We start from the raw sequence: 57,671 nt of genomic DNA on the forward strand, positions 1-57,671 counted from the left end.
TTCCGGCCAGCGCCGCCTGGTGCGAGTCCGACGGCACCTTCACCAACAGCGAGCGGCGGGTGCAGCTGGTCCGCAAGGCCCTGGACCCTCCGGAGGGCGCCAGGGACGACATCGAGATCATGTGCGCGCTCGCGACCCGTCTGGGGTACGACTGGGAACGCCCCTCGGCGGAGGAGATCTGGGACGAGGTGCGCTCGCTGTCCCCCATGCACCGGGGCATGAGCTACGCGCGCCTGGCCGAGCACGACGGCATCCAGTGGCCCTGCTACTCCGAGGACACCCTGGAGCCCAGCTACCTGCACTCCCGGCTGTGGTCGAAGGACCCGCTCGAAAGGGGTGAGCCCGCACCGTTCGGGATCGTCGGGCACTCGCCACCGGTGGACCTGCTGGACGAGGACTTCCCGTTCCGGCTCACCACCGGCCGCCGCCTGGACGACTACAACACCGGCGTGCAGACCTCCGGCTTCTCCTCGCCGATGCGCCGTGGAGAACTGCTGGACCTGTCCCCGGAGGACGCGGCCAAGCTGGGGGTGGAGGACGGTGAGACGGTCCGGGTGACCTCGCGGCGCGGTTCGGTGCTGGTACCGGCGTCGGTCACCGAGTCCATGCGGCCCGGACTGGTGTTCATGACCTTCCACTTCCCGCACCAGGTGGACACGCAGCTGCTCACCATCGATGCCACCGACCCGATCGCCGGGACCGCCGAGTACAAGGCGGCGGCGGTACGCATCGAACGGGTGGGCCCGCGCCCCCGGAACCAGGGACGGGAGGCCCCCGAACGGGTCTCGGGCTGAGTCACCCGGCCCGAGCACGTGGAGGCGGGCCGAGCACGGCGCGGGCCGTCCCACCAGCCCCGGTGGGACGGTCCGCCCGGTGTGCCCGGAGGGCGACCCCCGTCCCCCAACTCACTTGGGGAACGAGGGTTGTCAATCCGCAACACCCATCTTACTGTCTCTTGTATACAGAATCCTGTGATCTGTCTTACACATGATTGAGGTGATCCGGGCGTGGACCTGCGACTTCTGGACGAGGTGGCCACCGACGCCGAACGCGACGCCGTCGACACACTCCTGGGAGCACCCGAATCCGGCTGGGAGGGCGGGACCCGCCAGGACTCCGACCTGCGCTACGCACGGGGCGGACACGCCGCACGCGACCGGCGCGACCTGCTGCTGCCCGCGCTGCACGCCGTCAACGACCGCGTGGGCTGGATCAGCCGCGGCGCGCTCAACCACATCTGCCGCAGGCTCACCGTCCCCCCGGCCGAGGCCTACGCCGTGGCCTCCTTCTATGCCATGTTCGCGCTGCACGAGCGCCCCCGCCGGGTCGTGCACCTGTGCACCGACATCGCCTGCGCGGCCTCCGGTTCCGGCGGGCTCCGCGACCGCCTGAACGCCCGTCTGGGCCCGCCCGGCGGTCACCCCGACGGCCCCGAGGCCCCCGGAACCACCTGGCACGAGAGCCCCTGCCTGGGCCTGTGCGAGCGCGCCCCCGCCGCGCTCGCCCTTGAGGCCGGGAGCCCCGCACGGTACGCGGTCGCGGCCCCCGCGACCCCCGACTCCCTCGACGACCTCGCCGACGCCCCGCCCCCGGAGACGGAATCGGCGGCCAGCGCCGAGGACGGCCCGGCGCACGATGGCGCGCACGCCCCGGACGACACCACCGGCACCGACGGCACCGACGGCACCGCCGACGGCTCAGCGAACGCCGCCCCGCCGACCCCGGCCGGCGCCGTCAACGTCGACAACGGGCGCTCCCCCGACAGCCACCGTCCCGGCACCACCACCTACGCGTCCGACCCCCTCCTCGGCGGCGCCCCCGAACCCGACCCGGCGGCCGCCGTCCCCGACGCCGGCTCCCCCGGCCACGTCCTGCTGAGCAGGATCGGCCGCGTCGACCCCCTCAGCCTCGACGACTACCGCGCGGCGGGCGGATACTCCGCGCTCCGCGAGGCCCTGCGCCTCGGCCCCGCCGGGGTGATCCGCGAGGTCACCGACTCCGGTCTGGTGGGCCGGGGCGGCGCCGCCTTCCCCACCGGGCGCAAGTGGAACGCCACCGCTCAGCAGCCGGACACCCCGCACTACCTGGTGTGCAACGCCGACGAGAGCGAGCCCGGCACCTTCAAGGACCGGGTCCTCATGGAGGGCGACCCCTTCTCCGTGGTCGAGGCCATGACCGTGGCCGGGTACGCGATCGGCGCCCGCACCGGCTACCTCTACATCCGGGGGGAGTACCCGCGCGCGCTGCGCCACCTGGAGAACGCGCTGTCCCTGGCCCGGGAGCGCGGCCTGCTCGGCCCCGACGTCCTCGGATCCGGCTTCTCGTTCGACATCGAGATCCGGCGCGGTGCTGGCGCCTACATCTGCGGCGAGGAGACCGCCATCTTCGGGTCCATCGAGGGCCAGCGCGGCGAGCCCCGCACCAAACCGCCCTTCCCCGTGGAGAAGGGGCTGTTCGGCAAACCGACCGCAGTGAACAACGTGGAGACCCTGGTCAACGTGCTCCCCGTGCTCCTCATGGGCGGGCCCGCCTACGCCGCCGTGGGCACGAAGGGCTCCACCGGACCCAAACTGTTCTGCGTGTCCGGCGGGGTGCGCCGCCCCGGACTGTACGAACTGCCCTTCGGCGCCACCCTGGGCGACCTCGTCGAGGCCGCGGGCGGGATGCCCGAGGGGCGTTCCATCCGGGCCGTGCTCCTGGGCGGGGCGGCCGGAACCTTCGTCCGCGGCGACGAGCTGGACATCCCGCTGACCTTCGAGGGAGCGCGGGCGGCCGGGACCTCGCTGGGGTCCGGCGTGGTACTGGTCCTGGACGACACCGCCGACCTCGGTGCGACCCTCGCCCGGGTGGCGGCCTTCTTCCGGGACGAGTCCTGCGGTCAGTGCGTGCCCTGCCGGGTGGGGACGGTACGCCAGGAGGAGTCGCTGCTGCGGCTGCGCTCCGGTGCCTCACCCGCCCGGGAACTGCCCCTTCTGCGGGAGGTCGGACGGGCCATGCGGGACGCGTCCATCTGCGGCCTGGGCCAGACCGCCTGGAACGCGGTGGAGTCCGCGATCGACCGGCTCGGCCTCTATTCCGGGACCGGCCCCGACGGCTCCGGCGCCGCCGACCCCGACCATCCGCGCGACCCCGACCCCGCGCACACTCCAGCCCCGGGCGACCGGGCTGCGACCGAGGAGGCCCGATGACCGTCCCCGTACTCCTGCCCACCCCCCGACGCCTGATCGACGCGACCATCGACGGCGAGACCGTCCGGGTGCCGGAGGGCACCACCGTCCTGGAGGCCTGCTCCTCGGCCGGGACCGAGGTCCCCACCCTCTGCCACGGCGACACACTCACCCCCCGCAACGCCTGCCGTGTGTGCGTCGTCGAGGTGGAGGGCGCCCGCACCCTGGCCCCGGCCTGCTCACGCAAGCTGGAGGAGGGCATGAGCGTGGCCACCGACTCCGAAAGGGTGCGGCACAGCCGTAAACTGGTCCTCGAACTGCTGGGCTCCTCGGTGGACCTGTCCACCACCCCGAAGGTCTCCGAGTGGATGGAGCGCTACGAGGCGGAGCCGGAGCGGTTCGGGCCCCGCGCCGAACCGGCCGCGCTCGGGGTCCGTGACGCCCGGCGCGCGGGCGAGCACGAGCCCGGCGACGGCGGGGCGGCCGCCACGGTCGAGCAGCCCGCCAAGGTGGACAACGACCTCTACGTGCGCGACTACTCGAAGTGCATCATGTGCTACAAGTGCGTGGACGCCTGCGGCGACCAGTGGCAGAACACGTTCGCGATCGGGGTGGCCGGGCGGGGGTTCGACGCCCGCATCTCCACCGAACACGACGTGGAGCTCCCCGATTCGGCCTGCGTGTACTGCGGGAACTGCATCGAGGTCTGCCCGACCGGGGCGCTGTCGTTCGCCACCGAGTTCGACATGCGCGCGGCGGGCACCTGGGACGAGGAGAGCCAGACCGAGACGACGACGATCTGCACCTACTGCGGTGTGGGGTGCAACGTCACCCTGCACGTCCAGGAGAACGAGATCGTCAAGGTGACCTCGCCGCACGACAACCCGGTGACGCACGGCAACCTGTGTATCAAGGGCAGGTTCGGCTTCCAACACGTGCAGCGGCGCGGCGACGGCTGAGGCACCGGACGGTGGCCTGGGCCTCTCGGGGCGGTCTGTCCTCCATACGCCGATTTGACGTTTCGTCCCCTCGACACCGAATGTCGGGAAGAGTAGACCAGTAAACGCACTCGTGCACCGGAAGGCGGTGGTGGGGAATGGGACGGGTGACCGCCCGTGAGAAGGTCCTCCGGATCAGAGAGGGAGTCGAGAGCGAACGCATCGACACTCTCGTGGTGGAGGAGCCGCTGGAGATCAGGCTGGACGGCGCCCCGTTGAGCATCACCATGCGGACCCCGGGGAGCGACTTCGACCTCGCCGCCGGGTTCCTGGTGAGCGAGGGGGTGGTCTCCGAGGGGCCCGAGGTCACCGCCATCCGGTACTGCGCGGGGGCCACCGAGGACGGGTCCAACACGTACAACGTGCTGGACGTGTCCCTGGCTCCCGGGGTGGCACTCCCCGACACCTCGCTGGAGCGCAACTTCTACACGTCGTCCTCGTGCGGGCTGTGCGGCAAGGCCAGCCTGGACGCCGTGCGCACCAAGGCGCGGTGGCCGGTGTCCGACGACGGCCTGCGGATCGACGTGCCCACCCTCACCGTCCTCCCGGACCGGCTGCGTGAGGCCCAGCGGGTGTTCGACCGCACCGGCGGCCTGCACGCCGCCGGGCTGTTCACCGCCGACGGTGAGCTGCTGGCCGTGCGCGAGGATGTGGGGCGGCACAACGCGGTGGACAAGCTGATCGGCTGGGCCCTGCGCTCCGACCGCCTCCCGCTGAGCGGGACCGTGCTCATGGTGTCGGGCCGCGCCTCCTTCGAGCTGGTCCAGAAGGCGTGGATGGCGGGCATCCCCATGATGGCCGCCGTCTCGGCGCCCTCGTCCCTTGCTGTCGACCTGGCCACGGAGGCGGGCATGACGCTCGTCGGCTTCCTGCGCGGCAGCTCCATGAACGTCTACACCGGAAGGCATCGCGTTCTCCTGGAGAGGGCGCTCACCGCGTCCTCGGCGGCCCCAGGGGCTGCGCGCCCTCCGGAACGGTAGACGCGGACCTGGTTGGCGCGTTCCAGCCCCCCGCACCAACCAGGTCCGATACCGGCACACCCGGGGCGGCGGCATCCGTGCCGTCGCCCCGTCGCGGTGTCCCGGTCGATCCGACCGCTCGGCCTCAGCCCAGGAGCTCCCGGGTGAGGCGGGCGGTCTCGCTCGGGGTCCGGCCGACCCGAACCCCGGCCGCCTCCAGGGCCGCCTTCTTGGCGGCGGCCGTTCCGGAGGAACCGGAGACGATCGCCCCCGCGTGGCCCATGGTCCTGCCCTCCGGGGCGGTGAAGCCCGCCACGTAGCCGACCACGGGCTTGCTGACGTGGTCCCGGACGTAGGCGGCCGCGCGCTCCTCGGCGTCACCGCCGATCTCACCGATCATCACGATCACGTCGGTGTCCGGGTCCTCCTCGAAGGCGGCCAGGGCGTCGATGTGCGTGGTGCCGATGACCGGGTCGCCGCCGATCCCCACCGCCGTGGAGAAGCCGAGGTCCCGCAGCTCGTACATGAGCTGGTAGGTGAGCGTGCCGGACTTGGAGACGAGGCCGATCCGGCCGGGCCGGGTGATGTCGGCCGGGATGATCCCGGCGTTGGACTGGCCCGGGCTGATGAGGCCGGGGCAGTTGGGGCCGATGATCCTGGTGCGGTTTCCGCGCGCGGTGGCCAGGTGCCAGAAGGCCGTGGTGTCGTGGACCGGGACGCCCTCGGTGATGACGACGGCCAGGCCGATCTCGGCCTCGATCGCCTCCTCCACCGCGTCCTTGGTGAACCGGGGCGGGACGAACACCACGGTGACGTCGGCGCCGGTCGCCTTCACGCCCTCGGCCACGGAGCCGAGGACGGGCACCTCGGTGCCGTCGAAGTCGACGCTCTGACCGGCCTTGCGCGGGTTCACGCCGCCGACGACGTTGGTACCGGACGCGAGCATGCGCCGGGTGTGCTTGGTGCCCTCGGCGCCGGTCATGCCCTGGACGAGCACCCGGCTGTCCCTGTTGAGAAAGATGGCCATGGGTTTCTCCTGTCGAAGGGGGTGGGCCGGTCAGCGTGCGGCGAGTACGGCGGCGAGTTCGGCGGCGCCGTCCATCGTGTCCACCTGGCGCACGGCCGGGTGGGCGCGGGCGGTGAGGATCTGGCGGCCCTGCTCGGCGTTGTTGCCGTCCAGGCGCACCACCAGCGGCTTGCTGACGTCCTCGCCCTGGCTCTCCAGGAGTTCGAGGGCCTGCACGACGCCGTTGGCGACAGCGTCGCAGGCCGTGATCCCGCCGAAGACGTTGACGAACACGCTCCGCACGGCCGGGTCGCCCAGGATCACGTCGAGGCCGTTGGCCATCACCTCGGCGGAGGCGCCGCCGCCGATGTCGAGGAAGTTGGCGGGGCGGACGCCGCCGTGGTCCGCTCCGGCTTGGGCGACCACGTCCAGGGTGGACATCACCAGTCCCGCTCCGTTGCCGATGACGCCGACCTCGCCGTCGAGCCGCACGTAGTTGAGGCCCCGCTCACGCGCGCGGAGTTCGCGTTCGTCGGTCCCGGCGCCGTGGGTGAAGGGGGTCCGCTCCGGGTGGCGGTGGGCCGCGTTGTCGTCCAGCGTGACCTTGCCGTCGAGGGCGACGATCCGCCCGTCCGCGGTGCGGACCAGGGGGTTGACCTCGACGAGGGTGGCGTCCTCGCCCACCATCACGTCCCACAGGGCGGCGATGACCGTCGCGGCCCTGTCGCGGACCGCCTCGGGCAGTCCGGCGGCCGCGCAGATGCCCAGCGCCTCCTCCCGGCCCACCCCCTCGGGGCCGACCGGGGTGCGCACGACCGCGTCGGGTTCGGCGGCGGCGACCTCCTCGATCTCCATGCCGCCCCGTGCCGAGCAGATGGAGAGGAACCCGCGGTTGGCGCGGTCGAGCAGGAAGGAGAAGTAGTACTCCTCGGCGATGTCGCTCGCCTCCTCAACGAGGACACGGTGGACCGTGTGGCCCTTGATATCCATGCCGAGGATCTCCTCGGCCCGCGCTCGGGCCTCGTCGGCTCCCTCGGCCACCCTCACGCCGCCGGCCTTGCCTCGGCCGCCCGTCTTGACCTGGGCCTTGACCACGACCCTCCGGCCGAGGCGACCGGCCACCGACGCCACCCGTCCGGGGGTGTCGGCGATCTCGCCCTCAACCAGCGCGACCCCGTACTCACCGAAGATCTGTTTGGCCTCGTACTCGTGGAGATCCAACGCTCCTCCTCCGTCCGCTCGTCGCCCCCTCTCCAGTGATACTCCACATTGTATGCAGTATTCAATAGGCATTGTTGCCGAGATGACCCTTCACAAGCGTCGCCCCACTTTGCATACTGCATACAAGGAGGTCGCCATGTTCCCCCGCCATCTGCCCGAACCACCGCCCCGGCCCGCTCCACCGGCGCCGGAGCCCCCACCCGCCACCGCGTCGACGCCCACGCACGTCCACGACTGGCGGGGCAGGCGCTACACCGTCGGCCCCTCAGCCAGCAGGCTCACCGGAACACCCCGGTCCGTGCTGCTGGCCCGCGCGCTGATCGCCGTCGGGGCTGTGGGCGTGCTCCAGTTCGGCTACGGCGCGGCGGTCCCCCTGCTGACGGCGACGCACGGGTGGTCCCCCGCACAGGCCCTGACGCCGTTCCTGGTCTGGGCCCTGGTCCAGGGATCCCTCGCCCCCGTGCCGCGCCTGCTCCGGACGCGCGGTCTCCTCGACCCCGGCACGGCGATCTGCGTGGGGGCGGCGTTGTGCGCCGCGGCCGTGTACACGGTCGGACACTTCGGGGACCCGCTGGCCGCCGTGGTGGGGTACGGGCTGTTCGGCGGCGTGGGAGCGGGGCTGGTCTACCACTCCTGCGTGGACCTGGTGGGCGGCTGGTTCCCGGACCGGCGCACCGTGCGCCTGGGCGCCGTGGGCGGGGCCTTCGCCCTGGGCGCGGTACCCCTGCTGCCCGCGCTCGTCCTGGGGCCGCCCGGCGACCCCGGCGCCGCGGCCACCGTGCTCGCGGCGGCGGTCCTCATACTGGGCGTGGCGGGCGGCGCGGGCCAGCGCGGGGCCCCGGCGTTCTGGTGGCCCCCGGGGAGCGACCCCCGAGCGGCCGCGCTGCGGCGGGGCGCGGGGCCGCCCGCCNGCGGGCCAGGCGTGGGCGAGCGGGCACTCGCTCCACGCACTGCACGCGATCGTCGCGCTGTCCGGAACGGTCGGGCTGTTCACCCTCGTGGCACTCCCGCCCGTACTGTCGGGCGCGGGCCGCACCCCTTCGGAGATCGCGGTGGCCGTGACCGCGTTCGCCCTGGCCAGCGGGGTCGGACGGCTCGCCGCGAGCGGGGCGGCGGAGCGGGCCGGGCGGCGTCGGACCCTCGCCGCGCTGCTGGCGGCGACCACGCTCGGGCAGTCGGTCCTGGCCGCCACCGCCCCGGAGGGTCCGTTGCCGCTCCTGATCGCCGGCGTCCTGGTGGTGGGCGCGGGCACCGGTTCCTGCTATCCGCTGACCCGTGCGATCACCGAGGGGCACTTCGGTACGGGCCAACACAGTGGTACGGGCCAGCACCGTGGTGCAGGCCAGCACAGTGGTGCGCACCGTGGTGCAGGCCAACACAGTCGTACGGGCCAGCACCGTGGTACCGGCCAACACAGTGGTACGCACAGTGGTGCGGGGCAACGCGGCGGCGCGGGCCGGTTCCGCGCCCCCCGCGCGGACGACCCCGCCCGTTCGGCCGACCTCGCGGGGCTGGTCCACGGCTCCAAGGCGGTCGGCGGGCTGCTCGGCGTGGGCGGCGCGATCGCCCTGCTCGGTCTGGTCCCGGCCACCGCCCAACCCGTCGCTCTGGCCGCCTCCGGCCTGCTCACGGCCGTGGCCGCCGTCCTGACCGCGCGCCTGCGCCGCCCCCTGCCGATCCGGACGCTCCCCCACACTGCCGGGACAACGGAGTCCCACGGGGTCTGGACAGCGCGGCGCCGGAGTGTTCCAATGTGATGCACACGGTATACAGTATCCGATCTTCACTGAACCGTACGCTCCGCACCTCAGCACGAAAGGGGTCGTCGCACCGATGGCCGAAGGCAAGGTACCCACCGAAACGAACAGCGACAGCAGCACGATCTCCGGCGGCCACCTGGTCGCCAAGGCCCTCAAGGCCGAGGGGGTCGACGTCGTCTTCACGCTCTGCGGCGGCCACATCATCGACATCTACGACGGCTGCGCCGACGAGGGCATCGACGTGATCGACGTCCGGCACGAGCAGGTCGCCGCCCACGCCGCCGACGGCTACGCGCGCATCACCGGCAAGCCCGGCTGCGCGGTGGTGACGGCGGGCCCCGGCACCACGGACGCGGTCACCGGCATCGCCAACGCCTACCGCGCCGAGAGCCCCATGCTGGTCATCGGCGGCCAAGGCGCCCTCAGCCAGCACAAGATGGGCTCCCTCCAGGACCTGCCGCACGTGGACATGATCAACCCGATCTCCAAGTTCGCGGCCACCGTCCCGCACACCGAGCGCGTCGCCGACCTGGTCTCCATGGCCTTCCGCGAGGCCAACAACGGCGCCCCCGGCCCGTCCTTCCTGGAGATCCCGCGCGACGTGCTGGACGCCAAGGTCCCCGTGGAGCGGGCGCGCGTCCCCGCCGCCGGGCACTACCGGGCCTCCACCCGCCAGGCGGGCGACCCTGCCGCCATCGAGCGCCTCGCCGAGCTGATCGTGCGCTCGGAGCGGCCCAGCATCCTGCTCGGCAACCAGGTGTGGACCACCCGGGCCACCGACTCCGCCGTCGAACTGGTCCGCGCCCTCAACATCCCCGCGTACATGAACGGCGCGGGACGCGGCACCCTCCCGCCCGGGGACCCGCACCACTTCCAGCTCTCCCGGCGCTACGCCTTCAGCAACTCCGACCTCATCATCATCGTCGGCACGCCGTTCGACTTCCGGATGGGCTACGGCAAGCGCCTCTCCCCCGACGCGACCGTGGTGCAGATCGACCTGAACTACGCCACCGTCGGCAAGAACCGCGACATCGACCTCGGCATCGTGGGCGACGCCGACGTCATCCTGTCCTCGGCGCTCCAGGCCGTCTCCGGCTACGGCGACACCGGGGCGCAGGGCCGCAAGGGCTGGCTGGAGGAGCTGCGCACCCAGGAGCAGGCCGCGCTCGACAAGCGCGCGCACCTCCTGACCTCGGACTCCACCCCGATCCACCCCTACCGCCTGGTCAACGAGATCAACCAGTTCCTCACCGAGGACTCCGTGTACGTCGGCGACGGCGGCGACATCGTCACCTTCTCCGGCCAGGTGGTCCAGCCGAAGTCGCCCGGCCACTGGCTGGACCCGGGGCCGCTCGGCACGCTGGGCGTCGGGATCCCGTTCGTGATGGCGGCCAAGTACGCCCGCCCGGACAAGGAGGTGGTCGCGCTCTTCGGCGACGGCGCCTTCAGCCTCACCGGATGGGACTTCGAGACCCTGGTCCGCTTCGACCTGCCCTTCGTCGGGATCGTCGGCAACAACTCCTCGATGAACCAGATCCGCTACGGCCAGATCGCCAAGTACGGCGCGGACCGGGGCGAGCTCGGCAACACCCTGGGCGACGTGCGCTACTCCGAGTTCGCGAAGATGCTCGGCGGACACGGCGAGGAGGTCCACGACCCGGCCGAGATCGGCCCGGCCCTGTTGCGGGCCCGCGAGTCCGGCAAGCCCTCACTGATCAACGTCTGGATCGACCCCGAGGTGTACGCCCCGGGGACCATGAACCAGACGATGTACAAGTAGCCCGGAAGGAGAGTCATGGGCAAGGCACTCGACGGGGTCCGCGTCCTGGACATGACCCATGTCCAGTCGGGACCGTCCGCGACGCAGATCCTCGCGTGGATGGGCGCCGACGTCGTCAAGCTGGAGGCGCCCTCGGGCGACATCACCCGGCGCCAGCTCCGGGACCGGCCCGGCGTGGACAGCCTGTACTTCACGATGCTCAACTCCAACAAGCGGAGCATCACCCTCAACACCAAGAGCGCCGAGGGCAAGCGGATCTTCCTGGACCTGGTGCGCCGCAGCGACGTGCTGGTGGAGAACTTCGCGCCCGGAGCCCTGGACCGGATGGGGTTCACCTGGGAGGTGCTCGCGGAGGCCAACCCGAGGCTGGTCTACGCCTCGATCAAGGGCTTCGGGCCGGGCGCGTACGCGGACTTCAAGGCCTACGAGGTGATCGCCCAGGCCATGGGCGGCTCCATGAGCACCACCGGGTTCGAGGACGGCCCGCCGCTGGCCACGGGCGCCCAGATCGGCGACTCGGGCACAGGAATGCATACAGTGGCCGGTATCCTCGCCGCGCTGTACCAGCGGGTGCACACCGGCCGGGGCCAGCGCGTACAGGTCGCGATGCAGGACGCGGTGCTCAACCTGTGCCGGGTCAAACTGCGCGACCAGCAGCGGCTCGCGCACGGCCCGCTCTCGGAGTACCCCAACGACGACTTCACCGACGAGGTCCCGCGCTCCGGCAACGCCTCCGGCGGCGGACAGCCCGGCTGGGCCGTGCGCACCGCGCCCGGTGGCCCCAACGACTACGTGTACGTGATCATCCAGCCCGCGGGCTGGGCGCCCATCGCGCGGCTGATCGGCCGTCCCGAACTGGCCGAGGACCCCGAGTGGGCCACACCCGAGGCCCGGCTCGACAAGCTCGACAAGGCCTTCGCCCTGATCGAGGAGTGGTCCCGGGAACTGCCCAAGTGGGACGTGCTCTCCGCTCTCAACGCGCACAACATCCCCTGCGGGCCGATCATGTCCACCCGGGAGATCATCGAGGACCCCACCCTGCGGGAGAACGGCGTGGTCACCGAGGTCGACCACCCCGAACGCGGCAGTTACCACACCGTGGCCTCACCCATCCGCCTCTCCGACTCCTCGGTGGACGTCAGCCGGTCCCCCCTGCTCGGTGAGCACAACCCCGACATCTACCGCGACGAGCTGGGCCTGACCTCCGAGGAACTGGCGGAGCTCTCATCGAACGGAGTGATCTGAGCGCATGGCCGTCTACACACCCGAGCGTTCCGACCGCGACCCCTCCCCGGTCCGCGAGGTCCTCGACCGGGCCCGGGCCGAGGGCCGGACCGCGCTCACCGCCCCCGAGGGCCGCCTCCTCGCCGAGGCCTACGGCATCCCCGTCCCCGGCGAGGCACTGGCCCGCAGCGCCGAGGAGGCCGCCGCCCTGGCCACCGAGATCGGCCTGCCCGTGGCCGCCAAGATCGTCTCCCCCGACATCCTGCACAAGACCGACGCGGGCGGCGTGGAGATCGGACTGAACACCGCCGAGGAGGTGGCCGCCGCCTACGAGCGCGTCACCGCCAACGCCCGCGCACACGACCCCGACGCCCGCGTCGACGGTGTGCAGGTCCAGCAGATGGTCCAGGGCGGTTTGGAGGTCCTGGTCGGCGCCACCACCGATCCCACGTTCGGCAAGGTCGTGGTGTTCGGGCTGGGGGGCGTCCTGGTGGAGGTCCTCAAGGACGTCTCCTTCCGCCTCGCCCCGGTCACGCGGGAGGAGGCGCTGGCCCAGGTCGCCGACATCCGGGCGGCCGAGGTCCTGGACGGGGTCCGGGGCGCCGAGGCGGTGGACCGGGGCGCCCTGGCCGACCTCCTCGTGCGCCTGTCCGAGCTGGTCACGGACTTCCCGGAGATCGCCGAGGCGGACCTCAACCCCGTGTTCGCCTCGGCCTCCGGGGCCATCGCCGCCGACCTGCGGTTCGTCCTGGACTTCGAGCCCGCCGAGGGGCCCCGGACCTTCGAGCGGGAGGAGATCCTGGCGTCCATGGAGCGCATCTTCAAGCCGCGCTCCATCGCCGTGATCGGCGCCTCCAACGAGGCGGGCAAGATCGGCAACTCGGTGATCCGCAACATCGTGGACGGCGGGTTCCGGGGCGGGATCCACCCGGTCAACCCGAAGTCGGACGAGGTCAACGGCCTCACCTCGTACAAGTCGATCACGGACGTGCCCGGTGAGGTGGACGTGGCGGTCTTCGCGATCCCGGCGAAGTTCGTGGCCGGGGCGCTGGAGGAGGCCGGACGCAAGGGGGTGGCGGGCGCCATCCTCATCCCGTCCGGGTTCGCCGAGACCGGAGAGCACGAGCTCCAGGACGAGGTCCTCGCCGTCGCCCGCAGGCACGGGGTCCGCATCCTCGGCCCCAACATCTACGGCTACTACTACACGCCGGAAAAGCTGTCCGCGACCTTCTGCACCCCCTACGACGTGGCCGGAGGCACCGCCCTGACCTCGCAGTCCGGGGGGATCGGCATGGCGATCCTGGGGTACAGCCGCAGCACGCGCACGGGCGTGTCCGCCATCGTGGGGGTGGGCAACAAGGCCGACATCGACGAGGACGACCTGCTCACCTTCTTCGGGCAGGACGAGAACACCAACGCCGTCGCCATGCACCTGGAGGACCTCAAGGACGGCCGCGCGTTCGTGGCCGCCGCCCGCGAGGTGGTCCCCAAGAAGCCCGTGGTGGTGCTCAAGGCCGGCCGGACCTCCGCCGGGGCCCGCGCCGCCGGGTCGCACACCGGCGCGCTCGCCGGGGACGACAAGGTCTACGACGACATCCTCCGCCAGGCGGGCGTGGTCCGGGCCCCCGGCCTGACCGAACTCCTGGAGTACGGCCGCGCCCTGCCGGTCATGCCCGCGCCCAGCGGCGAGAACATCGTGATCATCACCGGCGCGGGCGGTTCCGGCGTGCTGCTGTCGGACGCGGTGGTGGACAACGGGATGTCGCTGTACGAGATCCCCCCGGACCTGGACGAGGCCTTCCGCGCCTTCATCCCGCCGTTCGGGGCGGCTGGCAACCCGGTGGACATCACCGGCGGCGAACCGCCCTCCACCTATGAGAAGACCATCCGCCTCGGGTTGGAGGACCCCCGCGTCCACGCCCTCGTCCTCGGCTACTGGCACACCATCGTCACTCCGCCGCTGGTCTTCGCCGACGTCGTGATCGACGTGGTGAGCAAGGCCCGCGCCGCCGGGATCGACAAGCCGGTGGTGGCCTCCCTCTCGGGTGACACCGAGGTCGAGGCGGCCAGCCAGAAGCTGTTCGAGCACGGGATCGTCGCCTACCCCTACACGACCGAGATGCCGGTGAAGGTTCTGGGCGCGAAGTATCGCTGGGCCCGCGCGGCCGGACTACTCTGACCGAGTGCCCGGCCGGGCCGTCACGACCCAGAACCGACAACAGCCACGCGCCACACACTGAGCACACGAGCCACACCAGCCCGGCAGTCCTGGAGCCGCCGCCGCAAGGCCGCCGGGCCACTGGCCACCGCAAGGGACAGCCACGTCCAGACACGGTGACCCCCAGCCACGTGTCCACCACAAGCAGGGAGGTGCCGCACCACCCGGGGGCGACATGCGAACCACCGAATCGCATTCGCGCACATACGGAGTACCGCCTTGGATTCCTCACGCCCCGACCCCGACTCCTCAGAACCCCCGGCGCCGTCCGGGACCCGACGACCCCACGTCCCGGCCCAGCGCCAGCCCCACCCCTCAGAGACCGGCCCCGCCACCGAACCGGTCACCGCCTCCGACGGCGCGTCCTCCGACACCCCGGACGACGTGGCCGCACCCCCGCAGGAGGAGCGGTTCTGGAAGGCGGGCAAGCTGGAACCGATGCCCATCCGGAGCCTGCCGAAGGCTCCCCCCTCCATCCACATCCTCGGCCCCACGGTGTTCCTCGTCGCGCTCGGCGTGGGCATGGGCGAGTCCTACATGTGGCCGCGCCTGGTCCTCGTCTTCGGCCCCGAGATCCGCTGGCTGTTCCTGATCGGCGTCTCCCTCCAGGCCGTGGTCATGCTGGAGATGTCGCGCTACGCGATGGCCACCGGGGAGAGCATCTTCTACGGCGCGGCACGCGTGTTCAAGCCGCTGATGTGGTTCTTCTTCCTCACAGCGATCCTCGTGTACATCTGGCCGGGGCACCTCTCGGCGGGCGCCTCCGCGTTCGAGCGGGTGACCGGTGTTCCCTGGCAGGTCACGGCGGTGGCCGGGATGATCCTGGTCGGCGTGGTGTTCACCCTCGCCAAGGTCATCTACGACCTGCTGGAGAACGTGCTCTCCATCTGCATCGGCCTGCTGGTGGTCGGCACGTCCGTGGTCGCCGCGATGGTCGGCAACCTGTCCGACCTCACCTCCACCATCAGCGGGATGTTCGCGTTCGGGTACTTCCCCGAGGAGGCCATGTCCGCGGCCTGGTTCCCGATCGTCGTCGGCGCCATCGCCTTCGCCGGGCCCTCCGGGATGCAGCAGATGTGGTACACCCTGCACCTGCGTGACAAGGGCGCGGGCATGGGCGCGCACATCCCCCAGATCCGGGGCCTGCGGCACGCGGGCGAGCAGGAGGCCATACCCTCGCGCGGCTTCATGTTCGACACCTCGGACCCGAGGGAGATGGAGAAGTGGAGGGGGTGGCGCCGCTGGGTGACCTTCGACGCCCTGGTGCTCTTCTGGGGCATCACCATGCTGGTGACGATCTCCTTCACCGTGCTGGCCCAGTCCGCGGCCCGGTTCGACCCGCAGGTGGCGCAGCTGATCCGGGACGGCGACCGGGAGGCGTCGCTGGACGCGATGGCCGGTGCCTTCTCGGCGGCCGGGAGCCCCGTGCTCGGCACGGTCTTCTTCCTCTTCATCGCGCTCATCGGCATCAACGCGACCCTGGGTCTGTTCGACTCCTTCTCTCGCGGCCAGGCCGACATGACGTACAACTTCGTGCCGGGTGCCAAACGGCTCGGGATGTCGAAGCTGTACGGGATGTTCCTGTGGGGGCTGATCGCCTTCGGCACCGTCATCCTGCTGTTCGGCCCGGCGGACGGGCCGGCGGCCATCCTGGACGTGCTGGCCTTCCTGTCGGCTTTCGCGATGGGGGCGTACTGCGTGGTGCTGCTGCTGGTGAACAACATCGCGCTGCCCAAACCGATCCGTCCCGGGATCGTCTCCAACGCGATCATCGCCCTGGCCGCCGTGTTCTACCTCGGCGCGCTCTTCTACTCGCTGTTCGCCTTCGGGGTGGTGGTCGACTGATGCCCGTCTCGTCCGCCCTCCGTACCGGGGGCACCCCGCCCAACCACCTGGAGGTCGCGCTTCCGGGGGCGGCCATCGGCCTGGTCGCCGGCCTGTTCGCCATGGGTGTGGGGATGGTGGCGGGGCTGCCGCTGGCCATGACCGGCACCGCCGGGCTGGCGCTGGGCCTCCTCCTCGCCGTGCTCGGCGCCGTGTACAGCGTGCTGCTGGCACGCGGGGTCTTCCCCATCGGGGCGGTGGCCCCGCTGGCCCTGTACTGGCTGGTCGGGTTCCCCGCGGCCCAACTGTTCGACGCCCACATGGTGGCGTGGGTGATCGGTGACGGCCCCGCCCTGCGCGAACCGCTGATGTCGTTCCTCGCGTTGCAGGCCATGCTGAGCTTCGGCTTCACCATCGGCTTCCTGTGGCTGCACGAGCGGACCATGCCGCACTGGCTGATCCGCGTGCGCGGCCACAACCCGGTGGCGGAGGCGCTGTTCCAGCGCTACCTGGTGCACGCGGCCCACCTCAACCGCCGACGCGAGGGGCGCAGGGCGCGTCGGTCACCGGGCGGCCGCGGGCGCCCGGACTGATCCACCCCCGTCCACGGAACGGGAACCGAGCTGACGGCCCCGGCGGGCCCCCACCCGCCGGGGCCGTCGGCTGTGCGGGAAGTGCCCTCCGGGACCCGTGTCACCCAGGCGGAGAGGCCCTCCGGCCGCCCGTCGACCGTTCGTCGCACCAGCGGACCGTTCGTCGCACGGTGGGCGACCGCTCGACGCTCCTCGTCCGCGTTCGGCGCGCGCCCCGGCACGCCCCCTGCTCAGGCCACGTGTCCCTCCTTACAGTGCGGGGTAACGCACGTCACACGACCTGGTCATTCGAGGCGAACCCGCGCGACAGCGGGAACGCGGCCAGACGCGGCACCTTCCCCGCCATCCCCCCGGAGGTTACGAACAGCATGGCAAGCCAACCATCGGCCAAGGACCCGACGCCCGGGCCGAACCCGGACGAGGCTCACGGAGCGGAGCCGATCCCGTCAGAGACCATCGTCGCGATGCACAGCGACCCCCGGTTCCTCCACCTCAGGCGCACCCTGTACGTCTTCGTCTTCCCGATGACCGTGCTGTTCCTGATCTGGTACGCCGTCTACGTCGCGATGTCCGGGTTCGCGCGCGACATCATGGCGATCGAGGTCGCCGCCGGTTTCAACGTCGCGCTGCTCCTGGGGCTGCTCCAGTTCGTCTCGACCTTCGGGATCGCGATCCTCTACTCCTGGTACGCCCGCAAGAAGTTCGACCCGCTCTCCTACGAACTGCGTGACGAGCTCATGGGTGTCAACGACAAGAAGGAGGAGGACGGCAAGTGATCCTCTCGACCGGACTCCTCCTCGCACAGGAGGGCGCCGTCACCGGCGCCAGCCGGACCATCACCATGGTCCTGTTCCTGCTCACCATCGCGGGCACCCTCGCCATCACCGCCTGGGCCAACAAGCGCACACACACGGCCACCGACTTCCACTCCGGCGGCCGCGGCTTCACCGCCACCCAGAACGGCTTCGCCATCGCGGGCGACTACATGTCGGCCGCGTCCTTCCTCGGCATCGCGGGCATGATCGCGCTGTCCGGCTACGACGGCTTCCTCTACTCCATCGGGTTCCTCGTCGCCTGGCTGATCGCGCTCCTGCTGGTCGCCGAGATGCTGCGCAACTCCGGCCGCTTCACCATGGGCGACGTGCTGTCCTACCGGATGCAGCAGCGCCCCGTCCGCACGGCGGCGGCCGTGTCCACCCTGACCGTGTCGATCTTCTACCTGATCGCGCAGATGGTCGGCGCGGGCGCACTCATCGCCCTGCTGCTCGGCATCCAGGGCGACCAGACCTATCTCGGCATGTCCGGTGACGTCGCCAAGATCATGGGCATCGTGGTGGTCGGCCTGCTCATGGTCATCTACGTGACCTTCGGCGGCATGAAGGGCACCACCTGGGTCCAGATCGTCCAGGCCGCGTTCCTCATGATCAGCGTCGCCTTCCTGGTGGTGCTGACCCTGTCCATCTACGGGTTCAGCCTGCCCGAGCTGATGACCCAGGCGGCCAACTCGAGCCAGGTCGGAGACGAGACCTTCCTCCAGCCCGGCCTGCTGTACGGCCAGGAGGTCGACAGCGCCGTCCAGACCATGTGGAACAAGCTGGACCTGATCAGCCTCGGTATGGCCCTGGTGCTGGGTACCGCCGGTCTGCCGCACGTCCTGATCCGCTTCTACACGGTTCCGGACTCCACCACGGCCCGTAAGTCCGTCAACTGGGGCATCGGCCTCATCGGCGTCTTCTACCTGATGACCCTGGTGCTGGGCTTCGGCGCCGCCGCGCTGGTCGGCTACGAGACCATCCAGGACCAGAACCCGGCGGGCAACACCGCGGCCCCGATGCTCGCGGAGGCGGTCGGCGCCAACATCGGCGGTCCGATCTTCGCGTCGATCATGCTGGCGGTCATCGCCTCGGTGGCCTTCGCGACCATCCTCACCACGGTCGCCGGTCTGACCATCGCCTCGTCCTCGTCCCTGGCCCACGACTTCTACAACTCCGTGATCCGCAAGGGCAAGGCGACCGGAGCCGAGGAGGTGAAGGTCGCCCGGGTCGTCACCTGGTTCGTCGGCCTCGTGGCCATCGTCCTCGCGGTGTTCGCGCAGAACCTCAACGTGGCCTTCCTGGTCTCGCTGGCGTTCGCGATCGCGGCCTCCGCGAACCTGCCGACCCTCCTGCTCAGCCTGTTCTGGAAGCGCTTCAACACCGCCGGTGCCCTCGCGGGTATCTACGGTGGTCTGATCAGCGCGGTCGGCCTGGTGTTCTTCTCGCCGGTGGTCTCGGGTTCGGAGACCGCGCTCATCCCGGGCGCCGACTTCGCGTGGTTCCCGATGCCCAACCCGGCGCTGGTCTCTGTGCCGCTGGGTCTGCTCTGCGCCGTGGTCGGCACCCTGATGTCCAAGGAGCGCGACTACGAGAAGTTCGCGATGCTCCAGGTCCGTGCCCTGACCGGCGCGGGTGCGGAGAAGGCCAGCAGCCACTAGGTCGTGCTCTTTTGGATCATTCCGCGCTCGCGTCCACCAGGCTGCCTCTCGCTGTGCCGATGAAGCTCGGACAGCCAACCCCGGGCGGGCCCCCGCTGTGCGAGGCTGCGGAGCTTGCGTAGCAGCGCACAGTAGGGGCAGCTTCGCTCATCGTCTTGCGAGAGATTGCCTGGACGGCCGCTCGTATCGATGGCGGCTCCGCCGCCACCGGCGAAAGCATCCAAAAGAACACTCCCTAGCCGAACGGTCCCCCGCTGACGGGCCCGTCGCCTCCCCGGGCGACGGGCCCGTCCCCGTTCACCGTCCGCACCGACGGTGCGCGCCCCGACACGAAGAGGAAAGGCGACGTCAGCACGTGAGCGCCGACACATTTTGCGGGGATAAGATCGGTCCGTGTCCTATCGGTGGCTGTCGTGGCTTTCCCCCTCCCGGCGCCCCACGTCCTCGGAACGCCGGGCGAGCGTCGAGTTGATGCGCCAGGTCCACGCCCTGGGGGTCGACCTCCGGGACGGCCTGCACGGGCGCGGCGCGCACTCCGCCGCCCGCCGCCTGCGCCAGGTCCTGGCGGTGGACGGGGTGCTGCTAGCCGACCTCGACGGAACGGTCGCCTCCCATGGGAGGTGCCCGGACCCCGCCGAGGTCGAAGCCCTGCTGTCCCAGGTCTTCGAGTACGGGGGCGGTGCCCGCACCCGTCTGCCCGACGGCTCCTCGGTGTGCGCGGTGCCCCTGACCGTCGCCGACGAGCTCTCCGGCGCGCTGGTGGCCTCGGGCCACCCTGTGGAGGCGGACGTGGAGGCGGCGGCCGCGCTGGTCTCGGACTGCCTGGACCACGCCGCCCTGCGCAGGGCCCGCGCCCGGATCGCCGCCGCCGACCTGCGGACCCTGCGCGCGCAGATCTCCCCGCACTTCGTCCACAACGCGCTCGCCGTGATCGCCGCGCTGGTGCGCACGGACCCGGACCGGGCCCGCCACCTGCTCTCGGACTTCGCCGACTACCTCCGGTACGGGTTCTCGGAGAAGGGCGACTACGCCACGGTGTCCGACGAACTGGAAGCCACCCAGACCTACCTCGAACTCCAGCGGGCCCGGTTCCACGACCGTCTCGACATCACCGTGCGGATGGCTCCCGAGGTGCTCCCCGTGGCCATCCCCTTCCTGGTCGTACAGCCGATCGTGGAGAACGCGATCCGGCACGGGCTGGAACGCAAGGAGGGCACCGGGCACATCAGCGTGTCCGGGTTCGGCGAGGGGCCGCTGTGCGTCATCGAGATCGAGGACGACGGTGTGGGCATGTACCCGGAGCTGGCCCGGGCGCTGCTGGCGGGCACCGGCCCCGAGTCCCGGGGCGTCGGTCTCGCCAACGTCGACCAGAGGCTGCGGGCGGTCTACGGGCCCGAGTACGGTCTGGTGATCGAGACCGCGCTGGGAGAAGGGACGAAGGTGACCGTGCGCGTACCGAGATTCGCACCCGGGGTGGTGGTCCGGTGAAGCCCGAACTCCGTGTGCTGGTGGTGGAGGACGAGTCCTCCACCCGGCAGGAGATGGCCTCCCTTCTGGCGGACATGCCCGAGGTCTCGGAGGTCCTGGTCGCGTCGAACGGCGCCACCGCCGTCCGCCTGCTCGGTACGACCAGCATCGACGCGGCCTTCCTCGACATCCTCATGCCCGGGCTGGACGGCATGGACGTGGCACGCGTGCTGAGCGTGATGTCGGAGCCGCCGTCCATCGTGTTCGTGACGGCCTCCGAGGCGCACGCCGTGGAGGCCTTCGGGATCGGGGCCGTGGACTACCTGCTCAAGCCGATCCGGCCGGAGCGGCTGGGCGAGGCGGGGGGGGGGGGNAGCTGCGCGGGTCCGGCGGCACCGCGCCCCCCGCGGAGGACCTGCACGTGGTGCAGATCGACTCCGGGCGCCGGACCGTCTTCGTCAAGCGCGACGACGTGCAGTTCGTGGAGGCGCAGGGCGACTACGTGCGGCTGCACACGGCCGACGGCACGCACCTGATCCGCCTGTCGCTGTCGTACCTGGAGGAGGTGTGGGCCTCGGCCGGGTTCATCCGGGTGCACCGGGGGTTCCTGATCGCCATCCCCTGGGTGCGGGACCTGCGGGTGACCTCCTCGTCCGGTCTGGTGGCCGGGACCCCCGCCGGTGACGTGCCGGTGAGCCGACGCCACAGCCGCCACCTGCGGAGCCAGCTCATGGAGGCGGCCAAGCGCGACCAGCTGGGCCGTTCGGCCCGCCCGCCCGGAGCGGTCAAGGAGCAGCAGTGAACGCCGGACGGGGGCGCGGATGAGCCCTCGCCGCGAAAAGCTCACCAGCCCGCAGACCCGCATCGCGCTGGCCAGGGGCAACCGACCCGCGCACCACCTCATCCCGGTGCCCGCCCCGGTGGACACCGAGGCGGGGCGGCGGCTCTTCCGGGCCCAGCGGCGCACGGCGGTGCGCACGGTCCTGCTGCTGGCGGGGGTGCTCTTCGGTCTGAGCGGGGCCTTCGCCGCCTTCCCCGAACTGGGGCGGACGCGGCTGGCCGAGGTCCCGGTCTCCTGGCTGCTGCTGACGGTGGCGGTCTACCCGCTGCTGTTCGGTCTGGCCCTGTGGCACGTGCGCGCGGCCGAACGCCTGGAGGACCGGGCCGAGGCCCGAGCGTCGGAACGGGCCGAGGCGGACGGCGCCGATCCCGACGGAACACCATGACCACGGCCGTGCTGGCGATCGGCCTGGTCCTGGTCACCAGCCTGGTGATCGGCCTGTACGGGGTGCGGGCGGCCCGCTCCACCTCGGATTTCCTGGTGGCATCCCGGCGCGTGTCGCCGAACTGGAACGCCCTCGCCATCGCCGGTGAGTACCTTTCAGCCGCCTCGGTGCTGGGTCTGGCCGGGCTCCTACTCAAGAACGGGCTGGGCACCATGTGGTACGCGGTGGGGTTCACCGCGGGCTACGTCGCCGTCGTGGCGCTGGTGGCCGGGCCGATGCGGCGGTCCGGAGCCTTCACCGTGCCGGACTTCGCGGAGTACCGGCTGGGCGCACCCCGGCTGCGCAAGCTCTGCGGGTGCGTGGTGCTGGTGATCATGCTGCTGTACCTGGTGCCGCAGTTCAAGGGCGCCGGGGTGGTGTTGAGCCTGGTCAGCGGGACCCCCTACTGGGTGGGAGTGCTGCTGGCGGGCCTGGTGGTGAGCGGGTCGATCGCTGCGGGCGGGATGCGCTCGGCCACCTACGTGCAGGCCTTCCACTACGTCGTCAAGCTGGCCTTCCTCGCCGTCCCCGCGATCTTCCTCGTGGTGCACGCGGGCGCGGACACCCGCGCGGACGCGCTGCACCCGGAGTGGGGCACGCACTTCCCCCGGACCACGCCGGTGGAGTTCACCGTGGCCACGGACTTCAGCCTGGACGACGCGGTCACCGTGACCACCCCCGACGGCGAGGAACTGGAGCTGGCCGCCGGAGGGCACTCGGTGTCCGAGGGCACGGAGTACGTGTTCCCGGAGGGCGCCACCATCCCGCACCCCGCGGGCCTGCCGGAGCTGGGCAGTGAGCGGTGGAGCACTCCGCTGCTGGATGTGGGCGGGTACCCGCTGTTCGAGACCTGGTCGACCCTGCTCGCCATCACGCTCGGCTGTATGGGCCTGCCGCACGTGATCATGCGGTTCCACACGAGTCCGACCGCGCGGATCGCCCGCCGGGTCGCGGTCGGTGTGATCGCCCTGCTGGGGTTGTTCTACCTGTTCCCCACGGTCTACGGCCTGCTGGGCCGGGTGCTCACACCACAGCTGGTGATGCTCCAGGGCACCGACACCGTGGCGGTGGTGCTGCCCGCCGAGGCGGTCCCCGGTTCGGTGGGCACGGTTCTGACCGCCCTGGTAGCGGCGGGGGCCTTCGGCGCGTTCCTGTCCACGTCCTCGGGCCTCCTGCTGGCTTTGGCTGGAGGGTTGTCCCACGACCTGTTCCAGGGGAGCGTGCCCCGACTGCGGCTGGCGGTGGCGGTCGGCGCGTGCGTGGCCGTGCTCCTGGCCCTGCCCGCCCAGATGATCGACATCAACGTGCTGGTCGTGTGGGCGTTCACGGTGGCGGCGTCCACCTTCTGCCCCCTGCTGGTGCTGGGCATCTGGTGGCGGCGGCTCACCCTGCCCGGGGCGGCCGCGGGGCTGATCGTCGGCGGGGTCACCGCGACCGGCGCGGTCGGCTGGTCGATCCTGTTCAGCACGCCCGAGGGCTGGGTGAGCGTGCTGCTGGCGCAACCGGCGGCCTGGACCATCCCGTTGGCCTTCCTCACGATGATGGTGGTCTCGCGGTTCACCCGGCCACCGGAGTGGGCCGAGCACGCGGTGCTCCGCCTGCACTCTCCCTAGTCCGGCGCCCCGGCATGAGACGAGTGAGATCGTGGTCATGCCTCTGGGCTTCCTGCGGATGGCCCAGCCCATCTCCCCACCCGGCCACGCCATCAATGACGGATCAGGACACAGAGGTGCGCACCGCGTCCTCGTTCGCTTGGGCGCTCAACAGCAGGTCCCGGTATGGCGAGGTCACCACCGGGTGGGGACCCAGCTCCAGGAGCTGTTCGATTTCTTCGAGTTGCCGCACGGCTTCCTGGCGAGAGCCTTCGGAGACGATCTCGGTCTCGACGAACGATCCCAGGCCCGCGACCGTGTCCACCACCACCGAGAGCTCCGGTTGCCCCGAGTCGCGGTAGCAGGTGCGCGACTTCTCCACCCGGGCCAGCCGGACCATGCCCAACGCCTCCAGCAGAGCATGGGCGTGTGCGACCTGGGCAGTGTCCGCCAGCGCCACGTTCGTCTCCTGCTTGGCGATGACACCCGTGGTGCTGTGGGTGGTGGAATCGGAGGCGGGCTTGTAGGTGACCTCGCACCCGCCGTCACGTTCACGGACCCGCAGGCACTCGACCGTGACCAGAAAGTCGACGTCGGGCCTGCTGTAGTAGGTATCGACCTCCACCGTCGGCTTCATCGCGACGAACCCCGACTGTTCCAGCCGCTGTTCCAGGAGCTCGCGATTCTCCAACTTACGTTTGCGCTCAATCTCCATCAGTGGCATCGAGGGTCATACCCTTCCAGGGGCCAGGGCCGCGTACCCGCGAGCGAGGTTGTGTTTGCTGAACGACTCTCGAACACTGGCCAGTGCCTCGGCCAGCATCCGGGAACCCGACACCGGGATGTTACGGAAGAGCACGAGCTGTTTGGCGTCCCACAGCGGATTGGCGAGCCGTCTGGTCAGGTACCGGTGGAAGCTCCGATCCTGTCCAACTGCGGACGGCGGAGCCCATGACCCGTGGAGCGACAAGGTGGTGCGAACCCAGTTCCCGGCAGCTAGACGAACGGACAGGCTCCGACTGCGATCAGTCAGGGCCTAGAGGTGACAGGGGGCTACACCTGGTCGGCACGGATAACGCCGAGGGCAGCGGCCCACTCTGCCCCGGCGAACCCCAGAGCGCCGAGATCGCGATTCTGGGTGTCGCGAACCAGGTGCTCACCAGGCAGATCGGCAACCTCCACACAGTTCTGGGTGGTGGAGCCGCTGTAGGAGGACTTGCGGTAGCGGGCGACCTCGACGCAGTTGTTGCGGTTGCTGTAACTGGACTTGTGGAAGGTGAGTTCGTCGGTGTGGGTGTACATCTTGGGGACCTCCGCGGGAGATGGGGGTACTGACTGACTCATACACAGTCCTGCCCGCTTCCACGCCCCGTGTTCAGGAAACCCCCGAGACCCTGCCCACCTGCGGACAGTGGAGCCTGCTTCCTGCTCTAGGGGCCGGGGATGCGGGGAAACGGGTGTGCCTCTGGTGAGGCATCGGGTAAGGTCTCGACCCTGCGGTCAGGGCCTTCTGCGTTCGATCTACTGAGTGACGCGAAGAAGCGCTGTCCACTCGGTGGAGGGGAAGGCCAACGCGCCGAGCTCCCGGTTCTGGGTGTCGCGGACAGCAGACATGCCAGGGGTGTCGGCTACCTCGACGCAGTTTGACGGGTTGCTGTAGCTCGACTTGCGGAATGTGAGTTCGGTGGTGTGGGGGTGCATCGTGGGAACCTCCGCTGCGGGTGGGGGCACTGACTGACTCATACACAGTCCTGCCCGCTTCTACACCTCGTGTTCAGAGGCAACGTCCCAAATCCCTGTCCAGCTGCGGACAGCCGATCTCACTTCGGGAAGTAGAGTGCTCGCGGGATGAATACACAGAAGCCCCCACTCTTGCCGGTGGGGGCTTCTGCTTGCTTGCCTATGCTTCGTCTTGAGTAGAGCCAATCAGGGCCTGCCACTCGGTGGGCGGAAACCGCAGAGCCCCAGCCTCTCGGTTCTGGGTATCGCGAACCAACACACTCCGCCCCTCTGCGACCTCAACACAGGCAGCCTCGTTAGCGCTGTAACTACTCTTGTGAAACGCCTGGGATGAATACATGGTGTACCTCTTTTAATCGTTCATCAAGCTCTTGATGAGCTCGATCGTTGCCATCTTGGACAGAGCATCTGAGGCGACGTCATCCAGCGCGAGGCGGTAGTCAGATACCTGCGCAGGAGCGTCCAAGTAGGTGCCTCGCCCTCGCGTTTCGAGGTAGACCAGGCTGGGATCCCGCTCGTCCTCGTAATCGAGAATGACGGTTGAGCCGTGCATGCAACCGTGCAACCCTGCCCCGATAGGGAGGACTTGCAGCGCCACGGTGTTGATGGCTTCCGCGATGTCCACCAAGTGCTGCAACTGGTCACGTGCGAGTTCAGAGTTGACTGCCAACCGAAGAAGAACGGCCTCGTCGAGAACACATCGAAACTCCGGGGCGCCAGGGCTCTTGAGCAGCTTCTGGCGTTCAATGCGGGCAGCAACGATGCGTTCAATCTCAGCCTCAGTGCGCGCTAGGGATGCGCGTGCAGAAGCAGCTGCGTAAGCCGGTGTTTGGAGTAGACCGTGCACCACGATCGGATGGAACGCTGAGATACGGCGTGCTTGAGCTTCGAACCCCACGTAGCCATCGTCCAGTACGTCCTCGAAATCATGCCACCACGGTCGTGTTCTCGCTTCACGACGAAGTGCCAGCAAGGCTTCACGTCTAGCTGGATCCGTCACCTTGTAGAGATCCATGAGGGCACTGAGCGCCGATACATCGGGGATGCTGTGCCGCCCACCCTCCATGTGGTTGAGGCGCCCGGACGACCACGCCAGTGCAAGGCGAGCCTCTTCCACGGTCATGCTGACGGCTTCACGCATCCTTCGCAGCTCCGCTGCGAACCGTCTCCGCTCAATACTGGGTCGGTCTTTCTGTGCCACGTCTGCCTTTGCTGGATCGGGTGGTGACATCTGGATCATAAAGCTCCTACCCAGAAACGGGCATTACGGTCAGTCTGACGAGGTCCTATTGACGCGTCAGTCTGACAGAGTCAATATGGTTGCGTACCCAACTCCGCCGGGGTCCCCATCCCGGCACTCTCCGTACCGGAGGTGTGCGCCGTGGCGCCCCGTTCCCTGAATCTGTCCGCGCTGGCATGTGTGTGCCATCTCGCGTCCGTGGCGTTCCACCGCCGTCGTCCCAGGCAGGCCGCGCGGGTGCGGGCCTTCGCCACGAACCCCCGCCGCACCACGTCTCGTTCTCGTGGTCCGTTGATCCCCTCGCCCAGGAGGCCGATCGACGCCATGCCCATGCAGGTCCTGGGGACCGTCCTGGCCGGGTTGCGGCGTTTGGCGGTGACCTCGTGAGCGTGTTCTCTCCCGAACTGACCGACCGCGAGGCGACGGTCCCGCTGGCCAGCTTCATCAAGCCGTTCCACGCCCACTACTTCTCCCGCACGGTGGGCACCCCGTTCCGTAAGCGCAAGGGACTGGGCATGGGTCTGGTCAACGCGTTGGCGGACCGGTGGGGCGACAACGGCAACCCGAAGCTGCGGCAGGTCTGGTCCCACCTCTCCTACAACCTGACCAACAACCCCTGGAACCAGATCGAGGGAGAGCGCTGATGTTGGACGTCGATACCCGGGACCTGCTGGCCGTGGCCGAAGACGCCCTGACTGCCCCTACTCATCTCACTCCCGCGCAGGTGGACGTGTGGCACAACCACACCCTGCGCAACCGCCTCCCCCTGGTCCTGGAGGCCCTGCGGATCGCCCGAGAAGAGAGCGACGCGCAACAAGCGATGCAGCTGATCGACCAGGCCATCCACGACCACCCCGCACCCACACGGGTACCCGGCAACAGGCCGGTGGCGGGCACGGTCCCGAAGCAGCACAACCCCCAGACAGAGTCGCTGCCGGTCCCCGAACACGTGCTCTGCACCCTGCTGCACAAGCACTGGAACATGACCGTCGAAGGCCAGCCCCCAAACGAGGTCTACGTGGCCCGCCGCCCCCTGGGCTGGACCGGGGACGGCGACCCCTACGAACGCATCACCGCACCCAACCGCACCGAACTCCTACGGCTGCTCGCCCACCGCCACCTCGGTGTTCACCGCAGCGATCCGGAACCTCCGCCCGCAGCCTGAGAGACCCCGAAGCCCTTCCACGAAAAAGCTCTGGCGGGTGCACCAACACCCCCAGAGCAGGCCGACAACAACCACCCGTTCAAGAGAAAGCGATTGCCGACATGGCCATTGTGCCGCACACGCATGCCCTCGACTACTCGATCACCCCACCCGCCGGACGGCGGTGGGAGTACCGCGTCTACCCGGGGCAGTTGTCGCAGACCAGCCGGGTCCGCGCGGACCTGAACACCGACCTCGGCCGGATGACCGGCCCTACGATCGAGGTGCGGGAGGAGATGGCCTTGTGCGTGAGCGAGATGTTCGCCAACGCCTGCGACCACTCCCGCTCCGGAGAAGACCCCGACGGACGAGTCGTCCGCACCCTGGACCTGCCTCGTCCGGGAACCGTCCGGATCTCGATCATCGACGACGGCACCCGCACCGACGCCACCACCAACAGCGCCCCCAGGGTTCCGAGCAGGCGCACCAGGAGGGAGTGGGACCAGGCCGAACGTGGCCGGGGCCTGCTCATGCTCGGTGATCTGGCCACTCGGTGGGGGTTCCGCCCAGTACTGGACTTCCCGTTCTGCGCCGGGCTCGGCACCGTCATCTGGGCCGAGTTCACCCTCCCCACCCTGACCACCGGTGGAACCATCACGCTCGGGACGGGCTCCGCCCGTGGTGGTGCCCGGTGACCGGCAGCGCTCAGGTCAGCACGGAAGTGCGGTCGGTCCTGGCCGCACCCCGAGGCCACCGCTTCCCCCGGCCCGCCGCACGCCCGCAGCGGAGGTCGAGGTCCGCCCCCTCCTGGGGCGTCCCGGTTCCGTCAGCGGCGCCCCAGGAGCCGGAATCGCTCCAAGCCCGTCAGGAACGACTGCTCCGCCAGATGCAGGGCAACCCCCGGGTGGCCCACATGCTCGAACACGGTCCGGTGCCGCACTGGGTGCACGTCGCCCGCCAACAGCGCGAACGCGCGGCGCGGGAGGCCCGGGAAGCCCAACAGGCCGTTTCCCGGGTCGAGCCGGAACCCGTGCTTCCCCGGGGCCGTCACCGGGCGCCGCGCCGGTGGTGGGGGTGGCCCGCCACCGCCATCAGCTCCACCCTCCTCCTGGGACTGACCACCCTGGAAGCCCTGGGCCGGACCCTCCCCCACAACCTCAGCATCCCGAGCTGACCCGACGAGAGAACGGGGCCCGGTGACGACCTCGCCACCGGGCCCCGGCCATCCCCTCCCACGTAGGGGTACGGATGGTCCCGGGACCGAAAGGCCCTTGGGCCGTCGAGTCGGCGGTTGGTAGGTTCACAGCACCCCCGCGCGAACCCACCACCGGAGGACAAAGTGCCCCACGCTTCCCCCCGCCAGAAGCACACGTCCCGTCTCACCGCGCTGTCCGCCCTGGTCACGGCCACCGTCCTGCTCGTTCCCGGCACCGCCAGCGCCGAGATGGGTCAGGTCCGCACGGAGAGCCAGGAAATCATCATCACCGACGAGGGGGTCTTCGAGGTCGGTGAGGACGTGGAGAGCCTGGACGCCTTCCTGGAGGAGAACCCCGAGTACGCTCCGGCGGTCGAGGACCCTGACCGCGTCGGTGCCCGCACCACCGAGTCGCTCCCCATCACGCACGGCACACTGACCACGCGCACCACCGGCTGCAACAGCGCGACGGTCACCTACAAGAAGACCACCGGCTCAAGGCTGACCATCAGGTTCTCCGTCGCGCAACTGGGCAGCCTCACCCGCAACGGCCCCACCCTGAACATCAACGCGGGCCAGACCCGCAGCTTCACCGCCAACCTCTCCCCCATTGGCAACGTCCAGGGCCGCATGAAGGTCGACGAGCAGAACAAGACCTTCGTCAACAAGTACATCAGCTGCCGCTAGCGTGGCGTGCGCCCCGAATCCACCCTGGGGAACCGCCCCGCCCCGTAGCATCACGGTGTGAACAGACCACACCACGGGCGGTCACGGAACCTCTCGCCGCCGCCCCCACCCCCGTCACCTCCCCGGCACCGGCACGCCCGGAGAAGGGCCCTCGGCGCCCACCGGCGGGCCTGGGCGCTCCTCGCCCTCGCGGCGGGCGCGCTCGTGCTCACCTGCGGGCCCGCTCCGGCCCTCGCGGAACCGGCCGACCCCTCCGTGCGGGTCGGGCCGTCGGGGGTGCGTGTCGGCGACGGCACCTCCCAGGTGGACGTGGGACCGAACGGAACCCAGGTGGACACCCCGGGCGCCCACGTCGACGTCCGGCCCGGGTCCCATGTCCTGGTGTGCGCCAACGGTGTCCGCGTGGTCGTCCACACGGGTCAGGCTCCGTCGTGCCCCCAGCCTCCGCCTCCGCCGGTACCGCCCGAGCCGCGGCCCCCGGCACCACCACCGGCGGAACCGCCGCCCCAGGAGGAACCCGCGCCGCACGAGCGGGAGGTACGGGTGGTCCCCGCCGAACCCGAACCGGTCCGCCCCGAGTTGGTCCGCCCCGAACCGGAGGCCTCCCCGGAGCCATCGACGTCCGTTTCGACCCCCGCCCCGCCCGCGTCCCCGACCCCGGTTCCCGAACCGCCCGCCGAACCCTCGCCGCCCGCCCAAGCGCTCCTGGTGGACGCGGGCCCGCCCGCTCCGTCCACGTCCTCCTCGGCGTTCACCCCGCTGCGCACGATGGTCGTCGTCGCGATCGTCGCGGCCGGTGCCTCGGTCGTCGGGGGCCGTGCCGTGGTGGCGAGCACCGCCGACTGACGCGGTCCCGTCCCGCCGGGTTCCGGCGGGACGGTCCGGGACCGCCTACGGGCGGTCCACCGTGAGGTCGGCGCGGTCGAACGCCGCCACCGCGTCCTCCATGGCGCCAGCGTCGTTGGCCAGCACTCCGTTGTACGGGTTCCCCATGAACAGCAGCAGCACGATGGTGCCGAACACGAACACCAGGTTCACCCCGGCCCAGAAGTAGGCCGTCCTGGCACCCTTCTTGATCATCGCGTAGGGCAGCACCGCGATGGCGACGGCCGACAGCGCCGAGACGACCAGCAGGGCCAGGGGGATCTGGTCCCCCGCCGCGTCGGCGCGCTGGCTACGGGCGTCGCTGAGCTTGGTGACCTCCTGGCGCGCTGTCAGCCGGTCCAGCCCGTCGCCGGTGTCGGACACGGACAGGCCCCGCACCGACCCCGCCAACAGGGCGAGGTCGTCGTCGCCACCGGGGCTCAGCTCTCCCCGCGACTCCATCAGCGGCCAGTCGTCCTCCACCACCGTCGCCATGTAGGCGCGCAGGTGGCCGCGCACGGCCTCGCCCTCCTCGCCGGGGAACGCGGTGCTGCTCCAGTACAGGGCCTGGGCCGCCCCGGCCTCGGCGATCATGTCGTCCTCGGCCGACTTGAAGTCCTCCCAGCCGATGACCACGGCCATCGCCGCCGACACCAGGTACAGGGACAGCACGCAGGGGGCGATGACGACCCCCAGGGCACCGTCGGCGAAGGCGCCGTTGATCCGGTAGCGCCAGGCGGCGAGCGCTGCGCCGCCGACCATGGCGACCAGGACGGCGAGGACGACGAACAACGTGACCAAGGAGGCTCCCCGATTCTCGGCTAAGGACGGACCATCCTTAGCACGCGGCACCGCACCATTCGCGTGGAAAGCGCAAAGCGTCACCGCGACGTGCCCGCACCCACCGGGACCTGTCCCCCCATGTCATGACCTGCCCGGACACAGCAAAGACGAGAGGGTGCGGGCACCGTGTGGTGCCCGCACCCTCTCGGGAGTCGACCGTCCGTACGTGTGGACGGACAGTCGGGGAGGCCCTACTTCTCCAGGCGGCTCAGCAGCGCGTGGTACTCGTCCCAGAGCTCGCCGGGCAGGTCGTCCCCGAAGGTCCCGAAGAACTCGGGGACCAGGGCGGCCTCCTTTTTCCAGACGTCGGTGTCGACGTCGAGGACGAACTCCATGTCCTCGGCGGAGACGTCCAGGCCCTCGGTGTCGATGCCGTCGGCGGTCGGCAGGTAGCCGATCGGGGTCTCGACGGCGGCGGCCCCACCCTCCAGGCGGTCCACGATCCACTTGATGACGCGGCTGTTCTCACCGAAGCCCGGCCACACGATCTTGCCGTCGGCGTTCTTCTTGAACCAGTTGACGTAGAAGATCTTCGGCAGCTTGGACGCGTCGGCCTGCTTGCCGATCCTGATCCAGTGCGCGAAGTAGTCGCCCATGTTGTAGCCGCAGAACGGCAGCATCGCGAACGGGTCGCGGCGCAGCTCGCCGACGGAGCCCTCCTGGGCGGCGGTCTTCTCGGAGGAGACGTTGGCACCCAGGTACACGCCGTGCTGCCAGCTGAAGGACTCCGACACCAGCGGCACGGCGGTGGCGCGGCGGCCGCCGAAGAGGATCGCGGAGATCGGGACTCCCGCGGGGTCCTCCCACTCGTCGGCGATGGTCGGGGCCTGCCCGGCCGGAGTGGTGAAGCGGGAGTTCGGGTGGGCGGCGGGCTCACCGGACTCGGGCGTCCACGGACGGCCCTTCCAGTCGGTGAGGTTGGCCGGGGCCTCCTCGGTCAGGCCCTCCCACCACACGTCGCCGTCCTCGGTGAGCGCGACGTTGGTGAAGATGCTGTTGCCCCAGAGGGTCTCCACCGCGTTGGCGTTGGTCTTGGCGCCGGTGCCGGGAGCGACGCCGAAGAAGCCCGCCTCGGGGTTGATGGCGCGCAGCTGGCCGTCGGCGCCGAAGCGCATCCAGGCGATGTCGTCACCGACGGTCTCGACCTTCCAGCCGGGGATGGTCGGCTGGAGCATGGCGAGGTTGGTCTTGCCGCAGGCGCTCGGGAAGGCGGCGGCGACGTAGTGGGACTTCCCGGCGGGCGAGGTCACCTTGAGGATGAGCATGTGCTCGGCCAGCCAGCCCTCGTCGCGGGCCATCACCGAGGCGATGCGCAGCGCGTAGCACTTCTTGCCGAGCAGGGCGTTGCCGCCGTAGCCGGAGCCGTAGGACCAGATCTCGCGGGTCTCGGGGAAGTGCGAGATGTACTTGGTGGAGTTGCAGGGCCAGGCGACGTCCTCCTGGCCGGGCTCCAGGGGAGCGCCCACGGAGTGGACGGCCTTGACGAACTCGCCGCGCTCCTCGATCAGGCGCAGGGCGGCGTCGCCCATGCGGGCCATGATGCGCATGGAGACGACGACGTAGGCGGAGTCGGTGATCTCGACGCCGAGCTGGGAGATGTCGCCGCCCAGCGGGCCCATGCAGAAGGGCACGACGTACATGGTGCGACCGCGCATGGAGCCCCGGAAGACCTCGCCGAAGGTGGCGCGCATCTCGTCGGGGGCGATCCAGTTGTTGGTGGGCCCGGCGTCCTCGGGACGCTCGGAGCAGATGAAGGTGCGGTCCTCGACCCGGGCGACGTCCGTGGGGTCCGACTTGCAGTAGAAGCTGTTCGGCCGCTTCTCGGAGTTGAGGCGGGTGAAGGTGCCCTGCTCGACCAGCTGGTCGGTCAGGCGCGTCCACTCCTCCTCGGAGCCGTCACACCAGACGACCTCGTCCGGCTGGGTGAGCTCGGCGACCTCACGAACCCAGGAGACGAGTTCCTCGTTCTTGGTCGGGGCGGCGCCCACATCGGTACCCACGTCAGCAGTCACAACGGCTCCTCATCGAACTTACGAGATCCCTCGCATCATGAACGACGAGTGCCGAAGCTGACCAATTGGACTAGGCCAATGGTCTATACGCCCGGGGTCGACGAAGCCGATTCCACTGCACAGCAGGGGATTCGGGTGGTTCGGGTACGTGCCGGAACGTGTCCGCACGGGCCGTGCTCCGGTACTGCTCGGAGCCGGTTTCCCCTGTGTCACGGGCCGGACGGCCCTCCAGAGCGACACACGGTGCTGTTCGTCACACAACGGACGAGGGGTGGGTTCACGCGGAATAGACCTCTGCCCGGATCCGCGGGCTCAGCGGAGTATGGCGACGGGGCCCCGGGCACCATGCAGGACCGAGTGGCTCACGGAGCCCAGCAGCAGGCCTCGGAAGCCGCCGCGCCCACGCGAGCCCACCACGATGAGGTCGGCCGGGGTGGCCTCCTCCAGGAGCGCGACGACCGGGTGCGCGCGCACCACCCGCGTGTGGACGCGGACGTCCGGGCGGAGCAGGCGCAGGTCGGTGAGCTCCTCCTCCAGGGCGTGCCGCGCGGCCTCGGCGGCGGTCGCGTCGTCGAAGAGCTCGGGCGGGATCGGTCCCGTGGCCGCCGCGAAGGCGACCAGCGGCTGCCAGGCGCTCACCGCCACCAGGTCGGTGTCGGCGAACTCCGCCTGGGAGAAGGCGAACTCCAGGGCGTGGCGGCTGGGTCCGGAGCCGTCCACCCCCACGATCACCCGGCTGCGCACCCCGTGCGCGGACGCGTGGTCCCGGGGCAGCACGATGACCGGCAGCGGTGAGCGGGCAGCCAGTTCTATGCCCACCGACCCCACGAACGCGGCGGCGATCCCGCTCAGCCCGCGCGACCCCACCACCACGGCCACCGCTCCGGGGGCGGCCGCCTCGGTGAGCAGGGCCTCCGTCGGGCGGGAGTAGGAGAGTCGGGTCTGGACGGAGAGCTCGGGGAACAGCCGGGACGTCCAGTCGCTGGCGCGGTCGAGCAGCCGTCGCGCGCCCGCGCCCGGTCCCTCCTCGATGCGTCCCCCCTCGTCGCCCCAGACCCCGAAGTCCTCGGTGGCCAGGGGGTTCGCCGCGGCGACGATCCGCACCCCCAGGCCACGGAGCGTGGCCTGGTGCGCGGACCACTCCAGGGCGTGCCTGCTGGAGTCGGTGCCGTCCACCCCCACGATCAGCCATCGTGTCGTGGTTGCGCCGTTCATCACGTGCGCCCTTCCGTAGGTCGTCGATACCCTCGCGGCTCCCGGACCTACCGGCCGGTGTCCCGTGGTGTTCCACGATGATGCCGCTCGAACACGCACCCGTGGATAACGGTGCCGCCGCGAGTTGGCTGACGTAGGGTCCCAGAACGGCCCGTGTCCCCGCGACGACGGAACGTGCGGGCGCCTCGCCGCGTCCGAGAGACATACACGAGTCAGCTGGGGAGACTGGGGGCGCGATGCCTTACTCGAACACCACGACACCGCACTGGGACTACCGCGACGGCCGTGTGGCCGCCGTGGTCGCCGCCGTGGTCTACAGCCTGTGGGCCGTCGAGATCATCCTTCCGGTCGGCCCGGGCGTCGCTGCGGGTGCGCTCGCCGACCCCGACTCCGGCTTCGGGCAGTTCCTCGACAGCGCGTACCGGACGGCCGCGATCCTGGTGGTCCTCGCCGCCGGCCTGGGGCTGGCCCTGGGGGCACGGCGCCCCCGCCGCTGGCTGACGGTCTCCTGGTGGTCGATGGCCGTGTTCGGTGCCGCCTCCCTGGCGGCGTCCCTGCTGCCCGGCCGGTGCGTGGTGGCCACGGACGCCGCCTGCACGGTGGAGTCCGTGGTGGAGGGGGTCCGTGGGGCGACGGCCGTCCAACCGGTGCTGGCCGTGGTCGCCACCCTGGCCGCCCTGCTGGCGTCGGCTGCCCTGACCTGGGACCGCCGCAGGGCCGGGGAGCGCGCCTGGGTGGTCCTCGCGGTGATCACGCTGGCCCAGGCCGTGGCCGCCGCGGTGGTCCTGGTGCTGGCCGCGCTGGTGTTCGCGTCCTCCGGGGACGGTTCGCCCGGGGTCGCCCTCGGCCTGGCCGAACGCGCCCACCTGGTGACCGTGGCCCTGTGGCTGCTGGCCACCGGTGTCGTACCCGGGCAGTGGAAGCGCGCGCGCACCAGGCACGCCGTCAGCTGATCCGGGAGCGCGGCACCGACTGCTGTCGGGGTGCGGCCTGCGGGGTTGGGGAACCCCGGGACCGGGCCTTCTCGGTTCGGGGGTCCGGGGGCCGGGGCCGCGCGGGTCCGGGTCCCGGGGTTCCGGGGCGCGTCCGCCTTCTTGGGCCCTCACGCGGAACGGCGCTCCTCTGCCCCGGGCACGCGGCCCCGCCACCCGGTGTGGGCCTCCTCGTGCAGCGCCCCGAGCGCGACGGCGTCACGGCGTGCGATGGCCCCCCGCACCCGTCGGTCGAACCGCGGAGCCCCGGTTCCCACCGCTTCCCTCAGTTCGTCGAGGACGACACCCCTCATGCTGTTCCCCCTTCGTACGTCCGCCCGCACCAGGTCCGACGGCCGAATCGCCCGTGGGGTTGCACGCGCCTTTCCGAAGAACGGCCGGGCTCCGGAGGCGCAGGTCAGGCGAGCGTGTCGGGCAGCGGGCGGGTGTGGACGACGTGCAGGGAGCTCACCGCGCGGGTCAGGACCACGTAGAGGCGGTTCACTCCCCGTTCCTCGGCCTCGACGATCTCGGCGGGTTCGGCGACCACCACGGTGTCGAACTCCAGCCCCTTGGCCAGGCTGGCGGGGACCGCCACCAGCCGGGAGCCGTCCATCCCGGCCTCACCCAACAGCGGGGCGCTCACCCCTTCGGCGGCCAGCGCCTCGCACAGCTCGGGCAGACGGTGGTCCGCGGCGATCAGACCCACTGACCCCTCCCCCTCCAGCGCCCCGCGACAGGACTCGGCCAGCGCCCGGGCCATGCCCTCGGCGGCCGGGACCAGCCGGAGCGCGCCCGGAGAACGCCGGACCGCGACCGGGGCGCCCAGCCCCGGGGCGATCGAGGGCAGCAGCCGGGCGGCGAAGTCGATGATCTGCGCCGGGACGCGGTAGCCCCGGTTCAGTGCGTGCAGGTGGCCGGTGGGCTTGCCGAGGTGTTCCAGCAGCGTCGTCCAGTTGCGGGCCGCGGAGGGGCTGGTGCCCTGGGCGATGTCGCCGAGCACCGTGAGCGACCCCGCACCGGCGCGGCGGCCGATCGCCCGGCACTGCATGGGGCTCAGGTCCTGGGCCTCGTCCACGACCACGTGCCCCAGCCCCGGGACCCGTTCGATCAGCGCCGCGGCCTCGTCCACCAGGGCCAGGTCCTCCTCCGACCACAGCGCCGACTTGGGGCCGCGCGGCCGCCCCGGCAGGAGCACGGCCCGCTGTTCCTCCGCGCTGAGCAGGCCCTCGGCGGCGCGGGCCAGGCGCTCGGGATCGGTGAGCAGACCGAGCACCATCCTGAGCGGGTCCACCTTGGGCCACAGCGCGGTGACGGCGGCGCGCACCGCAGGGTCCCGGCGCACCCGGGTGTGGGTCCGGTCGTCGCAGACCTGGCCCTCGGCCTCCATGAGGGAGAGGATCATGTGCGCCATGCGGTGGGACAGGAGTTCGCGGCCGGACCCGTAGGCCACCCCGCGCTCGGCGAGTTCGTCGAGCAGGGGGCGCAGGTCCTCCGGGTACAGCCGCCAGCGGCGCGAACCCTGGCGGACCATCACGGTCTCCTCCGGGGCCCGCAGGTGCGCCCACAGGTCGCGGCGGAGCACCTCGGCCATGACCGCGGAGCCCTTGGTGCGCGCGGCCTCGGGGGTCTCCGCGCGGCGGACCCATCCCCGGGCCGGACGCAGGCGCGCGGGCAGGTCCCGGGTGAGGAGCTCGTTGACGGTGGTCTGGTGGACGTCCACCTCGCCCAGCGCCGGGAGCACGTCCTGGATGTAGGAGAGGAACGAACGGTTGGGCCCGATGATCGCCACACCGGATCGGGAGAGGCGTTCGCGTTCGCTGTAGAGCAGGAAGGCGATGCGGTGCAGGCCCACGGCGGTCTTGCCGGTACCGGGGGCGCCCTGGACGCAGAGGGTGGTCTCCAGCGGGGCGCGGACCAGCGCGTCCTGTTCCGGTTGGATGGTGGCGACGATGTCGCGCATGGGGCCGGTGCGGGGGCGCTCGATCTCGGAGTTGAGGAGGTCGCTGCCCAGCGAGGCCTCGGGGGCCCGGGGGCCGAGCACGAGGTCCTCGTCCTCGAAGGCGGTGAGGACCGACTCGGGCTCGCCGTCCTCGCCGGTGACGGTACCGAACCCGTAGCGTCGGCGGATCCGCACGTCCATCCGGTCGCTGGGCGAGGCCTGGTAGTAGGCGACGCTGATGGGCGCGCGCCAGTCCAGGACCACGGGGCGGCCGCGGCCGTCGTGGACGTGGCGGCGGCCGATGTGGACGCGGTCGGGGCGTTCGGAGGGGGTGTCGTCGAGGAAGACGGTTCCCGGCTCGAAGTCCATGCGCCCGAAGTACAGGGGGGCGCCCGGGATGTCGGCCAGGGCTGCCAGCCGGCGTTCGCGCCCGCGGCGCAGGGCGGCGTCGGTGACCTTGTCCTTGGCGGCGTCACCGAAGAGGATCTCGGTGGCGTCGACCGTCTCCCGCATGCCCCGCAGTGCGGCGCGGGCGGCGCTGAGCGCCCGCCGTTCGGCGATGATCTCGGGGTCAGCGGACACGGCTGAGGGATCGTTCGTGGTCATGGGGAACCTCGTGGTTCGGCGGGACAGGACGCGACCTCACGCGTGCGCGCGGTCCCGCCCCGGTCGCCACGAGGGGCCCGGTTCGTTCCGATCCATGAGCGCGCACCACGCCCCGGCGGGGCGGTGATGCCGAACCTGTGAGCCTACCCGAGCCCGGTGGACCGGGACCAGGTTCCCAGGGGAACTACCAGACGCCGGAGCGGTCCGGGACGAGCATCGCGTCCTGGACGGTGTCCCAGCGCACACGCCCGAGCCCGCCCCCGAGCTCCACGTCCTCGACGACGGCGTCGATGGTCCGCCGGTCGTACTCGTCGGTGAGTTCGACGCCGCCGTCGCGGTAGTCGGAGACCAGTCCGATCACGTACTGGCGCAGGTCGGTGACGCCTCTGCGGGCGGCGGCGCGGGCCTGCTTGTCCCAGCGGGCATCATGCGGGATCCATGATGCGATGACCTCGGTGGGGGTGGGGACGTACTCGTTGGGAGTGGCCATAGGGTCACGGTAGTCATGAGGCGGGGAGCACGGGGCCGTTCGCCGGATTGCGGGACCGCCCGCCCCGTGGCGGGGCGGGCCGGTCAGGTCTTGCGCAGGCGCACCCGGCTGACGCGGTGGTCGTCTCCCTTGAACAGGACGAGGGTGGCCCTGCCCCGGGTCGGCCGGATGTTCTCCACGAGGTTGACCTCGTTGATGGTCTGCCAGGTGTTGGCGGCGAACTCCAGGGCCTCGTTCTCCTCGATGGTGGTGGCCATGTGGTGGAAGTAGGAGCGGGGATCGGAGAAGGCGGTGCGCCGCAGCTCCCGGAACCGGTCCAGGTACCAGCTGCGGACGTTGTCCACCTTGGCGTCCACGTAGATGGAGTAGTCGAAGAAGTCGGCGACGGCCAGGCGTCCGGCGGTCGCGGGCTGGAGCACGTTGATGCCCTCGACGATGAGGATGTCGGGACGGTGCACGGTCTGGCGTTCGTCGGGAACGACGTCGTAGTGCAGGTGGGAGTAGACGGGGATGTCGAGGCGGTCGGCCCCGGCCTTCATCTCCGAGACGAACCGGACCAGCGCGCGCCGGTCGTAGCTCTCCGGGAACCCCTTGCGGCGCATGAGTCCGCGCGACTGGAGGACGGAGTTGGGGTGGAGGAAGTTGTCGGTGCTGACGAGCTCGACGTCCGGGTGGTTGGGCCACTGGGCGAGCAGGGAGCGCAGCAGTCGCGCCGTGGTGGACTTGCCCACGGCGACGCTGCCCGCCACGCCGATGATGAACGGCGACGGCCGGTCGGACTCCCCGAGGAAGGCGCGCACGGCGGCGTGCCGCTGCTGCGTGGCGCCCACGTAAAGGTTGAGCAGCCGCGACAGCGGCAGGTAGATGTCGCGGACCTCGTCGAGGGAGGTGGGGTCGTTGGTACCTCGCAGGTCGCTGAGGTCGGCCTCGGTCAGGGACAGGGGCGTGGAGGCCCGGAGGGCGGCCCAGGCCGCGCGGTCCAGTTCCACGTACGGCGAGGAGATGCCGTTCTTCGTCGCGTGAGACACGGTTGACCACCTTAGACGAGGCGCTCCCCCACTCCGGGCAGCCGGTCCCCCGATTGTCCGGCGCCGAGGCGGAACGTGCGGGACACCACACGTTCACACGCCCGACACGCAAGGTTTTTTGGGTGGGTTCGTCGGAGTGGGAACCGGTTCCACTCGACGACCGCTCCCACCCTCCCACCTGCGTGGTCTACTCAGCATGCACCAAATGGTCTATACCGCCACCTGGGAAAACAACAAGTGGTATGAACCACTGGTTGGTCGATTCCGGACATCTTTTGGCTTACGCTGGCGCCCATGTGCGGAATCGTTGGCTACGTCGGGCCGCAACCGGCGCTAGAGGTCGTCGTGAACGGCCTCGCGAGGTTGGAGTACCGCGGATATGACTCCGCGGGTGTCGCTGTGCTGGGTGAAGGGACCCTGCGCTCCCAGAAGCGGGCGGGCAAGCTCGCCAACCTGCGTCAGGCCCTGGAGGAGAACCCGGTCTCGGGTGAGGGCGCCGGGATCGGTCACACCCGTTGGGCCACGCACGGCGCGCCCAACGACGTGAACGCCCACCCCCACGTCGACAACGACAACCGGGTGGCCGTCGTCCACAACGGCATCATCGAGAACTTCGCCGCCCTTCGCCTGGAGCTGGAGGAGCAGGGCTGCAAGTTCCTGTCCGAGACCGACACCGAGGTCTCCTCCCACCTGCTCAGCAAGGAGCTGGAGCGGCGCGGCGACGGGGACCTCCCCGGAGCCATGCGCGAGGTGTGCAAGCGCCTGGAGGGTGCCTTCACCCTGGTCGCCGTCTCCGTCGACGACCCGGACCTGGTCGTCGCGGCGCGCCGCAACTCCCCGCTGGTCGTGGGTCGCGGCCAGGGCGAGAACTTCCTGGCGAGCGACGTGGCGGCGTTCATCGCCCACACCCGTGAGGCGGTCGAGCTCGGCCAGGACCAGGTCGTGGAGCTGCGCGCCGACTCCGTGGTCGTCACCGACTACGACGGCAACCCGGTGGACGTGCGTGAGTACCACGTGGACTGGGACGCCTCGGCGGCGGAGAAGGACGGCTTCGACTACTTCATGCTCAAGGAGATCGTCGAGCAGCCCAAGGCTGTCGCCGACACCCTCCTGGGCCGGGTCTCGGTCGACGGCCAGCTCACCCTGGACGAGATGCGGCTGACCCCCGCCGAGCTGCGGTCGGTCGAGAAGATCGTCATCATCGCGTGCGGCACGTCGTACCACGCGGGTTTGATCGCCAAGTACGCGATCGAGCACTGGTGCCGGATCCCCTGCGAGGTGGAGGTCGCCAGCGAGTTCCGCTACCGCGACCCGATCCTGGACCAGCAGACCCTGGTCATCGCCATCTCGCAGTCCGGCGAGAGCATGGACACCCTGATGGCGGTCCGCTACGCCCGCGAGCAGCGCGCACGCGTACTGGCGATCTGCAACGTCAACGGTTCGACGATCCCGCGCGAGTCCGACGGCGTGCTGTACACGCACGCCGGCCCGGAGGTCGGGGTGGCCGCCACCAAGACCTTCCTCACCCAGCTGGCCGCCTGCTACCTGATCGGCCTGTACCTGGCACAGGTGCGCGGGCTGAAGTTCGGCGACGAGATCAACGCCGTGATCGCGCAGCTGGCCACCATGCCGGAGCAGATCGAGAGGGTCCTGGACTCGGTGGAGCCGGTCCGCGAACTGGCCCGTTCCCTGGCCGACGAGAACACCGTCCTGTTCCTGGGCCGCCACGTGGGCTTCCCGGTGGCGATGGAGGGCGCGCTCAAGCTCAAGGAGCTGGCGTACATGCACGCCGAGGCGTTCGCCGCCGGCGAGCTCAAGCACGGCTCGATCGCGCTGATCGAGGACGGTCTGCCGGTGGTCGTCGTGGTGCCCTCGCCCAAGGGGCGCAGCGTGCTGCACGACAAGATCGTGTCGAACATCCAGGAGGTGCGCGCCCGTGGCGCCCGCACCATCGTGATCGCCGAGGAGGGCGACGAGTCGGTGCGTCCGTACGCGGACTCGCTCATCGAGATCCCGGCGGTGCCGACCCTGCTCCAGCCGATCGTCGCGACGATCCCCATGCAGGTGTTCGCGTGCGAACTCGCCCTGGCCAAGGGCAACGACGTCGACCAGCCCCGCAACCTCGCCAAGAGCGTGACCGTGGAGTAGGCCGGGACGCGTACCCGGGCGGTTCGGGGTGCGTCGCTCGGGGGTCCTCCCCCGGCGGCGCACCCCGCTCGCGTCGGCGGGCGGCTGCCGCGCGGACTCCGGGGGTCAGTGCGGGACGTGGGCGGTGTGGCTGGCCCGAGCGGCGATGACGTCGGCGTGGGTGGGCAGCATCCCGTGCAGGTCCAGGACGTCCAGGATGCGGCTCAGCTGCCGCGGCGGGCTCGACACCAGCAGGTGGCGCTGGGAGCCGGAGGCGATCCGCATGGCCCCGACCAGCGCGTTGACCCCCGAGGCGTCGATGAAGCCCACCCCGGACAGGTCGACGATCGTACAGTTCTCGATCACGGAGGAGGCCAGGCGGGCGAAGACGCCCTCGGCCGTGGCGATGTCGATCTCGCCCTCGAGGTGGATGACGGTCATGCCGTCGCAGCGGAAGCGCTCCTGGTCCGGGTCCAGTACGTCCACGCCTTACTCCCGTGGTGGGGGTCGGTGGGGTCTGTGCCGCCGTCGGTCAAATGCCGACATGCCTTGACAGCCTACTCGGCCCGGCGGACTCCACACCTGTCCCGGAACACGGTCGCCGTCCGTTTCCCGTGGATATCGGCGTGCCGTCAGAACGGATCAGAATCGCAAATCGCCCAAACGATCTTTCCGTGACCGTCCACGGGATTCCAGCCCCATTCGCGACTGAATGCGGCCACGAGCCCGAGTCCGCGTCCCGACTCGGCGAAATGGTGCGCCTCGACCCGGACCGGTCCGCGCGGCTCGGGGTCGGCGACCATGCACACCACCGCACCGTCCCTGGGGAACGGCCGCAGCTGGAGGGTGACCCGGGTGCGCTCGGGGGGCTCGTCGGTCACCGCGTGCCGACAGGCGTTGCCGACCAGTTCGGAGATGATGAGCCGGACGTCCTCGGCCAGCCGCGTGAGCCCCCACGCGGCCAGGTTCTCGGCCCCGAACTCCCGCGCCGACCGGACCGAGTCCGGCACCGCGCCGAAGGAGGCGGCGGCGCCACCAGGCGCGCACCGGCTCTCCCCGATACCCAAGCGACCGAGCGACGGGTCCCACCACCCGCCGCGCGTCGACTCGGGCGTGCGCGTCCGGGAGGGGCCGCCCCAGGATGCCCCGGCGTGCAGCTCCGAAGGCACCAGCTCTGTGTTCATCACGGTCCTCACGGATGATGTCGGTTCGCGCGTCCGTCCTGCGCCGCTCCCTGCCCCGCGTACGTGTTCCTTACATACGCAAACCACAGATGCACGTGCAGCCCAACGTTGGGCAACACTATAGGAAGCCCTCCCCCTTTCGGTAGGCCCTCTCACGAAGAATTCGTCCGCCCCTCTTCCGTGATTCTCGCCGGTACCCTTCACTGGGGTTCGATTCGGTTCTCGATCCCCTGTCCCGGAAGAACGACATCGGTATACTGAGCGGTCGCTCCCGCCAATACCACTCCATAGGGAGGCGAAGTGGTAGCAGACCCGACGCCGAACCACCAGGTCACACAGGATTTCCTGGCCAATTCCAGTGGTGGTCCCACCGTGCTGCGCATTCTGCTCGGTACCCAGCTGCGGCGCCTGCGCCAGGAGAAGGGCATTTCCCGGGAGGACGCCGGATACGCCATCCGGGCGTCCCACGCCAAGATCAGCCGTATGGAGCTCGGCCAGGTCAGTTTCAAACACCGGGACGTCGACGACCTGCTGAAGCTGTACGGAGTGAAGGAGCCCGAGCAGCGCGAGGCCCTGGTCGGGATGATCTCCAGCGCCAACGCCCAGGGCTGGTGGCACAAGTACGGCGACGTGCTGCCGCAGTGGTTCGGCGTCTACGTCGGCCTCGAGGAGGCCGCGTCGGTCATCCGTACCTTCGAGGTCCAGTTCGTACCCGGGCTGCTCCAGACCGAGGGGTACGCCCGCTCGGTGATCAGGCTCTCGCGCACGGCCACCTCGGAGGAGGACGTCAACAGCCGTGTGAACATGCGTATGCATCGGCAACGGCGTTTCTCGTCCGCCGAGGGCGATCCGCCGCGCCTGTGGGCCGTCATCGACGAGGCGGTCCTGCACCGCCCCTTCGGCGACGCCGAGGTCATGCGCGAGCAGGTCGAGCACCTGCTGGAGATGGCCCGCCGCCCCAACATCACCATCCAGATCGCCACGTTCGCCATGGGCGGCCACCCGGCGGCCGGCGGCCCGTTCAGCATCCTGCGGTTCCCCACGCCCCAGCTGCCCGACGTGGTCTACCTGGAGCAGCTGAGCAGCGCCCTGTACTTCGACAAGTTCGACGACACCAGCCGCTACGCCCAGACCATGGACCACCTGGCGACCCAGGCTCCCCTTCCGGGCCAGACCCCGGACATCCTCCAGGACTTCCTCAAGCGCTACGGGGGCTGAGGTTCCGAGCCGGTCCGCCGGGCACCCGTCCGCGCACAGCCACCCGCGACCGGCCGCCCTCGGCCCCGCCGATCCCCCACACCAGCCCTCCGCGTCCCGATCCCCCACCCGAGCTGACCGTGCCCGGACCCGTACCCCCCGCGACCCCGTGAACGCCCTGCGTACCCACGGGGTCGCTTTCGTGTCCGGCTTCGGCCACGACTGGGAAACAATCGCGGAAAGCCGAACCTTCTGCGGCCCTGGCACGTTAGGTCTGACATGCGGTTCCTTCGGCTTCCCCCTGCGCGCACACGGGGGGTTGATTACCGATGCAATCACCGATGCACGTGCATGGACTACGCTTTGGGCTCGTATGGGGACAAATGGATCACCCGCCAAGAAACCGATCGCCCCTGGACAAGGCGGACGTCCGGGTGGTCAGGTCCGACACGCACGGCGTGCTTGAGCCGTTCGCGGACACCCCGCTCACCAGTCCCCGAACTTCCAGGAGGTTGAGGATGCAACCGATCTACAACGGCGTCCCCGCGGACCGGTTGGAGGTCGCATGGACCAAGAGCAGTTGGAGCAACCCGGACGGCAACTGCGTGGAGGTCGCGACCCTGCCCGGCGGTGACATCGCCGTGCGCAACTCCCGCGATCCGGAAGGGCCCGCGCTGGTCTACACGCCCGCCGAGATCAGGGCCTTCGTCCGAGGCGCCAAGACCGGCGACTTCGACGCCCTCCTCGACTGACCGGGGCGGTGCCGGACCCGCGCACCGCACCCCCACGAACCATCCGGCCCCGGGCCCTCCTCCCCCACAGGCAGACCTTCCCGGGACCGTGTCCGCGTCGTCGGCCCCGTGGTCGACACCCGTCCCACGGCGGCCTGCATCCGTCCACGGCACGGACACGGACGGAGCCCGGCACCCACCAGGGTGCCGGGCTCCGCTGTTCACCGCCGCGTCCACCGGGGCGGACGCGGCCTCCCGCTACAGGCTGGGGGGGGGGGGCNGGGTCGACCAGGCCGTTGGCGCCGATCGGGGCGTTCTCCCACGGGAAGTGGGTGGCACCGAGGGCGGGCTTGAGGTCGAACAGCCAGGCGGCCTTCTCGTCGTACTTGGCGAAGAAGGGCTGGCCGACCAGCTCCGGGTCGCGTGCCTGGATGAAGTGCAGGACGAAGACCTTCTCTCCCAAGATCTCCGTCACCCCGTCCACGCACACCTTGCCCGGGGTCGCCGACATCGACGGGCCGCGCACGGTCCGGGCCAGGCCCGAGACCTTCTGGTAGGCACCCCGGAAGATGTCGTAGGCCTCCGCCAGCGGCACCGCGAAGTAGTCCTGCGGGCCGGTGTCACGCTCGACGAACATGTAGTAGGGCACCATGCCGTGACGCAGGTGCGTCCGCCACATGTCCTCCCACGTGGCCGAGTCGTCGTTGATCGTGCGGATCAGCGGCGCCTGGGTACGGATGACCGCCCCGGTCTCGCGGATGCGGCGCACGGCCTCCTGCACGAGCCCGGACTTCATCTCGTTCGGGTGCGAGAAGTGGGCCATGAACGCGAGGTTCTTGCCCGAGGCCACGACCTTCTCGAACAGACGGAGCGTGTCGTCCGCGTCCGGGTCGGTGGTGAAGCGCTGCGGCCAGTAGGCCAGCGCCTTGGTCCCGATCCGGATGGCCTCGAGGTGCTCGATCTCCAGCAGCGGCTCGATGTAGCGGGAGATGACCCCCTCACCCATGATCATCGGGTCGCCACCGGTGAACAGGACGCTGGTGACCTCGGGGTGGTTGCGCACGTAGTCGACCATCTGGTCGATCTCGCCGGACGCGAACTTGAGGTCGGCGTCGCCGACGAACTGCGCCCAGCGGAAGCAGTAGGTGCAGTACGCGTGACAGGTCTGGCCCTGCTTCGGGAAGAAGAGGACCGTTTCCTTGTACTTGTGCTGGATGCCCGGGATGGGCTCCTCGTTACCCGTGGTGGGCACGTTGAGGTCCATCTGCCCGGCCGGGTGCGGGTTCAGCTTGGCGCGGACGCCGTTGGCGGCCTCGTTGAGCTCCTTGCGGCCCGCTCCGGAACTGATGAGGTCGGCGATCCGGGAGACGTCGGCCGCGGGGAGCATGTCGGCCTGCGGGAAGACCAGTCGGTAGATCGGATCGTCGGGAGCGGCGTCCCAGTCGATCAGCTCGTCGATGACGTAGCTGTTGACCCGGAACGGCAGCACATGGGCGACCGCCTTGACCGCGAGCTGCTCGTCAGCCGCGAGACCGGCTCTCGCCGTGAGCTCGTCAAGGTGTTTCGTCGTGTAGGCACGAAACCGACGTCCGGCGGACGGGGACTGTGCCACGTCTGGCGTTACGCTCACGCCTCTCCTCTCCTGCGGTTGGACAGGGGCCCGCCCGCGTGGAGCAGGGCAGCCCTGAGCCGGTGGCTCCGGCATACGGGTGCCGGGCGACCACCTGGGGATGAAAAATCAGTTATCGGCTGTGACCAGAGTGTTTCCAGCGACACGGCCAGCGAGCGGATATACCCCGTCTAGGGGCTTTGTACCCGCTCTGCGTAATATCCAGCCCTGACCTGGACATACAGGAAGTATCCTCGCATGACTACACGAAGGTGCCGTCCGCAGTCAGCGGGAGGGCGACCCGATAGCGTGTCACCACATCACCCCGTGCGGCCCCGAAGAGGCGTGTTCATCCGTGCCGTGTGCCCGCGCCCAGCTGCGCCAACGGCACGCCACACCCGTCCGTCAGCACCAACCGACCGTGTGAGGAAGCTGTGACTGGCACACCCGACGCGGACGCACCGGTACCGCGTACGTCACCGCCGATCATCGCGGTGGACGCCATGGGCGGCGACAACGCCCCCCGTGAGGTCGTACGCGGCGCCGTCATGGCCTTCCGTGAGCTGGGCCTGCGGGTCCTGCTCGTGGGGCGCCGCACCGAGATCGCCGCCCAGCTCGCCGAGGAGGGCGCCCTGCGCGACATCCCGGTGGTGCACGCCGAGGACAACATCGCCATGGACGAGGGGGCCCTGGCCAGCTGGCGTCGTCCCCGGTCCAGCGCGGCGGTGGGCTGTCGGCTGATCCGCCGGGGGGACGCGGACGCGCTGGTCTCGGCGGGCTCGACCGGCGGGATAGTGGCCACCTCCACCGTGCGGCTGCGCACCCAGCCGGGGGTGCTGCGCCCGGCTCTGGCGGTGACCCTGCCGACCGGTCCGGTCCCGACGATCATGGTGGACGCCGGGGCCAACGCCGACGCCAAACCGGAGATGCTGGTCCAGTTCGCGCACCTGGGGTGCGCCTACGCCCAGACCGCCTTCGGGGTGGAACGCCCCCGCGTGGGCGTGCTCAACATCGGTTCGGAGCCCGGCAAGGGCAACAGGCTGATCCGCAGGGCCAGCGAGCTGCTGGCCGCCCCGGAGAACTCCGAGTCCATGGACTTCCGGGGCAACATCGAGGGCCACGACCTGCTGCGGGGAAGGGTCGACGTGGTGGTGACCGACGGCCACACCGGCAACGTGGCGCTCAAGACCATCGAGGGGACCGCCGCCTTCACGATGAACGCCCTCAAGGAGGCGCTCACCTCGTCCGCCCTGGCCCGGACCGGCGCCCTGCTCCAGCGCGGTGCCCTGCGCGGGGTGCGGGAGCGGTTCGACAGCGAGACCTACGGGGGTGCCGCCCTGCTGGGCCTGAACGGCACCGTGGTCATCGCGCACGGCGACAGCCACCCCGAGGGCATCGCGCAGGCCTGCCGGCCCCCCCCNNCGGGCGGCCGGATAGGCGACCAGATCCGCCGCCGGGTACCCCAGCGCTCCCCGCACTGGCTCCACCGCCGTTCCGAGGAGCGCTGACCCGGACCCGGCCCGGTCTCCCCGCGGCTCAGCCCTCGGAACCGCCGAAGGCCCGCACGTAGGCCTCCTGTTCGGGGGTCTCCACCGCGTGCGGCGAGTAGTGCTCGCGCACGTAGGCCACGGCCTCGGACGCGGGCACCCCGTCCAGCACCGCCAGGCAGGAGAGCGCGGTCCCGGTCCGGCCCCGCCCGCCCAGACAGGCCAGCTCCACCCGCTCCCGGTCCGCTCGGTCCAGGGCCTCACGGAGCGCGGCCAGGGCGTCCGCGTCATCGGCGGGCAGACCGAAGTCCGGCCAGTGCACCCAGCGACCGGACCAGGTGAAGGTCGGCGGTTCGTGGTCCAGCAGGTACAGCCCGAACACGGGCACCGGGCCCTCCGGCAACGGGTAGCCCAGGCCGCGGCCCCGGACCACGCGACCGGAGGGGAGCCTTAACACACCGGGGGCTTCGGGGTTCCACGGTTGCTTCATGGAGGGAGGGTATCCGGCCGGCCCCCGGCGAATCGGCGCCCCGGGGGTCCGTTTGAAACCTGTCGGGAGGGGGAGAGGCGGTCGGTAGTCTTAGGGGCATGGTCGACCCGCAGGAAGTACTCTCGCGACGGGTCCAGTCCGCCCTCGGTGCCGCCTTCGGCCCCGAGTTCGCCGACACCGATCCCGTCGTCCGCCCGTCCCAGTTCGCCGACTACCAGGCGAACGCCGCACTCGCGCTCGCCAAGCGCCTGGGCCGCAAGCCCCGCGAGGTCTCCGCGGCGATCATGGAGCACCTGGACGTCGCCGACGTGTGCAGAGACGTCGAGGTCAGCGGGCCGGGCTTCATCAACCTCACGCTCCGCGAGGACTGGATCGCCGACCAGGCGCGCCAGCTCCTCGACGACCCGCGCGTGGGCGTTCCGGTCCAGGAGCGCCTGAACATCCCGCTCGACTACTCCGCGCCCAACGTGGCCAAGGAGATGCACGTCGGGCACCTGCGCACCACGGTGGTGGGCGACTCCCTGGCCCGCACCCTGGAGTTCCTGGGCCACAACGTCATCCGGCAGAACCACATCGGTGACTGGGGCACCCCCTTCGGCATGCTCATCGAGCACCTGCTGGAGGTCGGCGAGGAGTCCGAGGAGGCCGACCTCCTCACCACGGACCCCAACGCCTTCTACCAGGCGGCCCGAACCAAGTTCGACTCCTCCGGCGAGGGCACGGACGACTTCGCCGCCCGCGCGCGCCGCCGCGTGGTGGCCCTCCAGAGCGGCGACGAGGAGACCCTGCGCCTGTGGCGCAAGCTGGTGGGCCTGTCCCGGGTCTACTTCAACAAGGTCTACGCCAAGCTGGGCGTCACCCTCACCGACGAACACCTCGCCGGTGAGAGCAGCTACAACGCGATGCTCGCCGACGTGTGCGACGAGCTGGAGACCAAGGGCATCGCCGAGATCAGCGACGGCGCCCTGTGCGTGTTCCTCGAGGGGTTCACCGGCCGCGAGGACAAGCCGGTCCCGCTGATCGTCCGCAAGAGCGACGGCGGCTACGGCTACGCCACCACGGACCTGGCCACCGTCCGGTACCGGGTGGACGACCTCAAGGCCGACCGCATCCTGTACGTGGTCGGCGCCCCGCAGGCCATGCACTTCAAGATGGTGTGGGCCACCGCGCGCGCCGCGGGGTGGCTGCCGGAGAGCGTCGAGACCACGCACGTGCAGATCGGCAACGTACTGGGCTCGGACGGCAAGATCCTGCGTACCCGCAGCGGCGCCCCGGTCCGGCTCGTGCAGCTGCTGGACGAGGCGATCCAGCGGGCGGCGGCCGTGGTGGCGGAGAACCGCCCCGACCTGGACGCCGAGAGCCAGGCGGAGATCGCCCGCAAGGTCGGCATCGGCGCGGTGAAGTACGCGGACCTGTCGGTCTCGCACGACACCGAGTACGTGTTCGACTTCGACCGCATGCTGGCGCTGACCGGGAACACCGGCCCCTACATCCAGTACGCGCAGGCCCGGATCCGGTCCATCTTCCGCAAGGGCGGAGTGGACCCCCGGACCGTCGATGGGCGGATCACCGTCTCCGAGGGCTCCGAGCGCGAACTCGCGCTCAAGCTGCTGGGCTTCGGCGCCGTGGTGGAGCAGGTGGGCGACCACCTCCAGCCGCACCGCCTGTCCACGTACCTGTTCGAGCTGGCGCAGAACCTCACCGCGTTCTACGAGCACTGTCCGGTGCTGACAGCGGAGACCGACGCCGAGCGCGAGTCGCGTCTGGCGCTGGTGTCCGTGGCGCTGCGCGTGCTGGTCCAGGGTCTGGACCTGCTCGGAGTGGAGTCGCCCGAGCACATGTAGCCGTGTGCCCGGCGCGCCCCCGTGGCGCGTCGGCACCCGCACGACGGGAGGGTCGGGGCCACGGGCTCCGGCCCTCCCTTCGTGTGTGCGGTGCCGACCTGTGCCGTGCCGTTTCAGCGCGGTCACGAAGCTTCCCGTGTGGGGCGAGTCGAAAGTCTCGCCGCAGGTCAGAGGCGAACCAGGGGTTCTGGTCGAGCATCGGACCTACAGTGTGTGGACTAATGTCCCATAACGGACACAAAGGGAGTTAACACCCATGGCATCCATCCCCACCGAGTACGGCCCGGGCCCCGGCACCTGGCACCTCGACCCGTTGCACTCCAGCCTGATCTTCGTCGCGCACTACCTGCGCTTCGGCCGGGTCCAGGGCACCTTCGGCGGGGCCGACGGGCGGGTCCACGTGACGGAGGACCCCGCACGGTCCTCGGTGGAGGTCGTGATCGACGCGGACAGCGTCAACACCGGTGTCAACGCCCGAGACGCGCACCTGCGCTCCGCCGACTTCCTCGACGTGGAGCGTTACCCGGAGATCCGCTTCACCTCCACCCGCCTGGAGCCCGGCAGGAAGCGGAACTCCTTCCGCCTGCACGGCGACCTCACCATCCACGGCACGGCGCTCCCCGTCGCCCTCAACGGCGATTGGGTGGGCGAGGCCCCCGACTACGCCTCGCCCGACGACACGTACGGCCACTTCTTCTCCGCCACGACCCAGATCAGCCTGTCCGACTTCGGGGTCGGCGACGGCGGGCCCGTGCCCTGGGGCGGCCGTCTCGTCGGGGACACCGTGGACATCGTGCTGGAGGTCCGCCTCCAGGACCAGGACCCCGCGCCGTTCCTCAAGCAGATCGGGCACACCCGCTGACCTCGTGGCCGGGGTGCGCGCCCGATCCCGTCCGACCGCGCCCGATCAGGCCCTGAGTAGGGCCTCGACCTCGTCCCGCGAGGCCATCGACGAGCTGGCTCCGTGCCGTCCCACGGAGATCGCGGCGGCGGCCGCGGCGAACTCCATCGCCTCACGCGCCGAGCGGCCCTCGGCCCTGGCCACCGCGAACGAGCCACAGAACGTGTCACCGGCCGCGGTGGTGTCCACGGCCTCCACCCTCCGGGCCGGAACGTGCACCGGCTCCTCGCCCCGGCGACCGAACAGCGACCCGTCCTCGCCCAGCGTCAGCAGCACCTCCGGCACCCTCTCCAGCAGCGCCGCCAGCGCGGCGCGCGGTTCGGTGTGCCCGGTGATGGCGGCGGCCTCGTGCTGGTTGGGCACGAGCACGTCCACGTTGGTCAGGAGCTCGTCCGGGAGCTCACGAGCGGGGGCCGGGGTCAGGTAGACCGGCACGCCCAACCCGCGGCCCAGCCGCGCCCCGGCGACCACGGCCGCCATGGGCAGCTCCAGCTGGAGCAGCAGCGCGGCGGCGTCGGCCACCCGCGCCTCGTCACCGTCGACCGCCCCTGCCTCGGCGTTGGCACCCGGGACCACGATGATCCGGTTGCCGCCCCGGCCGTCCACGACGATGTGCGCGACCCCGGACACCCCCGGGACCGTGCGCAGACCGGAGACGTCGATCCCGCCCGACACCAGGTTGGCGCGCAGTTCGGCACCGAAGGCGTCGTCGCCGACAGCGCCGAGGAAGGCCACGTCGGCACCCGCCCGCGCCGCCGCGACCGCCTGGTTGGCGCCCTTGCCGCCCGGAATCTGCCGGAAGTCAGTTCCGGTGACGGTCTCGCCGCCGCCCGGAACCGCGTCCACGTAGGCCACCAGGTCCATGTTGACGCTGCCGAGCACGGCGACGCGCGGCGCGGATCCCACTTCGTTGTCCACTTCTCTGTTCATTCCCCAGGTCACTTCTTGGGCCGGTCGACCGGCTGGCTGTCCGCACTGTCGAGGGCGACGATGACGGGGGCGTGGTCGGAGGCGCCCTTGCCCTTGCGCTCCTCGCGGTCGATGCTCGCACCGGTCACCCGGGCCCTCAGCGCGGGCGAGGCGAGCACGAAGTCGATGCGCATACCCCTGCGCTTGGGGAAGGCCAGGGCCTTGTAGTCCCAGTACGTGTAGACGCCGGGGCCGGGCGTGTACTCGCGCACGACCTCCGAGAACCCGGCGTCGACCAGCGCGCCGAAGGCGGTGCGCTCGGGTTCGGTGACGTGGGTGAGGCCCTCGAAGGCGGCCATGTCCCACACGTCGTCGTCCTGGGGGGCGATGTTGAAGTCGCCGACGTAGGCGATCTGCGCCTCGGGGTCCTCCGCCAGGCTCGCGGCGCCCGCCGCGCGAAGGGCCTCCAGCCAGCGCAGCTTGTACGCGTAGTGGGGGTGGTCGATCTCGCGGCCGTTGGGCACGTACAGGCTCCACACCTGGACGCCGCCGCAGGTGGCGGCGATGGCGCGGGCCTCACGCTCCTCGGGGTCGCCGTAGCCGGGCTGGCCGGGGAAGCCGATCCGGACGTCCTCCAGCCCCACCCGCGAGGCGATCGCGACCCCGTTCCACTGGGAGAGGCCGTGGTGGGCGACCTCGTACCCGCGGTCCGTGAGGACCGACTCGGGGAACTGGTCGTCGCGCGCCTTGGTCTCCTGGATGGCGAGGACGTCGATGTCGCTCCGGTCCAGCCAGTCGCCGATCCGCTCGGCCCTGGCCCGGGCACTGTTCACATTCCATGTCGCGATACGCACAGCCAAAGGCTAGAGGATCGCGCCGACGGACCGCCCCGACCTGGCCGGACACGCGGGGTGAGGGGGTGCGGACACGAGGAACCCCGGTGCGGCCGTCCTCCGCACCGGGGTTCGGCGACTCCCGGCACATGCGCGGTTGGTTTCAGTCGCGCTTCGTTGGACGGCCAGGCCCCTCGAACGGTTCGCATTGTGCGCAAGGTTTTTGTCGCGAACCGGGGGGTGTGTCGGCTCTCCCCCCGCCCACCAGGGGCCTCATGGGTATCAGACGCACACCGTTCGGGTAGGCCTGTGGGAGAGGCCACACAGACCCTCCCCGGTGAGGTGAACGTGTCATGTCGACGGTCGATCCCCGCGAGGCGCGACGGGTGGCCGAACAGGCCAGGGAGAGCGGATGGACCCGGCCCAGCTTCGCCAAGGAGCTGTACCTGGGCCGCCTGCGCCTGGACCTGCTCCAGCCCCCGTACCCGGGTGAGTCCGAGACGCGGCGCGGGGAGGCCTTCCTCGCCCTGCTGCGGGAGGTGTGCGAGGGCGTCGACGCCCCGCGCGTCGAACTGGAGGAGCGCGTCCCCGACGAGACCGTCGCGGCGCTGCGCGGGATCGGTGCCTTCGGGATGAAGATCCCCACCGAGTACGGCGGGCTCGGCCTCACCCAGTACCACTACAACCGCGCCCTGATGCTGGTCGGCTCGGTGTGCCCCGCGATCGCCGCCCTGCTCTCCGCCCACCAGTCCATCGGCGTCCCCCAGCCCGTGGCCGTGTTCGGCACCGAGGAACAGCGGCGGAGCCTGCTGCCGCGCTGCGCCCGGGGCGCGGTCAGCGCCTTCCTGCTCACCGAACCCGACGTGGGCAGTGACCCCGCGCGGCTGAGCGCCACGGCCACGCCCACGGACGACGGGTCCGCGTACCTGCTGGACGGGGTGAAGCTGTGGACGACCAACGGCGTGGTCGCCGAACTCCTCCTGGTGATGGCGCGGGTGCCCGAGGGGCCCGGACGCCGGGGCGGGATCACGGCGTTCGTGGTGGAGGGCGACTCCCCCGGTGTCACCGTGGAGCACCGCAACCGGTTCATGGGGCTGAAGGGACTGGAGAACGGGGTCACTCGCCTGCACCGGGTACGGGTGCCCGCCGACCAGCGGATCGGCGAGGAGGGGCAGGGCCTGCGCATCGCGCTGTCCACCCTCAATACCGGCCGCCTCTCCCTGCCCGCCCTCTGTGCGGGCGCGGGCAAGTGGGCGACCGGGATCGCCCGTGAGTGGTCCCGCGAGCGCGTCCAGTGGGGTCGGCCGGTGGGCCGGCACGAGGAGGTCGCCCGGAAGCTGTCCTTCATCACCGCGACCTCCTACGCCATGGAGGCCGTGCTCGACCTGACCGGACGGATGGCCGACGACGACCGCCACGACATCCGGATCGAGGCGGCCCTCGCCAAGCTCTGGACCTCCGAGATGGCCCACCGGGTCGCCGACGAACTGGTCCAGGTGCGGGGCGGGCGCGGGTACGAGACCGCCGGTTCCCTGGCCGCGCGCGGTGAGCGCGGGGTGCCCGCCGAGCAGGTGCTACGCGACCTGAGGATCAACCGGATCTTCGAGGGCAGCACGGAGATCATGAGGCTCCTGATCGCCCGTGAGGCCGTGGACGCCCACCTGTCCGTGGCCGGGGACCTCGTCGACCCCGACACCAGCCGCTCCGAGAAGGCGCGAGCCGCCGTCAGGGCGAGCGGCTTCTACGCCCGGTGGCTGCCGACCCTGGTGGTCGGCCGGGGGCAGGTGCCGTCGGCCTTCCAGGAGTTCGGGCCGCTCGCCGCGCACCTGCGCTTCGCGGAGCGCGCCTCGCGTCGCCTGGCTCGCTCCACGTTCTACGCGATGTCCCGCTGGCAGGGAGGGCTGGAGGCCCGGCAGGGCTTCCTCGGCCGCGTGGTGGACATCGGCGCCGAGCTCTTCGCGGCGAGCGCCGTGGTCGTTCGGGCCCGCGCCGACGCGGACGCCCGCCCCGAGCGCGGAGCGTCGCCGCTTCAGGTGGCCGACGTGTTCTGCCGCCAGTCCCGGCTGCGGGTCGACGCCCTCTTCGAGGGGCTGTGGTCCAACACCGACGAACTCGACGGCAGACTGGCCCGGCGTCTGATGGCCGACTCCTACACCTGGCTGGAGGAGGGCGTGCTCGACCCCTCCGTGCCCGGGCCGTGGATCGCCCCGACCGCCCCCGGGCCGTCCCCGCACGAGGACCTGCACCGCCGGATGGGCTGATCGCCCCCCTGAACTGTCGTCGGCCGCGGATACGGTGATCACATGGCTGCACCGCACCCGCGCCGCGACGCGGAGTTCTCACTGCCGCAGGCCCGCCGGATCGCCCTGGCCGCCCAGGGCTTCCACGACCCCAGACCCGGCTCCGCACCCACGCTCGCCCACCTGGCTCGCGTGGTCCGCCGGGTGGGCCTGCTCCAGATCGACAGCGTGAACGTGCTCGCCCGCAGCCAGTACCTGCCGGTGTTCGCGCGGCTGGGCGCCTACTCCCCCGCCCTCCTGGACCGGGCCACCACCACGAGCGTGGGCGACAGCCCGGCCCGGCTGGTCGAGTGCTGGGCGCACGAGGCGAGCCTGGTGCCGCCCGCCACGCACCGCCTCATGCGGTACCGGATGGAGCACAACCGCGCCCAGCCGAACGTGGGGTGGATGAACGGCATCCGCGAGGACAAACCCGAGCTGGTCAAGGCCGTGCACGAGGAGGTGGCACGGATCGGCCCGGCCACCGCCCGCGAGGTCGAGGCCGCCCTGGCCCACGACGTGCCGCGCGCCAAGGACCACTGGGGCTGGAACTGGTCCGAGGTCAAGCGGTGCCTGGAGTACCTGTTCTGGATCGGCGACCTCACCGCCAACGGCCGCAACACCCAGTTCGAGCGCCGCTACGACCTGCCCGAACGCGTCCTGCCCGCCGAGGTGCACGCCCTCCCGCACCCCACCCCGGAGGAGGCACACCGGGAGCTGGTCGCCATCGCCGCCCGCGCCCACGGGATCGCCACCGAGCCCGACCTGCGCGACTACTTCCGGCTCAAGGGCGTCGAGTCCCGTGCCGCCCTGGCCGACCTCGTGGACTCCGGCGAACTGCTGCCGGTCACCGTGCGCGGCTGGGAACGCCCCGCCTACCTGCACCGGGATGCCCGCGTTCCCCGCAGGGTCGACGCCCGAGCGCTGCTGAGCCCGTTCGACTCCCTGGTGTGGACCCGCGACCGCGCCGAGGAGCTGTTCGGGTTCCGCTACCGCCTGGAGATCTACGTGCCCGCCGCCAAGCGGGTGCACGGCTACTACGTGCTGCCCTTCCTGCTGGGCGAGGACCTGGTGGCCCGGGTGGACCTGAAGGCGGACCGCGCCTCGGGCACGCTGCTCGCCCGCCAGGTCACCCTGGAGGAGGACGCACCCGCCGACACCATGCCCGAGCTGGTGGACCAGCTGGAGGAGATGGCGGCCTGGCTCGGCCTGGAGAACGGCGTGGGCGGCGAGGGGCTCACCCACCCCGTCCGCTGACGGACGGCCGCGCACCCGTGGTGCGCGGCCCGTCGAGGTCGGGGGATCAGACGCGTTCGACGATGGTGACGTTGGCCTGGCCGCCGCCCTCGCACATGGTCTGGAGACCGTAACGGCCCCCGGTCCGGTGGAGCTCGTTGACCAGCTTGGTCATCAGGATCGCGCCCGTTGCGCCGAGCGGGTGTCCCAGGGCGATGGCGCCGCCGTTGGGGTTGACCCTGGCGGGGTCGGCGCCGAGCTCCTCGGTCCACGACATCGGGACCGGGGCGAAGGCCTCGTTGATCTCGGTGACGTCGATGTCGTCGATGCCCAGACCCGCCTTGTCCAGCGCGATCCGGGTCGCCGGGATCGGGGCCGTGAGCATGTAGACCGGGTCGTCGCCCACCAGCGACAGCTGCACGACACGGGCGAGCGGGGTCAGGCCGTGCCGCTCCACGGCGCGCTCGGAGGCGATCAGCAGCGCGCCGGCGCCCACCGAGATCTGGCTGGCGACCGCGGCGGTGAGCTCCCAGCCCTCACGCAACGGCTTGAGCCCGGCCATCTTCTCCAGGGTGGTGTCCGGGCGCACGCCCTCGTCCCTGGCCACCCCGGCGATGGGGGCGATCTGCGCGTCGAAGTGCCCGGCCTCCTGCGCGGCGGCGGCCCGTTTGTGGCTCTCCAGCGCGAACTCCTCCAACTGTTCGCGCTTGTAGCCCCACTTCTCGCACATGAGCTGGGCGCCCCGGAACTGGGAGATCTCCTGGAAGCCGTACCGCTCGACCCACCCCTCGCCGTACAGCGGGAGGTCGTTGTCGAGGGCGAACTGGACGTTGGCTCCCATGGGGACCATGCCCATGTTCTCCACACCCGCCGCCACGACCAGGTCCTGGGTACCGGACATGACGCCCTGGGCGGCGAAGTGGATGGACTGCTGCGAGGAGCCGCACTGGCGGTCGATGGTGACGGCGGGGACCGACTCGGGCAGGCCGGCGGACAGCCACGCGGTGCGGGCCAGGTCCAGGGCCTGCGGACCGGCCTGGCTGACAACGCCCATGATGACGTCCTCGACGGCGGCCGGATCGACCCCGGTGCGCTCGACGAGCTCCTTGAGGACGTGTGCGCCCAGGTCCGCCGGGTGCACGGCGGCCAGGGCACCCTTCTTCGTGCCGACGGGGGTGCGCACCGCACCGACAATGTAGGCCTCAGCCACTGGGTCCTCCAAGGGGCGTGGGATGTGACGTCCTATAGAACCGAACTGTATTCGGTTTGAATTCCCTGGCAAGTCCCCGGCCCCGCCTTCCGGACGGCCGCACTGGTCGC

Annotated in this window: 50 protein-coding genes and 2 pseudogenes; 31 read left to right on the plus strand and 21 right to left on the minus strand. The window is 70.7% G+C overall.

Annotation, left to right across the window (positions count from 1 at the left end; translation table 11 throughout):
* The 4 genes from D452_RS0109715 to fdhD form a co-directional block, all read left to right on the plus strand.
* On the plus strand, positions 1-794 hold a 794-nt coding region (locus D452_RS0109715), incomplete at its 5' end, for a molybdopterin oxidoreductase family protein (protein WP_017543956.1).
* A gap of 213 nt (positions 795-1,007) precedes the next feature.
* Positions 1,008-3,188: an NAD(P)H-dependent oxidoreductase subunit E gene (locus tag D452_RS0109720; protein WP_017543957.1), complete on the plus strand. Its 2,181-nt coding sequence runs from the start codon at positions 1,008-1,010 to the stop codon at positions 3,186-3,188.
* Positions 3,185-4,126 carry a 2Fe-2S iron-sulfur cluster-binding protein gene (locus D452_RS0109725; RefSeq protein WP_017543958.1) on the plus strand — a complete coding sequence of 314 codons (942 nt, stop codon included), beginning with the start codon at positions 3,185-3,187 and terminating at the stop codon, positions 4,124-4,126. Before D452_RS0109720 ends, D452_RS0109725 begins: the two co-directional genes overlap by 4 nt.
* Before the next feature lie 137 nt (positions 4,127-4,263).
* Positions 4,264-5,145: a formate dehydrogenase accessory sulfurtransferase FdhD gene (fdhD, locus tag D452_RS0109730; RefSeq protein ID WP_017543959.1), complete on the plus strand. Its 882-nt coding sequence runs from the start codon at positions 4,264-4,266 to the stop codon at positions 5,143-5,145.
* Between the two features lie 124 nt (positions 5,146-5,269).
* On the opposite strand, the gene sucD is transcribed toward fdhD, so the two are convergent.
* Together sucD and sucC are read right to left on the minus strand one after the other, a co-directional pair.
* The gene (gene sucD, locus D452_RS0109735) at positions 5,270-6,151 is read right to left on the minus strand and encodes a succinate--CoA ligase subunit alpha (protein WP_017543960.1); all 882 of its coding nucleotides are present in this window, start codon (positions 6,149-6,151) and stop codon (positions 5,270-5,272) included.
* A gap of 30 nt (positions 6,152-6,181) precedes the next feature.
* Entirely contained in the window at positions 6,182-7,297 is a 1,116-nt protein-coding gene (gene sucC, locus D452_RS0109740; RefSeq protein ID WP_394297085.1) for an ADP-forming succinate--CoA ligase subunit beta, read from the minus strand.
* A gap of 1,052 nt (positions 7,298-8,349) precedes the next feature.
* On the opposite strand from sucC, the gene D452_RS31330 reads away from it, so the two are divergent.
* The 12 genes and pseudogenes from D452_RS31330 (at position 8,350) to D452_RS0109805 (ending at position 23,568) form a co-directional block, all read left to right on the plus strand.
* Positions 8,350-9,108, plus strand: coding sequence for an MFS transporter (locus tag D452_RS31330; protein ID WP_239646359.1), 759 nt, complete (start codon positions 8,350-8,352; stop codon positions 9,106-9,108).
* Between the two features lie 76 nt (positions 9,109-9,184).
* Positions 9,185-10,891: a thiamine pyrophosphate-binding protein gene (locus D452_RS0109750; protein WP_017543962.1), complete on the plus strand. Its 1,707-nt coding sequence runs from the start codon at positions 9,185-9,187 to the stop codon at positions 10,889-10,891.
* Between the two features lie 15 nt (positions 10,892-10,906).
* Positions 10,907-12,136, plus strand: a complete 1,230-nt coding sequence (gene frc / locus D452_RS0109755; protein ID WP_017543963.1) for a formyl-CoA transferase — start codon at positions 10,907-10,909, stop codon at positions 12,134-12,136.
* Between the two features lie 4 nt (positions 12,137-12,140).
* Positions 12,141-14,294 carry an acetate--CoA ligase family protein gene (locus D452_RS0109760; protein WP_017543964.1) on the plus strand — a complete coding sequence of 718 codons (2,154 nt, stop codon included), beginning with the start codon at positions 12,141-12,143 and terminating at the stop codon, positions 14,292-14,294.
* Positions 14,295-14,552: 258 nt separating this feature from the next.
* Positions 14,553-16,178, plus strand: coding sequence for an Nramp family divalent metal transporter (locus D452_RS0109765; RefSeq protein ID WP_017543965.1), 1,626 nt, complete (start codon positions 14,553-14,555; stop codon positions 16,176-16,178).
* Complete coding sequence (locus D452_RS0109770) at positions 16,178-16,750, plus strand: hypothetical protein (RefSeq protein WP_017543966.1); 573 nt, start codon at positions 16,178-16,180, stop codon at positions 16,748-16,750. The genes D452_RS0109765 and D452_RS0109770 overlap by 1 nt, the downstream gene beginning before the upstream one ends.
* Before the next feature lie 368 nt (positions 16,751-17,118).
* Positions 17,119-17,526, plus strand: a complete 408-nt coding sequence (locus tag D452_RS0109780; RefSeq protein WP_026129144.1) for a DUF485 domain-containing protein — start codon at positions 17,119-17,121, stop codon at positions 17,524-17,526.
* The gene (locus tag D452_RS0109785; protein WP_017543969.1) at positions 17,523-19,223 is read left to right on the plus strand and encodes a solute symporter family protein; all 1,701 of its coding nucleotides are present in this window, start codon (positions 17,523-17,525) and stop codon (positions 19,221-19,223) included. Before D452_RS0109780 ends, D452_RS0109785 begins: the two co-directional genes overlap by 4 nt.
* A gap of 471 nt (positions 19,224-19,694) precedes the next feature.
* Entirely contained in the window at positions 19,695-20,711 is a 1,017-nt protein-coding gene (locus tag D452_RS0109790; RefSeq protein WP_017543970.1) for a sensor histidine kinase, read from the plus strand.
* Positions 20,708-21,492, plus strand: a pseudogene (locus D452_RS28035) (LytR/AlgR family response regulator transcription factor). Before D452_RS0109790 ends, D452_RS28035 begins: the two are co-directional and overlap by 4 nt.
* A gap of 19 nt (positions 21,493-21,511) precedes the next feature.
* Positions 21,512-21,916, plus strand: a complete 405-nt coding sequence (locus D452_RS0109800; protein WP_017543971.1) for a hypothetical protein — start codon at positions 21,512-21,514, stop codon at positions 21,914-21,916.
* A complete protein-coding gene (locus tag D452_RS0109805) occupies positions 21,913-23,568 on the plus strand; it encodes a sodium/solute symporter (RefSeq protein ID WP_017543972.1) in 1,656 nt (551 codons plus the stop codon). The genes D452_RS0109800 and D452_RS0109805 overlap by 4 nt, the downstream gene beginning before the upstream one ends.
* Before the next feature lie 103 nt (positions 23,569-23,671).
* Here the strand turns inward: D452_RS0109805 and cyaB are convergent, their stop codons facing one another.
* The 5 genes from cyaB to D452_RS0109825 form a co-directional block, all read right to left on the minus strand.
* Positions 23,672-24,271, minus strand: coding sequence for a class IV adenylate cyclase (gene cyaB, locus D452_RS0109810; RefSeq protein ID WP_026129145.1), 600 nt, complete (start codon positions 24,269-24,271; stop codon positions 23,672-23,674).
* A 329-nt stretch (positions 24,272-24,600) separates the two neighbouring features.
* Positions 24,601-24,849, minus strand: coding sequence for a DUF397 domain-containing protein (locus tag D452_RS0109815; protein WP_017543974.1), 249 nt, complete (start codon positions 24,847-24,849; stop codon positions 24,601-24,603).
* A gap of 219 nt (positions 24,850-25,068) precedes the next feature.
* Entirely contained in the window at positions 25,069-25,248 is a 180-nt protein-coding gene (locus tag D452_RS0109820) for a DUF397 domain-containing protein (RefSeq protein ID WP_017543975.1), read from the minus strand.
* 199 nt (positions 25,249-25,447) lie between these two features.
* A complete protein-coding gene (locus D452_RS29525; protein WP_083927481.1) occupies positions 25,448-25,627 on the minus strand; it encodes a DUF397 domain-containing protein in 180 nt (59 codons plus the stop codon).
* A 12-nt stretch (positions 25,628-25,639) separates the two neighbouring features.
* Entirely contained in the window at positions 25,640-26,488 is an 849-nt protein-coding gene (locus D452_RS0109825) for a helix-turn-helix domain-containing protein (protein WP_394297086.1), read from the minus strand.
* A gap of 422 nt (positions 26,489-26,910) precedes the next feature.
* On the opposite strand from D452_RS0109825, the gene D452_RS0109835 reads away from it, so the two are divergent.
* From D452_RS0109835 to D452_RS31005, 6 genes are all read left to right on the plus strand, one after another.
* Entirely contained in the window at positions 26,911-27,171 is a 261-nt protein-coding gene (locus D452_RS0109835; RefSeq protein WP_017543978.1) for a hypothetical protein, read from the plus strand.
* Positions 27,171-27,692 carry a hypothetical protein gene (locus tag D452_RS0109840; protein WP_017543979.1) on the plus strand — a complete coding sequence of 174 codons (522 nt, stop codon included), beginning with the start codon at positions 27,171-27,173 and terminating at the stop codon, positions 27,690-27,692. Before D452_RS0109835 ends, D452_RS0109840 begins: the two co-directional genes overlap by 1 nt.
* Positions 27,693-27,793: 101 nt before the next feature.
* Positions 27,794-28,366 carry an ATP-binding protein gene (locus D452_RS0109845; protein ID WP_017543980.1) on the plus strand — a complete coding sequence of 191 codons (573 nt, stop codon included), beginning with the start codon at positions 27,794-27,796 and terminating at the stop codon, positions 28,364-28,366.
* Positions 28,363-28,845 (plus strand): hypothetical protein, encoded by a 483-nt coding sequence (locus tag D452_RS31335; RefSeq protein WP_239646360.1) that lies wholly within the window; start codon positions 28,363-28,365, stop codon positions 28,843-28,845. The genes D452_RS0109845 and D452_RS31335 overlap by 4 nt, the downstream gene beginning before the upstream one ends.
* 165 nt (positions 28,846-29,010) lie before the next feature.
* Positions 29,011-29,553, plus strand: coding sequence for a hypothetical protein (locus D452_RS0109855; RefSeq protein ID WP_017543982.1), 543 nt, complete (start codon positions 29,011-29,013; stop codon positions 29,551-29,553).
* 57 nt (positions 29,554-29,610) lie between these two features.
* On the plus strand, positions 29,611-30,399 hold the full coding sequence (locus tag D452_RS31005; RefSeq protein WP_160167874.1) for a hypothetical protein: 789 nt from the start codon (positions 29,611-29,613) through the stop codon (positions 30,397-30,399).
* Positions 30,400-30,444: 45 nt separating this feature from the next.
* Here D452_RS31005 and D452_RS0109870 read toward each other — a convergent pair whose 3' ends face one another.
* From D452_RS0109870 to D452_RS0109880, 3 genes are all read right to left on the minus strand, one after another.
* The gene (locus D452_RS0109870; protein ID WP_017543985.1) at positions 30,445-31,218 is read right to left on the minus strand and encodes a bestrophin-like domain; all 774 of its coding nucleotides are present in this window, start codon (positions 31,216-31,218) and stop codon (positions 30,445-30,447) included.
* Between the two features lie 233 nt (positions 31,219-31,451).
* Positions 31,452-33,260, minus strand: coding sequence for a phosphoenolpyruvate carboxykinase (GTP) (locus D452_RS0109875; protein WP_026129147.1), 1,809 nt, complete (start codon positions 33,258-33,260; stop codon positions 31,452-31,454).
* A 324-nt stretch (positions 33,261-33,584) separates the two neighbouring features.
* The gene (locus D452_RS0109880) at positions 33,585-34,487 is read right to left on the minus strand and encodes a universal stress protein (protein ID WP_017543987.1); all 903 of its coding nucleotides are present in this window, start codon (positions 34,485-34,487) and stop codon (positions 33,585-33,587) included.
* A gap of 236 nt (positions 34,488-34,723) precedes the next feature.
* On the opposite strand from D452_RS0109880, the gene D452_RS0109885 reads away from it, so the two are divergent.
* On the plus strand, positions 34,724-35,440 hold the full coding sequence (locus D452_RS0109885) for a hypothetical protein (protein ID WP_017543988.1): 717 nt from the start codon (positions 34,724-34,726) through the stop codon (positions 35,438-35,440).
* 149 nt (positions 35,441-35,589) lie between these two features.
* Here D452_RS0109885 and D452_RS0109890 read toward each other — a convergent pair whose 3' ends face one another.
* The 4 genes from D452_RS0109890 to coaA form a co-directional block, all read right to left on the minus strand.
* On the minus strand, positions 35,590-35,772 hold the full coding sequence (locus D452_RS0109890; protein WP_017543989.1) for a hypothetical protein: 183 nt from the start codon (positions 35,770-35,772) through the stop codon (positions 35,590-35,592).
* A gap of 104 nt (positions 35,773-35,876) precedes the next feature.
* Positions 35,877-38,006 (minus strand): HelD family protein, encoded by a 2,130-nt coding sequence (locus tag D452_RS0109895; protein ID WP_017543990.1) that lies wholly within the window; start codon positions 38,004-38,006, stop codon positions 35,877-35,879.
* 184 nt (positions 38,007-38,190) lie between these two features.
* Complete coding sequence (locus D452_RS0109900) at positions 38,191-38,496, minus strand: hypothetical protein (protein ID WP_017543991.1); 306 nt, start codon at positions 38,494-38,496, stop codon at positions 38,191-38,193.
* 83 nt (positions 38,497-38,579) lie between these two features.
* Positions 38,580-39,485: a type I pantothenate kinase gene (gene coaA / locus D452_RS0109905; RefSeq protein ID WP_026129148.1), complete on the minus strand. Its 906-nt coding sequence runs from the start codon at positions 39,483-39,485 to the stop codon at positions 38,580-38,582.
* A 333-nt stretch (positions 39,486-39,818) separates the two neighbouring features.
* On the opposite strand from coaA, the gene glmS reads away from it, so the two are divergent.
* On the plus strand, positions 39,819-41,672 hold the full coding sequence (glmS, locus tag D452_RS0109910) for a glutamine--fructose-6-phosphate transaminase (isomerizing) (RefSeq protein WP_083927483.1): 1,854 nt from the start codon (positions 39,819-39,821) through the stop codon (positions 41,670-41,672).
* 105 nt (positions 41,673-41,777) lie between these two features.
* Here glmS and D452_RS0109915 read toward each other — a convergent pair whose 3' ends face one another.
* Both D452_RS0109915 and D452_RS0109920 read right to left on the minus strand, forming a co-directional pair.
* Positions 41,778-42,137, minus strand: a complete 360-nt coding sequence (locus D452_RS0109915; protein WP_017543994.1) for an STAS domain-containing protein — start codon at positions 42,135-42,137, stop codon at positions 41,778-41,780.
* A 146-nt stretch (positions 42,138-42,283) separates the two neighbouring features.
* A complete protein-coding gene (locus D452_RS0109920; protein ID WP_026129150.1) occupies positions 42,284-42,835 on the minus strand; it encodes an ATP-binding protein in 552 nt (183 codons plus the stop codon).
* Between the two features lie 372 nt (positions 42,836-43,207).
* Here D452_RS0109920 and D452_RS0109925 point away from each other — a divergent pair, with 372 nt between their 5' ends.
* Both D452_RS0109925 and D452_RS0109930 read left to right on the plus strand, forming a co-directional pair.
* Positions 43,208-44,053: a helix-turn-helix domain-containing protein gene (locus tag D452_RS0109925; protein WP_017543996.1), complete on the plus strand. Its 846-nt coding sequence runs from the start codon at positions 43,208-43,210 to the stop codon at positions 44,051-44,053.
* A gap of 497 nt (positions 44,054-44,550) precedes the next feature.
* Entirely contained in the window at positions 44,551-44,784 is a 234-nt protein-coding gene (locus tag D452_RS0109930; protein WP_017543997.1) for a DUF397 domain-containing protein, read from the plus strand.
* Positions 44,785-45,046: 262 nt separating this feature from the next.
* Here D452_RS0109930 and D452_RS28045 read toward each other — a convergent pair.
* A pseudogene (locus tag D452_RS28045) lies at positions 45,047-46,375 on the minus strand (KamA family radical SAM protein); the annotation flags it as partial.
* 431 nt (positions 46,376-46,806) lie between these two features.
* On the opposite strand from D452_RS28045, the gene plsX reads away from it, so the two are divergent.
* Positions 46,807-47,880, plus strand: a complete 1,074-nt coding sequence (gene plsX, locus D452_RS0109940; RefSeq protein ID WP_017543999.1) for a phosphate acyltransferase PlsX — start codon at positions 46,807-46,809, stop codon at positions 47,878-47,880.
* A 28-nt stretch (positions 47,881-47,908) separates the two neighbouring features.
* Here the strand turns inward: plsX and D452_RS0109945 are convergent, their stop codons facing one another.
* Positions 47,909-48,349: a protein-tyrosine phosphatase family protein gene (locus D452_RS0109945; RefSeq protein ID WP_026129152.1), complete on the minus strand. Its 441-nt coding sequence runs from the start codon at positions 48,347-48,349 to the stop codon at positions 47,909-47,911.
* Positions 48,350-48,447: 98 nt separating this feature from the next.
* Between D452_RS0109945 and argS the strand changes: the two genes are divergently transcribed.
* Entirely contained in the window at positions 48,448-50,193 is a 1,746-nt protein-coding gene (gene argS, locus D452_RS0109950; protein ID WP_017544001.1) for an arginine--tRNA ligase, read from the plus strand.
* Positions 50,194-50,449: 256 nt separating this feature from the next.
* On the plus strand, positions 50,450-51,055 hold the full coding sequence (locus tag D452_RS0109955; protein ID WP_017544002.1) for a YceI family protein: 606 nt from the start codon (positions 50,450-50,452) through the stop codon (positions 51,053-51,055).
* A gap of 45 nt (positions 51,056-51,100) precedes the next feature.
* Here D452_RS0109955 and D452_RS0109960 read toward each other — a convergent pair whose 3' ends face one another.
* Positions 51,101-52,024 (minus strand): ribokinase, encoded by a 924-nt coding sequence (locus tag D452_RS0109960; RefSeq protein ID WP_040693482.1) that lies wholly within the window; start codon positions 52,022-52,024, stop codon positions 51,101-51,103.
* 8 nt (positions 52,025-52,032) lie between these two features.
* The gene (locus D452_RS0109965; protein ID WP_193374224.1) at positions 52,033-52,857 is read right to left on the minus strand and encodes an exodeoxyribonuclease III; all 825 of its coding nucleotides are present in this window, start codon (positions 52,855-52,857) and stop codon (positions 52,033-52,035) included.
* Between the two features lie 332 nt (positions 52,858-53,189).
* Here D452_RS0109965 and D452_RS0109970 point away from each other — a divergent pair, with 332 nt between their 5' ends.
* Both D452_RS0109970 and D452_RS0109975 read left to right on the plus strand, forming a co-directional pair.
* Positions 53,190-55,097 carry an acyl-CoA dehydrogenase family protein gene (locus tag D452_RS0109970; RefSeq protein ID WP_017544005.1) on the plus strand — a complete coding sequence of 636 codons (1,908 nt, stop codon included), beginning with the start codon at positions 53,190-53,192 and terminating at the stop codon, positions 55,095-55,097.
* 42 nt (positions 55,098-55,139) lie between these two features.
* Positions 55,140-56,372, plus strand: coding sequence for a winged helix-turn-helix domain-containing protein (locus D452_RS0109975; RefSeq protein ID WP_017544006.1), 1,233 nt, complete (start codon positions 55,140-55,142; stop codon positions 56,370-56,372).
* A gap of 46 nt (positions 56,373-56,418) precedes the next feature.
* Here D452_RS0109975 and D452_RS0109980 read toward each other — a convergent pair whose 3' ends face one another.
* Complete coding sequence (locus D452_RS0109980) at positions 56,419-57,561, minus strand: acetyl-CoA C-acetyltransferase (protein WP_017544007.1); 1,143 nt, start codon at positions 57,559-57,561, stop codon at positions 56,419-56,421.
* Positions 57,562-57,671 lie beyond the last annotated feature (110 nt).

Origin of the sequence: Nocardiopsis prasina DSM 43845 (genome assembly GCF_000341265.1) — a bacterium.
Lineage (GTDB): Bacteria > Actinomycetota > Actinomycetes > Streptosporangiales > Streptosporangiaceae > Nocardiopsis > Nocardiopsis prasina.

Bases quoted from the DNA above. Each gene is read 5' to 3' on its own strand.
- D452_RS0109820 (WP_017543975.1), bottom strand. From the start codon at position 25,248: ATGCACCCCCACACCACCGAACTCACATTCCGCAAGTCGAGCTACAGC.
- fdhD (WP_017543959.1), top strand. From the start codon at position 4,264: ATGGGACGGGTGACCGCCCGTGAGAAGGTCCTCCGGATCAGAGAGGGA.
- D452_RS0109920 (WP_026129150.1), bottom strand. From the start codon at position 42,835: ATGAACACAGAGCTGGTGCCTTCGGAGCTGCACGCCGGGGCATCCTGG.
- D452_RS0109970 (WP_017544005.1), top strand. From the start codon at position 53,190: ATGTCGACGGTCGATCCCCGCGAGGCGCGACGGGTGGCCGAACAGGCC.
- D452_RS0109955 (WP_017544002.1), top strand. From the start codon at position 50,450: ATGGCATCCATCCCCACCGAGTACGGCCCGGGCCCCGGCACCTGGCAC.
- sucD (WP_017543960.1), bottom strand. From the start codon at position 6,151: ATGGCCATCTTTCTCAACAGGGACAGCCGGGTGCTCGTCCAGGGCATG.
- D452_RS0109805 (WP_017543972.1), top strand. From the start codon at position 21,913: ATGACCACGGCCGTGCTGGCGATCGGCCTGGTCCTGGTCACCAGCCTG.
- D452_RS0109890 (WP_017543989.1), bottom strand. From the start codon at position 35,772: ATGAGGGGTGTCGTCCTCGACGAACTGAGGGAAGCGGTGGGAACCGGG.
- D452_RS0109880 (WP_017543987.1), bottom strand. From the start codon at position 34,487: ATGAACGGCGCAACCACGACACGATGGCTGATCGTGGGGGTGGACGGC.
- D452_RS0109845 (WP_017543980.1), top strand. From the start codon at position 27,794: ATGGCCATTGTGCCGCACACGCATGCCCTCGACTACTCGATCACCCCA.
- D452_RS0109975 (WP_017544006.1), top strand. From the start codon at position 55,140: ATGGCTGCACCGCACCCGCGCCGCGACGCGGAGTTCTCACTGCCGCAG.
- D452_RS0109770 (WP_017543966.1), top strand. From the start codon at position 16,178: ATGCCCGTCTCGTCCGCCCTCCGTACCGGGGGCACCCCGCCCAACCAC.
- D452_RS0109800 (WP_017543971.1), top strand. From the start codon at position 21,512: ATGAGCCCTCGCCGCGAAAAGCTCACCAGCCCGCAGACCCGCATCGCG.
- D452_RS0109725 (WP_017543958.1), top strand. From the start codon at position 3,185: ATGACCGTCCCCGTACTCCTGCCCACCCCCCGACGCCTGATCGACGCG.
- glmS (WP_083927483.1), top strand. From the start codon at position 39,819: ATGTGCGGAATCGTTGGCTACGTCGGGCCGCAACCGGCGCTAGAGGTC.
- D452_RS0109840 (WP_017543979.1), top strand. From the start codon at position 27,171: ATGTTGGACGTCGATACCCGGGACCTGCTGGCCGTGGCCGAAGACGCC.
- D452_RS29525 (WP_083927481.1), bottom strand. From the start codon at position 25,627: ATGTATTCATCCCAGGCGTTTCACAAGAGTAGTTACAGCGCTAACGAG.
- D452_RS0109760 (WP_017543964.1), top strand. From the start codon at position 12,141: ATGGCCGTCTACACACCCGAGCGTTCCGACCGCGACCCCTCCCCGGTC.
- D452_RS0109960 (WP_040693482.1), bottom strand. From the start codon at position 52,024: ATGAACAGAGAAGTGGACAACGAAGTGGGATCCGCGCCGCGCGTCGCC.
- D452_RS0109780 (WP_026129144.1), top strand. From the start codon at position 17,119: ATGGCAAGCCAACCATCGGCCAAGGACCCGACGCCCGGGCCGAACCCG.
- frc (WP_017543963.1), top strand. From the start codon at position 10,907: ATGGGCAAGGCACTCGACGGGGTCCGCGTCCTGGACATGACCCATGTC.
- D452_RS0109815 (WP_017543974.1), bottom strand. From the start codon at position 24,849: ATGTACACCCACACCGACGAACTCACCTTCCACAAGTCCAGTTACAGC.
- D452_RS0109930 (WP_017543997.1), top strand. From the start codon at position 44,551: ATGCAACCGATCTACAACGGCGTCCCCGCGGACCGGTTGGAGGTCGCA.
- cyaB (WP_026129145.1), bottom strand. From the start codon at position 24,271: ATGCCACTGATGGAGATTGAGCGCAAACGTAAGTTGGAGAATCGCGAG.
- D452_RS0109900 (WP_017543991.1), bottom strand. From the start codon at position 38,496: ATGGCCACTCCCAACGAGTACGTCCCCACCCCCACCGAGGTCATCGCA.
- argS (WP_017544001.1), top strand. From the start codon at position 48,448: ATGGTCGACCCGCAGGAAGTACTCTCGCGACGGGTCCAGTCCGCCCTC.
- D452_RS0109790 (WP_017543970.1), top strand. From the start codon at position 19,695: ATGCGCCAGGTCCACGCCCTGGGGGTCGACCTCCGGGACGGCCTGCAC.
- D452_RS0109945 (WP_026129152.1), bottom strand. From the start codon at position 48,349: ATGAAGCAACCGTGGAACCCCGAAGCCCCCGGTGTGTTAAGGCTCCCC.
- D452_RS0109750 (WP_017543962.1), top strand. From the start codon at position 9,185: ATGGCCGAAGGCAAGGTACCCACCGAAACGAACAGCGACAGCAGCACG.
- D452_RS0109895 (WP_017543990.1), bottom strand. From the start codon at position 38,006: ATGACCACGAACGATCCCTCAGCCGTGTCCGCTGACCCCGAGATCATC.
- D452_RS0109885 (WP_017543988.1), top strand. From the start codon at position 34,724: ATGCCTTACTCGAACACCACGACACCGCACTGGGACTACCGCGACGGC.